This window comes from Arenibacter hampyeongensis, assembly GCF_002909255.1.
Taxonomy (GTDB): Bacteria; Bacteroidota; Bacteroidia; order Flavobacteriales; family Flavobacteriaceae; genus Arenibacter; species Arenibacter hampyeongensis.
The window spans coordinates 230686-288356 of sequence record NZ_PIOB01000002.1; the positions used below are offsets into that span (position 1 = coordinate 230686).

Here is a 57671-nt window from a genome sequence, read left to right on the forward strand (position 1 = left end):
GAATTTGACGGTCTTTCCCAAAAGGATTTGGCCAAAAAATTGAACATAACCTATTCAGCCGCAAAATCCAGAGTGCAACGCGGAAGGGAAAAACTCAAGGAACTTATCCTTCAATGTTGTGCCCTCCAAACTGACGTTTACGGCAATCTTTCGGGGAAAGAACATAAAAAATGCAAATGCCCATAATCTTTCTGCATCTTTTTTATCGGTTTTACGTGTTTAGATAAAACTAGAAAAAATGAAGACAAAAGAGATTAAATCAGCAATCACAAAATCCTATGGAGATATTGCAACCAACAACATTATATCTGGATGTTGTAACAGTGCAGGGTGTTGCACGGGAGAGAATGGCAGCACTTCCTTATCCGAAAACTATGCAAAGGTCAAGGGCTATAACAAGGATGCCGACCTTTTATTAGGCTGTGGTCTTCCAACCGAAATTGCCAATATTAAGGCAGGTGATACCGTCATAGACCTTGGATCAGGGGCGGGCAATGATGTTTTTATAGCCCGTAGTATTGTCGGCGATACTGGAGAAGTGATAGGTGTGGATATGACTCCCGAAATGGTTGTACGTGCCATAAAAAACAATCAAAAATTGGGCTACAAAAATGTTGAATTTATACTAGGTGAAATCGAGAATATGCATGGGGTTTCCAATAGTAAGGCCGATGTGGTAATTAGCAACTGCGTAATGAACCTTGTACCCGATAAAGAAAAGGCTTTTAGGGAAGTTTATAGGGTATTAAAAACGGGAGGACATTTCAGCATCTCGGATATTGTATATGTTGGGGCACTTCCGAATGGAATTTTGGAAGCTGCCGAATTGTACGCGGGATGTGTGGCAGGCGCAAGCGAGAAAAATGCCTATTTGGGAATCATCAAATCAGTCGGTTTCAAAAATATTCAAATCAAAAAAGAGAGATTGATAGAATTGCCGGACGAATTGCTATTGAAATTTTTAGGGGTAGAAGGTTTGAAAGAATTTGGAAAATCTGGTTCAGGAATTTACAGCATTACGGTATATGCTGACAAATTGGACGAAGGCAATTGTTGCCAAATAACAGAAAGTGGATGCTGCAGAGACACAGAGAATTCAGATTCTGTTAAGACGGAATGCTGTGGAACGGAATCTGAAAGCGGTAAAAGCTGTTGCCCTTAAAAGAGGTTAACCAATACCCCTTGTACAAGCCATGGGCTTTCCCTAAAAGTGCAACGCTCATTGGGTAACCCCCGGCCAGAACTTGGTTATATGACCGTTCCAACCTTTAGCAACAGACTCCATTGCCTTAAAAGCCAAATTTATAACTAAGGTAATGGAGTTGTGCTGCTAAATGGTATTAGGGAACCAATATACATCATGCTTTTACTTCACATTCAAGAATCCCCAGTTTGAAAGTCGATGATAGTGGCAAATTTGAATGACGGAGGTGATGGGCACCAAGACCTAAATTTGATTGATTTTGGCATTGCCAACAACCCAAATAAAAAGTTAAAATCTATTATGCGCTTGAGTAATGTCCTTAAATTTATTACAGTTATAAATAGGTATGGACAATATTTATGATATAGCTATGGGCATGCCCCGGTTCAAAAAGATCCAGGCATCCTCCGTATTGTTCACGGAGTACAAGTGTATGGAAGACAGGTCTATTTTTTCGGCTTGGGCACATGCCAATTATTTCGTATGCGTGTTACAGGGTCATATGGAATGGCTGACTACGGAGAACACCTATGTACTACAATCCAATGACGCCATTTTTGTAAAAAAAGGGGCAAATATAATCCACAAATATTTTGAGGAGGATTTTTGCGCATTGATAATTTTTGTGCCCGATGAGTTTATACGCGATTTGATCGTGCAATCCCCTAATACAGTAAAAATCGGCAGCGAAACGACCACGGAAAGTGTTATCCCAATAAAGCCTGATAGAGTATTGAGTTCCTATTTTACGTCTCTTTACGCCTATTTCTTTTCAGAAAGCGAGCCCATGTCGCATATAATAGAAATAAAATTCAAGGAACTTGTCTATAACCTTCTTTCATCCTCTCGAAATAGGGGTATAAGCAGCTATTTTAGGGAGGTTGCCCAACATAAAAATACCACTATCAAATACATCATGGAAGATAACTTCATGTACAATCTTTCCATAAATGAATATGCCAGACTATCTAATCGAAGCCTAAGTGTCTTCAAACGTGATTTTCATACTACCTATGGCACTTCACCCGGTAGATGGCTTACCGAAAGACGCCTGCAATATGCCAAAAGGCTTTTAGAGACCACTGACAAGAAAGTTTTTGAGGTGGCCTTTGAGTCCGGTTTTGAGAACGCTTCACATTTTACACGGGCCTTCAAAGAAAAAAATGGCATCACCCCATTGACATATAAAAAACAGCTCGAAAACCAAATATTGACATTGGACCTTTAGGTACCTTTTTAGGGCTTTTGAGAAAAGTTGAGACCAATCGCATCCACTAATTTTGATATTATTAATCATTAAACAAATTAGTAGGGATGGAAACAATTATTAAAAAAAAGGTCCAATCTAGGGATTGGTCTGGGCTTATAGAAAATCTGGGGCCTAAATTGGTACAAAACGGAAAAGCGAAGGATAACTCCTTCCCATATTTTTTGTTTCCCCATGTTCAATCCAACTAAGGATAGATCTACTTCTAGCAACTGGATTTAATTAATCCTTATAAACCCTTCTGAAAATAGAAAAGTGAAGCTAATTTTTGGCTTGCTTGATGCCAAGGAAACGGTTATAAGTGACCAAAAAAGCGCTTGAAATATGATTTCAAGCGCTTTTTAATTTTATTGGTAAAAAAAGTTAATTTAACCTCCTACCATCTGTATTGTAATTCAAGTTTTCTTTTTCATTGTTCTTTTTCATCTGGAGTTGGTACTTTTTTTTAGCATTTTTACCGTCAAAATTTACGCTGTATTTAGTGCCGTATAAGGTCCAATCGGGATGCTCCTTAAATGCCGCATTTCGTACAGCTGGCGGAAGAATAAGATCGCTGTAATACTCACTGGCTCTTATAATCTTTCCGGATTGGTTGTATGTGGCAAGAATTCTTCCGTTTTCCCCCTTAAAACTTACAACGTAGGTTTTGCGCTTGTCAGAATTAAAATCATAAACCTTGGATTTCTGGATATTGTACCTAGAAGCCTGATTCTGCAAATCCAATACCTTTAAGGAAACGGCCCCGCCGCCCACATTATTTAAATAATTATGATCCACGGGACTTACCTCTACCCCGGTTAAATGAATCGTGTTTTTCCCACAGTCACAGTCTGAAATTTGGGAATAACCTAGGCTTGCGAAACCTATAATAATTGCGCCAAAAACTAATTTTTTCATGATATTGATGTTTAAAGGTTAATATTAATAATTGTAAAAGGCATTACATTTTTGGGGGAGCACCATAAGAAGGTCCAAAAATCAAATGAACAGTTCCTAGATCATTAAAGTTCCATGCTCAAAATTCCGTTAAGCAATTTTTAGAAAGAAGATGAAGTGAATAAATTAGCTTGATCTAAACCTGTTAAATAATGGAAACTACTATTATGTATATAGGTCCAAATTCTTTAACCCTTGGTTCACACAACCCCTCTGACTAATTCTATTACAATTTTAGAGGTATTCCACAAGAAGGGTTTTAACTATTTGTTCATTCTTTTGTGTTAGTTGGGAGTTTGCAATAAAGTGTTGACTTATTATTGCACAAGAAGATAAAAAAAAAGACATAATACATTTATTTACAATTACTTACGATGCTCACTTGGTGCAAACCCAAATTCTTCCTTAAAGGCCCGGCTAAACCAAGAGAGATCGTTAAAACCGACATCATAGGCGACTTCGGAAACATTGCTGTTCGTAGTTTGTATTAATTCCTTTGCTTTTTGCAAACGGACTGAGCGAATAAAAATTGCCGTTGATTTTCCCGTAATGGCCTTTAGTTTTCGGTAGAGCTGTGATTCGCTCATGGATAATTGCCTGGCCAAGTGCCTTGAACCAAATGAATGGTCTCCTATTTTTTCTTGAATAATCTTTATAGCATTCTTTAAAAATTTTGCTTCCGGATTTTCGGCACGTACCTTTAAAAATTGCCCGAAACCTTCGCGTTCAAATTTCTTAACCATTTTCTGGCGCAAAAGGATCAACTTATCAAGATGAGTAAACAGTTCCACTTTGTTGAACGGTTTCGTCAAATAGGCATCCGCCCCATGGGAGAGGCCCGTGATACGGTCCTGCTGGGTAACCTTGGCGGTCAGCATGATTATTGGGATATGATCGGTACGCTCGTCCGACTTTAAGGTGGCACAAACTTCGTAACCATCTTTACCTGGCATCATCACATCGCAAATGATGATATCCGGCACATTTTCATAAGCAGTCTCGATTCCGATGATTCCGTCCGCCGCATATAGAATCTCGTATTTTCCTTTTAGGCAGGTTTTTAAATAGTGGGCAACATCTGCATTATCCTCAATAATAAGTAGAAGCGGCAATTGGGAATCGCTCTCCAAAGCCACTTCAAATGGAATTTGTGTTTTTTCACTGTACAGGGCTATGGCGTTTGAAGGAACTACATCGTCCGTTTTTGGGGCATTTGTGGTAATGGGAATTCGTAGGTTGAATTCACTCCCTTTTCCGACCGTACTTTTTACCTCAATGGCTCCACCCAATTGTTCCGTAAATTCTTTGGTCAAGGCCAAGCCTATACCTGTTCCTTCGGTTCTTCGTGAGAAGGAGGTATCGGCTTGGTAAAACCGATCGAAAATATAGGGAAGTGCCTCTTTTGAAATACCCACGCCATTATCCTTTATCCGAAGAAAAAATTGATGTTTTCCTTTTTCGGTCATGGTATTGAGGTGCACGATTATTTTTCCACCTGCTGTCGTAAATTTTATTGCGTTGGAAAGCAGGTTGGCAGTAATGCTCGTCAGTTTATTGGTGTCAAAATCCATTACCAATTCATCAATTTCTGAATAAACCGTTAAATCGATTTGTGCAGCTTTGGCCAAGGAGTGAAAACTTTCACAGATATATTTTATAAAGGAAACCACATCAGCCTGTATTAATTGCAATTCCATATTGCCACTTTCCAGTTTTGCGAGGTCCAACATTTCATTAACCAGTCGCAATAGGTTTTTTCCGTTTCGTTGGATCATATCCAAAGATTCTTCCAACTCATCAAATTGTTTTTCTTTAATGGTCGATTTCACGCTATCTGCCATGCCTAAGATTACCGTTAGTGGAGTTCTGAATTCATGGGTAATATTGGTATAGAGGCTGCTCTTTAGTTGATTGACTTCCTTGAGCCTTAAACTTTCAAAAACAGCCAATTTTCGGGAAAGTTGAAACCGATAGAACCAATAAGCAAGGGTTCCTAAGAGAAGTACGTATAAAATATAAGCCCACCATGTTCTGTACCATGGAGGTAAAACTTTGAATGTATATAGTAATGGAACGCTCCAAACTCCATCAGGGCTTTGCGCTTTTAGTTTAAAGGTATAACTGCCTTCGTAAACATTGCCAAATGTAGCTGTGGTTTGATTAGTGGCCGGGTTCCAGTCTTTATTATATCCTTCAAGCATATACTGGTATTTTACCAACTGCGGTTTTGCAGGTTCAATGGCAGCAAAATCAAGCGTTATATTATTAAATTGATAGGGCAATACAAGGTTTATGGGCAAAGCATAAAATGAAGTTATGCTGTCAAATTTTACGTCGCGAAATTTTTTTCGCATGCCGTTTAGTTCTACCTCGTTTAACACTTTTCCAAAAAGATTTATTTGTTCCGTGATGTTTGGAGATAAGCTTAAGCTGTCTGTATTTTCTTTGCCATTTTTAATATCATACCATAAAACATTCTCATTATTTATTTTCAGGCCCTGAATAACAACTTTTGGTGGGTTGAGGTTTTTATGTAGGTTGTTATAATCGATCCTTACCAGTTTATCTGATGTGCCTGCCCAAATAATATCATCTTTTGTTATGAACATGCCATTCATATTTATGTAGTCTATTGGGTATCCTGTTTTCACGTTATACTTTTCAAAATCGTGATTAAAGGAAGTGCTTAATTCAGTATTTGAAAGTGGGTTCGAAGCAGGCAAATAGCTATCGGCACCATTGTTTTTTGCTACCTGGACATACCCTTTTAATTCTGAAATACCGCTGTTGGTTCCAATCCATATGGCCCCATTTGTACTCAATAAAATATCGTTGATGCCATTATCTCCCAAACCTTGGGCAGTAGTATAGGTGAAAAAGGTCTTTCCATCAAAACGAATTAACCCAGCTTCAGTGGCTGACCAAATGTTTTCGTTATTATCTTCAAAAACATTCCATACATAATCCGTAACCAGGCCTTGATTGGTTGAATAGTTGGTAAAGTATTTATGATCCTTGTCCAGTCTTGATAGTCCACCTCCCAAAGTACCGAACCAAAGATTACCTTTTTTATCTTCAATAAGATTGCGAACAACATTATTAGGCAACCCCTGGTTGGTTGTATAAGTAGTAAAAGATTTCCAATCTTTATCTAGCATGGATACCCCGCCACCCCTAGTTCCAAACCAAAGATTTCCGGATTTATCTTGAACCATACTTGTACCTATTTCATTTACCAATCCCTGCTTTGTAGTATAGGTAGTAAAAGCTTTCCAATTATTATCCAAACGCGCTATACCTTGATTGGTAACAAACCAGAGATTTCCTTTCCTATCCTCAGTAATATTTCGCACATCGTCATTTGGCAGCCCTTGTGCTGTGGTATATACTGTGAATGATTTTTCGTCTTGATTTAGCCGGAATACACCGGCTCCCAAAGTGCCAAACCAAAGATTTTTTTTACTGTCTTCAAGAATACTGGTCACAGAATTATTTGCCACATCATTTGTAAGCATATAGCTTGAAAAACCTGCATTGTTATCAGTCAGCAATATCCAATCCCTGTCCAACCTGAAAACGCCATTTGTGGATGTGAACCAAATGTTATTGCTTTTGTCTTCAGCGATACTTGTAATACGATTGTTGGGTAGTCCGTTTAATGTAGTGTAGTTAATGAATATTGGGTTACTGTCCGGCAAAGGGTTTTTGTCATATAGGCTTGCACCTGTTGCAGTACCAAACCAGAGATTGCCATTTTTATCTTTAAGAATGCTCGACACATCGTTGCCTGCCAGGCCCTCTGCTGTGGTGTAGTTAGTAAAAGATTTGCCATTGTAAAAACTAATTCCGTTTTGGGTGCCAATGCATAGGTTTTGGTTTTTATCTTCAGTAATACTGCTTACAAAATTATCTGCCAGCCCCTGCGAAGTGGTATAATTAATAAAAGATTTGCCATCGTAATGGTTTAATCCGCCACCTAATGTACCAATCCAAATATCTCCCTTTTTATCTTCGTGCAAGCACGATATGGTATTGGAAGATAATCCATCGGTAACAGAATAATTTGTAAAGTCGGTTTTGTCATTTGATAATTTCGATATTCCGTTTCTGGTGCCGATCCAGATATTACCATTTTTGTCCTGAAGAATACTTGTAATATTATAGCTTGGTAAACCTTGCGCTATTGTATAATTGGTAAACGACTTTCCATTATAACAGCTTAGCCCACCTAATGTGCCAAACCAAAGATTACCCTTATTATCTTCCAAAATACTGTATATATTATTTCCTGCCAATCCATGAGACACGGAAAAATTCATAAACGACTTACCATCGAAGCGACTTACCCCGCTACCTCGCGTACCAAACCAAAGATTTCCCTTACTGTCAACAAAACTACATCCTATCGTATTTAATGCAAGTCCGTCGCTGGTGTTATACAATTGCACAGGAACGAATAAGTTAGACTGTATTACTTTAGGCGAATGAATAACTTTTGTAAAGTCCTTCGTTTTTAAAACAAATGAATCCGCTTTTTTTTCAGGAATAATCACCGTCAGCGGAGTAGGACAAGTATCAAGATTTACAATTATTGGATCTTTTACTGGAATTGTAACCGGTGGTTTAACTAGATTGTTATTTTCATCTGCAATTGAGGGATTGGCATTCTTTTGAGAACAAGCGAAAACGAAGAAAGCGCAAATGACAAAAACAAACCTTGTTTGGCCTAAAATGTTCTTGAATTTTCGCATTTGATTGATTTATTTCTGACCCCTAGTTATAAGTTTTACTTGATGTAGATGATTTGTTATATAATCGGTAATTGGACAATGAATTCCGATCCTTCCCTCTGCTTTGTATTAATATTAAGTTCGCTAGATTGTGCTTTTACAACATGATAACTCAAACTCAACCCTAAGCCCATTCGTTGCCCGTGTGTTTGGTAAAAAAAGGGTTGAAAGAATTTAACCTTGGGCCAATTTTTATTATTTTACAGGGGAATTAATTCGGAATTTGTAAAGACCTTTTTATTTGATATCACTCAATAAATTAGCTACTCGAGATACCTAAAAGTTTGTAAAATTTCGGTGGGGACTAGTTTGGCTGGTTAGGATCGTTCGGGCAAGACTATCGAACTCAAATTGCTCATTGGCTAAGTTGGGCTGGAGATGCTCCCGAAGTTTGACAATAAAATTCCTATCGCCTGGGCTTTGTAGCCGACCTCCGAAAGGATTCTTTGGAATTGCCATAATATATTCATTAAAGTCAATGAAATGAGCATAACCGAAACCTCATCGCAAATACGAATGAAGATATGCGAATTACATATGACCATTAAAAAACAATAAATATCTACAAATGAAAGTTAAGGAAATTATTCAAAAATAACTAGCAAATAATTCCACACAAAGAACTGGCTTTGAGCTAATGTTTGGAAAAGGGAAGGATGGCTATTGTGGCCTGATTTATTTCAGGAAAGTCATTCAGGATGCACCCTAAATCTGAATAATTTTGGAAATACATTGCCAAACATTTCCCGGGCCACGAAGTAAATGAATCCATGGGGCGGCTTCTGTAGTTACCATATTCTACGCCGTTTTGAGGATTGTGATCGGCTTTCCTTGGTTACCAATATCGAAAATAGCCTTAGAAAAAGGAAAGATTTACTGAATCCCAATGAACCCTCGCTGAAAATAGAAAAGTGAAACCTAGCGCCTTCCTTTTTTTGTTTCCTTTCGATTTTGAAAACAGGATTTGGATAATCCCAATGAACCCGCGCTGCAAATAGAAAAGTGAAGCCTAGCGCCTTCCTTTTTTTGTTTCCATTCCATTTTGAAAACAGGATTTACAGAATCCCTATGAATCCTCACTGAAAATAGAAAAGTGAAGCCTAGCGCCTTCGTACTTTTTTTGTTTCCATTCGATTTTGAAAACAGGATTTGGATAATCCCAATGAACCCGCGCTGCAAATAGAAAAGTGAAGCCTAGCGCCTTCCTTTTTTTGTTTCCCATGTTCGCTCAAACTTCGTTTGGCTCCATGGGAAACAAAAAAAGTGATTTGCAAATGCAAATCACTTTTCTGCTTGGTCGGGATGACAGGATTTGAACCTGCGACCACACGGCCCCCAGCCGTGTACGCTACCGGACTGCGCCACATCCCGATACTACAATTTGCTCAATACTTCTATTCTTTTTCAGAATCTCCATTTATAAATGAATCCTCTGTGGGGCAGCCTGTCCTGAGCGTAGACGAAGGGCCACATCCCGAAAATGAGATTGCAAAAATAGGAAAGATCAAACAATTTAACCCTAATCTTATGGCAAAAAAATGAATCTTTTTTCCTTATTCCTTAAATTCCAGCTCCTTAGTATTATTATCTCCATTTTTCCATATCCATTATCAATTAAAATATAAAAACATTCAACCAGACTCAAGAAATAAAAGATTGGTCAATTGAAAAATAAATACTAATTTGAAAGTTTTAATTCAGTAACCATCTTAAAAAAAGATAGAAAACCACCTATGAAGCTTAAACGATTAATCCTTTGCTTTTTAATATCTAGTACAGCCGTTTCCTTTGGCCAAACCACCGAGGACAATCTTATAAGATTACAATACAAGGACACTACCTCAACAAAAGATCTGGCGGTGGGTCTCTGGGCCAATCCCTTGCCCATGGATTACGATCAGGATGGAGATCTGGATTTGGTCATTTCCTGTACCGACGTTCCTTTTAATGGTACATTTTTATTCAAAAACTCTACCAAAGACCAACAAGGTAACCCAATTTTTGATGCTCCCATTAAAATTGGTGACGGCATGCGGAATGTTTCCATCTCATATGTTGAAGGGGAACCCAGGGTTTTGGGGGTTGGTTTGGAATATGACAATTTTAGAAGGTATGGATATACCCGGCCAGAAGGACTGTATCAAGCATCCGAGCTACTTGATCTTTATAAGGAACGTTTTAGCGATTGGAAATACGTTGATTATGACAATGACGGGGATATGGACCTTATCGTAGGAATAGATGATTGGAGTGAATATGGTTGGGACAATGCCTTTAACGACAAAGGGGAATGGACCAATGGAGATCTTCGTGGTTACCTTTATTTATTGACCAACGACAATGGGAAATATAAAAATGATGGTAGAATTATAGCCGGTGATAAACCCATTGATGTTTTTGGCAATACTACCCCCAACATAGCCGATTTTGATGGTGATGGTGATCTTGATATTATTTGCGGAGAATTCATTGATCGCTTTAGCTATTTCGAAAACACAGGAAATCGTGAAAACCCCATTTATGCCGCAGGTAGATTTCTAGAAAATAATAAAGGAATCCTAAAAATGGATTTGGAAATGATGAGGCCCGTCGCCCTGGATTGGAACAACGATGCTAAAATCGACCTTATAGTTGGCGACGAAGACGGTAGGGTGGTATTTATTGAAAACACTGGAACCCTCAGTAATCAAATGCCAGTTTTTAAATCGCCCAAATATATCCAACAGAAAAGTCAAAATCTTAAATTCGGTGCTTTGGTTACCCCATATAGTGTTGATTGGGACGATGATGGGGACGAAGATTTGATCTGTGGCAATTCGGCCGGGTATATTGGTTTTATAGAAAATTTGGATGGAGGGGATTCTCCTGAATGGAAAAAACCCATCTACCTGGAAGCCGATGGGGAGGTAATACGCATTATGGCAGGCTACAATGGATCTATTCAAGGACCAGCTGAAAGCAAATGGGGCTATACCACTTTAACTGTCGCTGATTGGGATGGGGATGGTCTAAAGGATATTCTGTTGAATTCCATATTTGGAAAAGTGGAATGGTATAAAAATATAGGTGTCAAGGGAGCCCCAAAACTGACTAAAATGGGAGGTGTCAAAGTGGCTTGGGAGAAAAACAAGATTCCAAAACCCAAATGGAACTGGTGGAATCCGGAAAAAGACGAATTGGCCACACAATGGAGAACTACGCCTTATGCAATAGACTGGAACAAAGACGGACTAATGGATTTGGTGATGTTGGACCACGAAGGATATTTGGCATTTTTTGAGCGATTTAAAAAGCGGGGAAAACTCTATCTCAAACCTGGACAACGAATTTTTAAGAATGCCGATGGAGAAATGGGCAAAGATCTGCTTCGTTTAAACGAGCGTGAAGCAGGTGGTAGTGGTCGAAGAAAAATCGAGTTTACCGATTGGGACGGCGATGGGGATCTTGATCTTTTGGCCAATAGTGAAAATATTGAATGGTACGAGAATTTAGGGAAATCAAACGGAAATACTGTTTTTAAGAAAAAAGGGAATCTGGTCAAAACCAAGCTTGCCGGGCACACCACTAGCCCAACCGTGGTTGACTGGGATAAGGATGGCAAACCTAATTTATTGATCGGCGCCGAAGACGGACATTTTTATTATTTAAAATAATAACGCTATTTTAAAGCTTATGGGGAAATATGGTCTGTAGGTTTTCTTAATTCTTTAGCTTAATTTGTAGACAATACTAGCTAATCCAACTGTAAACCAAAGCCGAATGAAACGCTTACTTCTATCCTGTTTTTTAATGTTGTTTATATTGATTGCATGTAAAAATAAGATGGCAACTGGGCCAACCTCTCTTTTCAATGGGAAAACATTTTCTGGTTGGGAGGGGGATACCATAAATACCTGGAGGATTAATAACGGAACTATCATTGGAGGCTCCTTGGATAAAACGGTCCCTCACAATGATTTTCTGTGCACAAGGCGTTCCTATGCTAATTTCATTCTTAGATTAAAGATAAAATTAACCGGTCACGAAGGATTTATTAATTCGGGAATCCAATTTAGAAGTAAAAGATTAATAGACCCATCCTATGAAATGACAGGCTACCAAGCAGATTGGGGCGAAAATTATTGGGCAAGTCTATATGATGAATCGCGAAGAAATAAAACCTTGATAGCCCCAGACTCTTTAGAAGTTCTTGAATGGATTAACATAAACGACTGGAACGATTATGAAATTAGGGCCGAAAACAGAAGAATACGTCTATATATCAATGGTCATATGACGGTTGACTATACCGAAGAAGACCCGACCATACCGCAATCCGGCTTAATTGGTCTTCAGATTCATGGAGACGGAAAGGCAGAGGTTTCTTTTAAAGATATTTTTATTGAAGAAATAAAGTAAAACAAATTATAGCTCTTGAATATAGACAAGTACACCAATTATAACCCTGACCCATGAACAATCTTCGTTTAATATCCCGCATCTCCACTGCCCTAATGCTATTGATCGTTTTTGTAGGTTGCCGAACCAAGACCAACAAAGAAGCTTCGGAACAAACTGTTCAGGATTCTACGACCATTGTCCGGGACTATGCGCTGGAAGCTACCATGCTGGGGTATTTTGCCAAAGATGGGACCCGAAATCCGACCTTAAGGGCCAACCAAGGAGATCTTGTACGAATTACAATAACCAATGGCGAAACCATGACCCATGATATTGCCATGGAGAAATTGGGCATAAAGAGTGGTACCCTATTGGAAAAGGGATCCAGTACCAGTATCACCTTCAAGGCTATAGAAAATGACACCTATTTCTGTACGGTTCCCGGACATCGTGCCGCTGGTATGGTGGGAAAATTTGAGGTCGTTGAGGGAAATCTATCGGGACCATCCATAGCAGGAGTTATACCCACAAAAAAAGGAAAACCTCTGAACCTAGGCTTCGAAACTGGTTCTTTAAAGGATTGGACAGCCACTGGAGACGCTTTTAAATCGCCACTATACGACCAAGACCCTTCCCCCGTGCATGATGCCAATGCACTAATCTCCTTTGATGGAGACTACTTTTTAACTAGTGGCGGCAATTCAAACTACAAACTTATGGGCACCATAAGTTCTGTACCCTTCAAGGTCACCCACCCATATGCTTCCTTTAAGGTATCAGGGGGTGCATTGGCAGATACGCGTGTTGAATTAGTGTTGGCAGAAACCAATCAGGTTATCTTTAGTTCAACAGGACAAGGTAGGGCCACCTTACAACCTGTGGTTGTGGAGCTTGAACCCTATTTACAACAGGATATTTTTATCCAAGTCATAGATAAGGAGACCGGTATCTCTCAAATTCCATATATAAAAGATGACAAATGGGCACATATAAATTTTGATGATTTCCGGTTCTACCCTACTCGCCCCTACTTTCCCAATGAATTAAATAAGGATGATATTATTGTACTGCCCCCATTGGATCCAATTATTAATTCTGGTCTTTCTGGTGAAAAAGCAGCAAACGCCATGACCTTGCCCGAAGGCTTTAAAATCACCTTGGCCGCCTCAGAACCTGATGTGGTTCGCCCCATAAGCTTTACCCTGGATGCACGTGGTCGCCTTTGGGTTGTTGAAGCACACACCTACCCTACCCCAGCCCCTGAAGGGGAAGGAAAAGATCGTATTCTCATTTTTGAGGATACCAATGGTGATGGAACCTTGGACAGTAAAAAAGTGTTTACTGAAGGCCTAAATCTTGTTAGCGGAATAGAAGTAGGCATGGGAGGTGTTTGGTTAGGGGCTGCACCGTATTTACTTTTTATACCTATCGATGCGGAAAAGGACAAGCCTGCTGGCCCACCTCAAAAATTGTTGGATGGTTGGGGATTGGATGACACTCATGAAGTTCTAAATAATCTACGCTGGGGCCCGGACGGATGGCTTTATGGTGTTCAGGGAGTTTTTACACATTCCAATGTGGGCAAGCCCGGAGCTTCTGACAACCAAAGAACCAAAATCAACGCAGGAGTATGGCGCTATCACCCAACAAGACATGAGTTTGAAGTATTTGCAGAAGGAAGTAGTAATCCATGGGGTATTGATTTTAATGATTACGGACATCCGTTCATCACGGTTTGCGTAATTCCGCACCTTTACCATGTTATTCAAGGGGCCAGATACCAACGGCAGGCCGGGAATCATTTTAACCCCTACACCTATGATGATATTAAAACCATAGGAGACCATGTACATTGGTTGGGCGACCGTGGACCACATGCCGGTAATTTCCGATCGGCGGCAGCTGGTGGTGGTCATGCCCACGCAGGCGCCATGATTTATTTGGGCGGAAATTCCTGGCCCAAAAAATATAGGAACACCATCTTTATGAACAACATCAATGGATCTAAACTTAACAATGATCAACTTACCCGTTCGGGGTCAGGATATGTTGGATCACATAATAAGGATTTTTTGGCCATGAACGATTCGTGGTCACAATGGCTCAACTTTAAATATGACCCCAGTGGATCGGTATTCGCCATAGATTGGTACGATCAGAACCAATGCCACAGTTCCAACCCCGATGTGCATGACAAAACTTTGGGACGAATCTTTAAGATCAGCCATAAAAATGATCAATGGGTTAAGGTTGATTTGCAAAAAGCTTCAGACCTGGAACTTGTCAACTATCAATTACATCCCAATGAATTTTATGTAAGACAGGCCAGGACAATCTTACAAGAGCGAGGCGGCAATCCTGAAGTCCATACAGCGCTTAAAGATATTCTAACCAACAATCAGGATGTAACCAGGAAGCTTAGAGCGCTATGGACCTTACATGTTACCCAAGGGCTAAACGAAAATGAACTAAATGATTTATTGAGCAGTGACAATGAATATCTTAGAAGTTGGACCATACAGTTACTGACCGAGGATAAGAAGGTATCACCAACCACCTTGGAACAGTTTGTAAGGATGGCCAAAAAAGATCAATCAGCTTTGGTAAGACTCTACCTCGCCTCTGGAATGCTTCGTTTGGCACCTGCAAAGCGATGGGACGTTTTGGAGGCACTGGTTCAGAAGACGGAAGACGTGGCAGATCACAATTTACCTTTAATGTTGTGGTACGCCACCGAACCCCTGATTCCGCTGGACCCGGAACGGGCGCTTCAATTGGCCGGAAAAGCCAAAATTCCAAATATTTTAAGCTATACACTTCAAAGGATAGGGGCATTGAAAACCACGGAATCCAAAAATTTATTGAAAAAGTACCAAGGCCAATTAAACACAGTGCGATCAGACGAGGATGGGGAACATAAAATGCTCATTGAAAAACTATTGAGCGAACAATAGCCAAACAATTGCATATTAAAAACAGTTAATTTTAATACCATAACAAAATCAAAAAATGAGAATGGCAACTAATAATACTATTGGACAGGTCTTATTTGGTCTTTTGATGTATTTCAATACTATACCTGTGTCCATTGGCCAGAACACAACCTCCAATGATTTTAAAAAAACTGTCCTTACGAGGGATTTTATTTCTGAGGGTGTTGCTGTGGCAGACTTAAACAAGGACGGGTTGATGGATATTATCGCGGGCTACTATTGGTTTGAAGCTCCTTCTTGGACGCGCCACGAGATGGCTCCCTCCCGCACCTTTAATCCGTGGAAGGAATACTGTGAATCTTTCCTTAACTTGGGTATGGACGTAAATTTGGACGGCTGGGATGATGTGATTATCATAGATTATCCCGGAAAACCTGGTTTCTGGTTCGAAAACCCCAAAAACAAATCCGGGGTTTGGAAAAAGCATATTATAGCCGACGGAATGGGCATTTCCAATGAATCACCGGGTTTTGTAGATATTGATGGTGATGGCAGGCTGGATATCCTTTGTGGTGATGTGGATAAAAAGCAAATAGTTTGGCTACAGGCTCCATTGAATCCAGGGGGTACCGAATGGAAAAGATTTCCTATCAGCACTGAAAATGTACCTGGAACCGACCGATTTTCGCATGGCATTGGACTGGGAGATGTTAATAATGATGGTATGGATGATGTGGTTATTCCGGAAGGATGGTTTGAAGGAAAGGCTGATAAAACGGTAGGCAAATGGAAATTTCACTCTGCCAACCTAGGTGATCCCTGTTCCCATATGCAGGTGATGGATGTAAATAACGATGGTAAAAATGATGTGGTCAGTTCCTCGGCACATGCCCTAGGTGTTTGGTGGCATGAACAGCAAGACGGACAAAACTTCAACACCCATTTAATTAGCAATACTACCGCCCAAACCCATTCCACCATTATGGCCGACATAAATGGTGATGCTAAAAAGGAACTAATTACAGGCAAACGCTACTTGGCCCATAATGGAAACGATGCAGGTGACAGTGATGCCCCAATTCTTCTTTATATTGAATTTACCCCGCAAAACGCCCCTTATTACACGGAACACATTATTGACCGTGATTCCGGTGCAGGACTTAATATTGTTGTAGAGGACATAAACAAAGACCAGCAACCTGATATCGTAATTGCGAACAAAAACGGAGTCTTTCTATTTGAGAATAAGATGGGGAAGTGACGATTAGCTGGTGATAGGGCATTCCTTTAACACCACAGCCTGTTCCAAATCACAATTCAGGGGTGAACAGAAACCACCCATTACAGGTTTTTTGTTCTGCACTGTTATATACGCTTCTCTTCAACTCTTTATTATCCATCGAATTGTTAGGCCAAAACGGTCTTTCTATGATTTCGTTAAGGTTAAAAAAAAAGCCCGATACAATTATTGTATCGGGCTTCATAAAAAAATAAAACTAACTCAAATCCTTAATTAACGTCCCAAAATATTTTGGTGGTTAAGTTATCCTCTCCACTAACCGTATTATAGTTGTCGGTGTTATAAACACGCTCACTATTTGGGTAAAGCCATCTGTTTGGAGGCAAGGTTTGTTCATTGGCGTTATCTACCTGAAATGTAAATTGAGGTAAATTTAACCTTCTTTGCTCCGCCCAGCTATCTGGTAATTGAAGAACACTAAAATGTATCCACTTTTCGGTTGCAATTAAAGACAATTTCTCCGCAGCCGTAGTAGCGTTATCCCAATTAACATCGGCACTGCTAATATAAGCTTGTACTTCAGTATCATCTGTTGGTGTTAAGGGACCAGAGGTTCCATCAGCACTCAAGTCACGTAGGTTATAGTAGAATTCAGTAGATTTCTCTATCGCATCCTCATAACTAGCTTGTGCCATGGCGTCATTACTAGCCTTCAAATAATACTCAGCTTTAATTAAACTTACTTCCGCCGCTGTAAACAATAATCCAGGGAAATATTCATTTCTACTTAATGTGGAACGGTTATACCTAGACAAAGTTCCAGTAGCAACTAAAGTAGTTTGGTCATTTTCGTTTAACAATGGATCCAATCCCAAATAGCTGGTGCCAGCATTTTCCCCTGGCTCGTACATTGCTCTCAATCTAGGGTCGGCGTTATCCAACATATGATCGATCATTTCCTTTCCGGCCAAGTTACCATCCCAATCTTCCAAACCGCTTCTAAAACCTTTAGAGTGTATTGGGGTATCCAAACTAACGACGTCTATTTGAACGTTTTCGGCATTGGTTTCCACTACAGGGTATTGGGAAGGATTTCCTAAAATCGCAGCGATTTCGGATGTTGCCCTAGACTGAAATTCCGAAACCCCGGAAACCCTGGTCAACATTCTTAGCCTAAGTGAATTACAATACTTCTTCCAAGTAGATAAATCACCTCCATTGACAAAATCCTGAGTTTGAAAACCTACCATGATACCTGGGCTAACACTGATGCTGTTCAATTCATCAGAAAAGCCTTTTAAACCATCCAACATAGTCGTATAAATACTTTCCGCTGTATCATAAGATGGTAATGAAGCCAAATAATCACCACCGTTTTGACTTAAACGACCAGCATCAGAGAATGGAATATCACCATGTAAGTCTACTACCCTTTGGGTATGATCATATAGGTAAATAGTGGCCGTAAGCATATATACCCTTAATTCAGCTTGATCCTCCGAAGAAAGATTATTGTAAATTTTCTCCAACTCCCTGTATTGGGCCAAGAAATCATAGTAATTGCTCCAACGTGGGCCAATACCTGCTTCACCTGGCACATATTGGTTGGAAGAATTTACCCAACCCACTGCTTGAGTGTAACGTGTTAATGTAGTTCTTAGAACAACAAAATAGTTCCAATAGGCCGGAAGTACGTATTCCCTATTCGTAACCAACATTCCAGCAAATTGCTTTTCTACAGTGGCTGTCGATACTTTTGAAGGGTTTGCGTAATTCTCGCTAAAATCTGCCTCAGTACAACCGCTGATGGCCGAAGCCATAACTATACTGAGCATTATCGATAATTTTTTCATGAAATATCTTTTTATATAATTCTTATTTATATTATTATAAACTAGCTCTTACCATTAAACCGAAAGAACGAGTTGAAGGGTTGGTACCAACGTTATTAACGTTTTGGAACCATCTAGAACCTGCTGTTGTCTGTTCACCATCCATATCCTTGATTGTTCTATATATATAAAACAAGTTTCTACCGAAAACCGAGAATTGCAATTTACTAAGTCCTATCTTATCAATTACTTTTCTAGGCATTTTATAGCCTATGGACAATTCCCTCATTTTGAAATAGGTGTTCTCCTTAATGTATAGCTCATAACGTGTGTTAGGGCTATATTGTGGTCCACCCCAGTTATATACTGTCCAGTAATAATCAGCAGAAGAAGCTATTTGATCGTTAGGTTGACCATCATTGGTAACTCCATCCAATAGAATACCATCATGGTACACTACTTCTCCTCCTGGACCAGCAGTTGCACTTGGGGTAGTCTGAATTCTGGTACCAGTACCATTCTCCTCATAATAACTAAGTCCGCCACTTTCTGTGTCCATGAACTTTGTGCTCTCCTCGGTTAAACCACGACTGGTCATCCAGTTAAGTGCAGTTGGCATAACGTGCCCTCCAATTCGGCCATCCACAAGAGCATCCAATGTAATGTTCTTATAGCTAAAAGAGTTCATTACCCCTCCAGTCCATTTAGGCATAGCATTACCAAATTTTTCCATTTTATCGGCATCAATCTTGTACATACCATTGGGATCCACAATTCTTCTACCCTGGGCATCGGTTGCAACCGGATGCGCATAAAGATCACCCATTGGTTGACCTACAAGTGACTTTAACTGAGCAGCATTTCCATCATAATCTGCATGCAACAATTCATCCAAACCAGGTGCCAGCTTCTCAACTATGTTTTCGTTCTTGGCAACGTTTACAATAACATCCCATCTAAAAGAACCTGTGTCTATAGGCGTTCCTGTTAAACCAAATTCATAACCTTTGTTCCTAAGAGTACCAATATTGGTAAGCACTGATCCTGCACCTGAGCTATTTGGAAGCGTTAAAGGAAGGATCTGATCCACAACTTGGGCATTGTAATAAGAAGCATCCAGACCTAACCTACCTTGAAAAAATTTGAGCTCCATACCAAATTCATACTCATGTTTTTCTTCTGGTCTAATCCCGTCATTACCAAAACTCGAAGGGATGTTAGTATAAAGTACTGGGTTACCGCCTTGAGAACCTAAAGTATTCTGGTTATAGGCAATGTTGGCTTGATATGGGTCAGGATAGTTACCCACGATACCCCAAGATCCACGAATTTTGAAATAGTTCATAAAAAGAGGAAGATCAAACGCCTCGGAAAGAATAAAACTGGAGTTTACCGAAGGATAAACAAAGCTATTGTTGTTCGGGTTCATAGTGGAGGTCTTATCCTTACGAATTGTACCCTCTACATAGAAATACCCCTTGTAATCCAAATTCATGGTTCCCAAAAATGCATCCTTTACAATGGAGTTGCGGCTACTGCCTGAATTAGGCGTGTTTACCGATGCAGAAATGTCGAACCAATTTTCTACACTTAATCCACCATTTGTTCCTCTGTTCAAATTGGACTCAGATTGTTTGGTAGCATTGTAACCGGCCATCATAGCCAAGGTTAGGTCGGTAGTAATTGGAGTTTCATATCTCAACAACAATTCACCATATAAGGAGTTGTAATTGCTATTGCTCATGCTAAACCCACCAGAATTACCAAAAGCCAAAGGCCTTTCTGTGGTATTGCTAGCCTCTGATCTTCTATTGGTAAAATCTGTAGAAATCCTACCTCTTAGGTTAAGACCTTTGGCAATGTCCCAATTGTTGGTAATGGTACCAATGATCCTATTGCTTTGTTCCTCCAACGCATTCTCTTTTACCCTCCAAACAAAGTCTCCAATATCTCCTTTAAATCCTGGGTAAATAATGTTCTCTTCAGGAGTTAAACTTTGACCAGTACCAGTCACATAGCGATAGCCTCTACTGGTTTTATATCTATCCAAATACCAATCGGCACTATCAAATGGAGACATCATCCCTGTGAAGTTATTTGTCAATCGGTCTACAGAATAAGGTCTATTGAATACGGACTGATTCACATAATTCACGATTACATCCGTAGAAAAATCCTCTGCCCATTTAAAGGTTGCATTTAAGTTAAATACATTCTTTTCCTCCTCAGCTCCAATACTGATACCCTGGTTATCCTGGCGGGTATAGGAAAATCTTAAATTAGAGTTATCGGTAACATTGGTAATAGACATGTTAACACTTGTATTGTGTGCAGTGTTGAACAATCCGCCATAACGATCATCCTGAGCCTCATATGGTCTTACGATTCCGTCCCAACCAATAGTTGGCTTACCGTCAAATTTAGGTCCAAAGTTAATACTATAACCCAAGACACCTCTGGTTTCAGCAGTACCATTACCATCCACATCATGGTAAATAAATCCTTCAGCATCCTGTCCTCCATTAGAAACGTTTAAGGGTGCACCTGGACCCCTCACGGTTTGATATCTTGGAAGGTAAGCTACATTATCAAAACTATAGGATGAACTTAAATCCACAGTCATACCATTCTTTCTATTCTTACCACTCTTTGTAGTAATCAATACAACACCGTTCACCGCCTCAGAACCATAAAGTGCTGCCGCAGATGCTCCTTTAAGAATGGAAATGTTATCTATATCTTCTGGGTTAATATCCAAAAGTCCATTACCCCTTAAGCGTTGGTCTCCCCAATAGTTGTTATTGGAAACTTCACCGTCCCTAATAGGTACACCATCCAAAATAATTAGCGGCTGACTTCTACCTGTAATAGAGGCTACACCTCTAATTGTAATGTTGGAGGCACTGGTAGATCCACCAGGAGTGGTGTTTATACTTACGCCAGGAGCTTTTCCATACAATGCCGTTGCAAAGTTAGGTGTAGCCGTTTCGGTCAAAGCATCTGCACTAATAGTAGCAGTAGCATAACCTAGAGCTTTCTTTTCCCTAGTAATACCCAATCCGGTTACAACAACCTCGCCTAATTGTTCAGCGTCTTCTTCAAGAACAACTTTAACAGAAGTTTGTGCGCCAACGGCAATTTCCTTTTTAGTAAACCCTAAAGAAGAGAATACTAAAGTGGCATTGTTGGAAACACTAATGGAAAAGTTTCCATCAAAATCTGTTGAGGTACCGTTATTGGTACCCTTCTCTACCACGTTTACACCTGGCAGTGGAGTACCCAAATCATCGGATACCGTTCCGGTAACCGTCTTGCTTTGGGCCATCATTCCCTGAACAAAGAGAAATGAGGCCAGCAATAAATAGTAATGAAATTTTTTAATCATACTAATAATTTTTAGTTAGTTAATTAGAAGTTTTCAGGGAGTTACCCTAATGTTAAATAATTACTAAATTTTCGCTTTCTTAGTTAGCTTAAGAAATTAATTCGACAAATAACTTTACGGAAAAGCCAAATGACTTACTATCAACTACGGTTGAAAAATAAAAACCATATAAAATTGAATAATTTTATATGGTTTTTATTTCTAGAGAATATGCTGTTCTTATTGCTTCACTCCTTAAATTAAAAGGAGGTAAAAGTTTATTGGCAACATTTTTCCATGATCCCTAGCTTGCACTATTTCCCACCATAGAATTATACCTAGAATAGTTTTCTGGTCGCACTGGGGTAAATAGGACTTGACCTAGGAGCATTATAATCACCTCAAAAATTATTCGCCGATTTAAAATAATATTCTTGATTTGTTGGTTTAAGCCTAATTGTTAAAACAAAAAAAGGGCTGATCTAAAAGATCAACCCTAATTTCAACTAACTCAATAAAATTTAATTCTTCGGTCCTTCTCCGTAATTTGGATTACTTGCATCAAACCAAATTCTTTGTGTATTTAGAATACTTGGATCATTGGTACCTGTAGTAAATCCTTGCTCCTCAATAGATTTTTTTGCATTTGCAAAATTTACGTTATCCTCTGTTGGAGTTCCGATCTCAAAACGTCTTGGAACGTTTAATGGAGATCCAGCTGCCAAGAATGGCTCCCAAGCCAAAACAGAACTACCAACCATAGGAATACCTGACCGTCTTACAGTCGTATAAGTATCATGTGGAGTAATAGCAAAATTAACATACTGCTGAATATATACCTTTTCCAGCCCATTAGTGGAAAGATCGTAATCTGGCTGTGCCAACAAATCAGCAATTTCATTTGCCTTCAATTTGGTGGAAGCCGTTGCTGCCATGGCTTCATCTTGATAAACAGGATCACTTTCATAGTAATAAGTGCCCGTGTTTTTAGCAAGCAAATCCATTCTTTGGATAGACAATTCCACACCACGGTCAAAATATGCCTGAGCACTTCCAGGAACATTTGCACCTAACAATATAAATTCGGCCATATAAAGATTCGCTTCAGCTGATGAACCCAAAATTACCTCTAAAGGAGGATGGTCACCATTTTTCTGGATCAAACGTCCTCCCGGTCTTGTTGGGTAGGTAAAGTCGATTCCGGAACGAGTGTTCTTTTCAGCAAAAGAAGAAGTTGAAGTATACGATTTTTCAACATCATCCAAGGTTATTCTATTCCTTGATGCCTGTTGAAAATAATCATCGTAGGCACCATCCTGTTGCTTATCCGGTGAAACTGGAGCTCCGTGATACCTTACCCAAGGTTCCCCTGGACCTGACCAGCTCTCGAAATTGCCACTACCGTCCAGTACCACATACTGTTCCACATAACTTGGAAGTTCTCTTCCTGCGTCAATAAATGCCTGCACTACTTCTGCATTAAAATCATTCTTTTCGAACAAGAATCTAACTCTAGGATCTTTATTATCACGTAAGAAGTCCACAAGGTTTAATCCACCTGTTCCTGGCTGTGTACCATTACCTGTTCCTCTATAGTTTATACCTCTCTTATAGATAAAATCTTCATCCAATGAATTCATTATACCAACAGATGAATTTGCTACTTCCTGAGCAACACTTAATGCTTTGCTTCGGTCCGCATTTACAAGCCTTGCAGCAATTCTCAATTTTAAAAGATTACAAAATTTAGCCCATTTACCATAATCGCCATTATAAATAATGTCCTGACTAGCAATGCTAAATTGTTCTGAAGCGGTCAAATCTGCAATAGCCCCATCCAATTCAGCCAACCAAGTAGTAAACAAAAGTGCTTGTTGGTCATAAACGGGTGTAATTAATGGTGGCGTAGTATAAGGTGCTAAACCCGCTTCAGTGTACACCATAGACCCACTATAATCTGTCTGTGTCAAAGCGGTTGCCACTTGTGCAGCAAAGGTAATACCCTTTATTGCCCTCATAGTAACCTTTTCCTCTTCTGGCAAAGCATCTATTTTGGCCCTAATGTCCTTCGCATTTGGAATTATTCCATATACATTCTGAGACCCACCTTGGGCTGCCATTTCTACAAAGGTTTCAGGGTTACCTACCCCTGTACCGGTAATTTGACTCCATGGATATACATAATCAAAATTGGTGTAAAACCAAATTACGTAATCATTGGTGTACATGTCGTTTATAACCTTGGCAGTCGAGTACCTAAGATCTGGTTCCGAGAGTGTGGATGGATCACTGTTCAACTTAGCAAACTCATCCTTATCGCATCCTACGATAACGACAGCTAAGAGAATTAAAATTATTTTATATGTTTCTTTCATCTTTATAATTATTTATGATTAAAAGTCAATAGCAATTGAAAAAGTATAGCTAGCCAAATAAGGACTAAAAGAACGCTCACGGAAAGAATCCGAACTAGTTGTTCCCCTGAAACTTTCTGGATTGATATCGTTTGGCAAGGAGTTGTACAAATAGGCAACATTTCTAGCATTTATTCCTAAATACACATTTCTAGCTCCCATTTTGCTTGCAGCCATCTTTGGCAAATTATACCCCAAAGATATATTCCTTAATGCAATATATTTAACCTCGGAAAACCAGTCATCGTTTACTACTCCGTTACCCCAGGAGTTACGACGATAGTTATAATAACTAGCATGTGTTGGTTCTACATGTCCAGCATCGAATGCTTCCTGGTATGTCATTCCTCCCACATCCACAGATGTTCCGCTTGGAGCAGTAACCATTTGGCCTTCGGCAAATACGCCATCTGGTATTACTCCATCACTAAATTGTGTGCCCTGTACATCGGCATAACCAGATGCCCATGTTAAACCACCATGTTCTGGATCCCTTCCACGAAGTGACTTTTCGGTATAACCGTAAGATGTACCATATCTACTGGAATAAGAAGCCATATGACCTCCATAACGTGCATCCAACAATATGGACATATTAAAGTTTCCTATGTTAAATTCATTATTCCAAGATCCCTCGAAATCTGCTTGTGCCTTACCTACTTTTTCAGGAACACCGCTTCTTTCATAATAAGCACCTCTTCTTGAATCTACCCAAATCAGCTGATTTTTACCATTGTTCGGGTGGCTTGGATCAGTGGATTCAAATTTCTTTGGAGCACTATCGGAATATAACACACCATATTCGCCACCTTCAAAAGCTACAGATCCCACACGGAAATTACCATAGGTAATGTCCCCACCTAAACTTTTGTATTCACCAAAATCAGGGTGAACCTCACTAATTTTTGTGGTATTGTCCCAATAATTTAAGGTAGTATTCCAACTAAAATTATTGCTTTTAATAGGCGTTCCCGTTACAGATACTTCCAATCCTGTATTTGTCAAAGTACCAATGTTCGTAAGTAGATTATTGTATCCAGATTCACTTGGCAAAGGAACATTACCAATTTGCTCTGAAATAGTTTCATCGTAATAGGCAACATCGATCCCTAAGCGGTTATTAAAGAAGCGTACATCTGCACCAATCTCATAGGAATCTTTTAATTCAGGTCTGATACTTCTATCTACCAAGGTAGTATTCACAGTGTTGGTGTATACAAAATTACCTCCATTATCAATACTTCCCTGTCCATAACCTCTGTTGATTGTATATGGACTTGTATCACTTCCTACCTGTGCCCATGAAGCACGCAACTTACCAAATGTAAACCATTTGGATGTTCCAGTGGCTTCACTAAATACCCATGAACTGGATACCGATGGGTAGAAGTAAGAGTTATTACCTGTACCATCTGTGTATACCAGGGCAGAAGACCAGTCATTACGCCCGGTGACATCTAAAAACAATTGATCTCTATACTCTAGATGCGCCAAAAAGTAAGCGGAATTTAGCTGCTTGGTATCAGAAACACCACCATCACCCCTTTGCGTTCTTAAAGAGTTACCAATATAAAATCTACCAGGAACTATTAAACCTCCATCGGTCCACGCTCTAGTATAGGATTGCTTATGATCCCAAATCTCGCCACCTAATAAAAGATTAGCCGATAAATCTGGAGTTATATCCTTATTAAAATTAAAGATCAGTTTTCCAGTTTTCGCAACATCCTTATCATGTCTTAATTCATAAGAACCTCCTTCATTGGCAAATCCACTTCCCAAATTTTTTGCTTCAAATTCGGTGGTGTAATGGTTCATATTCCCTTCTGCAGTAATTGTCAACCAATCGGTTACATCCGCAGCCAAAGATACAATTGGTCTAACAACAGTTTCTTTGCGGTAATTATTATTGTTTTCATAGGCGAACCATAGCCCTCTATTAGGAACATTGGTAAATTCGTCTCCAAAATTTGCATTTGGCACACCACCATGTGGCGCTTGCCAATACTGCTGTTGTTTGTATTTTGAAGTATTGTAGTTTCTCTCAAAAGTACCATCAAAAAATCCCTGAGAAATATCATTTCTCGGGTTATGGGAATTGGAATCTGTAAAAGAAACTGAAGCACTCGCCCTTAACCATGGGGCCAGGTTATAAGAACCTCTAAAACTTAAGGCATTTCTTTTAAAGGAATTATTGGGTAAAGTACCTGTCCTTTCATTGTATGAATCGGAAAGATAAAAATTACCTTTATCATTTCCCCCGCTCACCGCGACAGATGTATTGGTATTTACACCAGTACTGTAGGCATCCAACATATTATTCTTTTGTGCCTCATAAGGAACCATGTTTCCATCATAATCCTCTATTGGCCTACCGTCAAATTTTGGTCCATAACTAAGACCACCACCAGCATGATTGATCATGGATGGTTGACCATCGGAATTATAGGAAAACTGTTGGGTATCCCAATTGTAGTAATTATTACTACTATCCTGATTACCATAATTTACATAACCCGCCAAAGTTCCAGGTCCATATTCATTCTGTAGAGCCGGCCCCTTGTAAACTATATCAAATCCTACTGATTGTCTTACAGAAACACCAATACCTCTAGTCCCTGAACCATCTTTAGTGGTGATTAAAACAACACCATTGATACCTCTAGAACCATACAATGCCGTTGCAGCAGCACCTTTAAGAATGGATACTGTCTTATAGTCATCTGGGTTTAAGTTCTTCAAAATGTTACCGTAATCATTGGATGACGAATTCCAATCCGCACTGGCTCCAGATGTCCCATTTTCCAAAATAACACCGTCTATTACAAAGATCGGTTGGTTATTGCTTGAGTTTAGAGTGGATACACCACGAATCTGAATTTTAGAGTTCCCAAAAAGCCCTCCATCAGATGCTCCAATACTAACTCCAGGAGCCTTACCTTGCAAGGATTGAACAGGATTCACAACATTGATCCTAGCCAATTCCTCACCTTGCACCTCGGTCATTGCATAACCAATAGCCTTAGACTCTCTCTTAATACCTAAAGCAGTAACCACAACTTCACCTAATTGTTCGGAATCTTCTTCCAAAGAAATGTTAATTGTAGATTGACCCGATACCGCCATTTCCTTAGTTGTAAACCCTAAAGAAGAGAAAACCAAGGTCGCAGAATTGGATACATTAATAGAATAGTTACCATCGAAATCCGTGGAGGCACCATTTGTTGTACCTTTTTCAACCACATTCACTCCAGGCAACGGAGTACCGACATCATCTTTAACCGTACCGGAAACGGTTTTGTTCTGTGCTACCAATCCCTGTACTACGAGAAATGCGGTAAGCATAAAATAGTAATGAATTTTTTTAATCATTCTAATAAATTTTAGTTAGTTAAGTGTAATAAAATATCACAAGGGACTCCCCTAATGTTAAATAATTAACAAATCTTCCGTTTCTTAATCGCGAACCGAAATTAATTCGACTGATAACTACTGCCACGGGTTGGATGACATGGTTACTAAATCATTTTCGTGAATAGTTAAAATTTTAATTTTTACTCAAAAAAATATCCTGACGGGTATAAATTCCATCAGGATATAATTTAATTTTGATAATTTTAAGTAAAAACTTTCCTATTTGTCAATAAAACCAACTTGGAACGATTCCTATGGCATTCTAAGGTTTTGGATTATTTCTTAAGATAAATTCCTATCAATATTACCCTTAGGCAACGAGAAAACTGGTCTCAATATATAAGTATAAAACCTCCTTACGGTACCGTTTTTTCTTATTTTATTTTTATCACAAATGCCTCTTTACTTAATAGATTAGCCTCTGCAACTTTGGGAAGTTGAATTGCCATTCCATTACTTTTTTTGATCCATTTTAATCTTTGTCCTGTCCCCAAAAGCTGCGCCTTGGCACCTCTGGATGGAGCATAGTCCGGAAACACAATTTCCGATGGCAGCACTGTTTGCCCTTTTTCCACTAAATAGGTAAGATACACTGTACCATCTGGCTTGGCCGTAACACATACATTATCGAACTTAAAAGGTGCCATGGACCGGGTTCCATAAATAGCCTCCTTGTTAACAGCCATCCAATCCCCAATTTCATTTAACAATTTATAAGCTCCGGCATCCCACTCGCCTTCTGGGCTCGGTGCAATATTCAATAACAAATTTCCTCCCTTGGCCACTATATCAACTAAGGTATGTATGGCCTCACGACCGGACATATATTTGGCATCAAAAGAATAGGACCATCCACCACCGGCAATGATACAGGATTCCCAAGGATAGGGAAGTGGCTTTTCGGGCACCCTATTTTCTGGAGTCAGGTAATTTTGGTTTTTCCCGTGAACGGCACGGTCCACCACAATTAAACCTGGTTGTTTTTCCCTGGCCTTGACCACCAATTCATCCATCTTAATATCCTGATTAACGATACGATGCTTTAAATAGCCATTGTCATTGTCTACCAACTGCTGCTCATACCAATTGGTTATTTCAGATTTTGGGGTTTTGGCCACCCAACCACCATCAAGCCACAATATATCCACCTTGCCATAATCCGTAAGTAACTCCAATATTTGATTGTGGGTAAAATCTATATATTCCTGCCATTTTTCCGGATTGGCCTCAGGCTCATAATTAACATTTCTATCCCGTGGTGGATAATAGGGATCCCAATAGGTTGGGGTATTCCAATCGGGCTTGGAAAAATACGCCCCAGCCCACAATCCCTGGCCCCTGAAGGAATTGAATATTTCCTTGGTGATATTCGCTTTGGGATTGGTTGAAAATGGTGTTTTAGGGTCTGTTATTTTATAATCCGTGTATTTGGAATCGAACATGGAAAATCCATCATGATGCTTGGTTGTGAATACAACATATTTCATGCCCGCATTTTTTGCTGCCTTGGCCCATTTGTCAGGGTCAAATTTCACAGGATTGAAGGTCTTCTGCAAACCTTCATATTCCTTTTTATAAGTATTATAATCACTGGGATTGGAGCCCTTGGTCCGCTCACACCAACCATACTCCTCGGGACAGAGGGACCAGGATTCAACAATTCCCCATTGACTGTAGGTACCCCAATGCATCAAAAGCCCAAATTTCATGTCTTGCCATTGATCCAACTTTTCAAGTACCATGGGATCGGTTTCAGGAACATACCGTTCATCTTCATAGATTGCCTGGGCCTTCATTCCTTGAAAAACCAGGATGGTGGCGAATGCCATCACTATAAATTTGTTTCTTATTATTTTCATGCTGTTCTGGATTAATTAATTATGATTTCATCAGCAAATAGCCAGGAAGGAAGACCTGCCGCGTGATGCCAATAGGGTGTTTCTGTGTTTATAGCCCTTACTTTTATATAACGGGACCTTTTTTCATCAAAATCCAACTTAAAAAATTGGATATCGTTCACTTTGCTGTCTTTGGTCAAGGGTGTTGGATTATTAACGGTTCCTAAATTGAAGAAATGCTCATTATCCAGAGATCCCGAATAGGCCACTTTAGTTGGAAAAAATACAATGTGATTGGTAACCTGCAAAAAGGCCAAGGAAATAGTACTTATTTTCATTGGTTCTCCCAAATCCACAACAACTTCCATATCATTGCCCTCATATCCCAACCAATTGGCATAAAAACTGCTTCCGCCAAGTGCCCCATCCGTTAGGACCATTGGATCTTCCTTGGCATATTTCTTTGGTTGGGTATTAGTGACCACAGCCTTGCCCATGGCCTTGTTCGGCATCCTAGCTACTTCCAGGGCTGACATATAATTAGCCAGATATTCAGTTACGGTAAAACCCATTTCGTTCATCAATACCACATTGTTCTTAGCACAGGTAGCCGTAAAGTTGTCCAATAAGGTGGTTACTAAAGGATTTATACTCTTTTTACCATCGCTAGTGGGAATCAAAAGTCTATATACATCCGTTAACCGCTTTCTACAAGCTTCCAATACTGCGTAATCTACCCCTAAGCGCGCCATTTTAACACGTGCCGCTATTTCCGGTTTTTTTGCTACCGCCTTTTCGGCCTCATTAAAAAGTTGAAAATAATCGTTCAACAACTCAGGATTCAAATAGGAGGTGAATGCCTCGGATGGATCCCCGTATAGGAACAAGAAAAAATCATTATCCTCCTTTATCTTGGCATGAATTTTAGTTATATATTTCTTTACAAATGGTCCCGCCTCTTCATAATACCCGTTGGTAAAATCGGTCAAGAGGTCATCTATATCTTGATCAGGATTCCAAAGGAGTTGGGCAGTAATATAAGATCTAAGTTCAAAAAGTTCACTGGGATTGTTACTGTGCTGTTCAAAAACCCACTTGGCATTGTTATCCCTAAACAATTCAATATTCGGCTGCAGGGTATAGATATTGGGAAATGGAGCCAAAAAATTGGTGAACTGTGTAGTATAATCCCAAATCCTTATGTTGTTGGTCAACTTGCCCCATCCCTCTAAATCGTTTGCAAAATCGGTGCATTTCTCTGCAATAGGCGCACTTCTATCGCATTCTATTGAACAAAGTGTAATCAATACATTATCCAACGGTTTCGTCTTAGATGGTTTCCGGGTATATTGATAGGCCAAAGTCGAAATAGTCTTGTCCGGAAAAGATGCTGCCACCTCGTTCACAAACCTTATCATGGTACCTGATGCACTTCCCTCTTCTTGATCTATTTTGCTACAATTGTCGCACTGGCAATGTTGCTGGTTATCATCCTGACTCACCGATAAAACCTTGGCCTTGGGATATTGTTGAAACAAGGATGCAACGGAATCCTTTACTATTGCCAAGACAGCAGAATTGGTTAAACACAATTGGGTAGGCAACCGTTGATCGCCCCTCAAAGCATAATATTCCGGATTGGATTCATAAAATTTTTCTTCAGGCAAAAATTTATGGAAGGTATGTACCCTTGCATTGGGCACATAATTGGGAAAGGATTCATGAGTCACTTTATGCTTATCGGCAAAATCGGCATTATCATAAAACAATTTAGAATGCACCGTTCTTGTGGTTATTGGCGGGGTATACTCAAAATCTATCCCTGGAAGGTCAATTGTTGGGGAAGTTGGAATTTTCTCAACGCCAGGAGCGTACCATCTACAGCCCAAGTAGCGCTCCAAGAATTCATAAACTGCATATTTTGTTGCCTTAGCAGAACCTCCCGAAATTAGAAGGTTATTACTTTTGGTCCTAATGGATATACCATGTAAGTCATGATCCCTTTCGTAATCGCTCCCCAAGTATATCTTTTTCTTTTCAGCATGTTGGGAAGCTTCATCAACTACATCCAATTTAACTCCACTTATCTCAAATAGATAACTTTGCAGTATCTCCGCGGATTTATTTAGACTTTCAGTAGCCTGTCCAGTAAGTACTATTTCATAATCCGACTTGCCTTCATGAACCAGTTTTATCCCATCCAGATTACAGGATGACAGGATCAATAATACGGGCAAGAGTCCTAGAATTCTGAATTTTGTATTTAATATTTTCATCATCAATTTAATTTAGACCTAGTTGTTCAATTTAAACTCCAATAATTTACTGTTCACTAATTCTTCATGAGTAATAAAGTAACCTTTATGAGTTTTGCCTTGAATACTTATGTTTTCGATAAACTGGTTTTCTTCGGAAAAATTGGAAGTAATTGTCAGTTTTTCCTGCTTGTAATAATCGGTATCCAAATGAATGGTTATTTTATTGAATCTGGGTGTTGTGATCGCATATATAGGATTTGCTGGACTAACGGGGTATATTCCCATCATTGAAAATACGGCCCAAGCGGACATGGTACCCGTATCATCGTTTCCTGGGAGTCCATCTGGAGCATTCTTGTAATATTTATTGAGCAAATCCGAAACCATTTTTTGGCTTCGTTTTTCTTCGCCTCTCACATAATTGAACAAATATGGATAAGCAATATCCGGTTCATTGGCCATATCATATTGTCCCTTGTCAAAAACATCCTGAAGACGACTGGTAAAGGCCTTTGTTCCCCCCATAAGTCTTATTAGTCCTTTGGTATCGTGAGTAACCATAAAGGAATACTGCCAGGCATTCCCTTCAATAAAACCCAAATTCTTCTCAAAATTAGCTCCTGATTCTGGATTGTAAGGCGTTAACCAACTACCATCATCATTTTTTGGTCTTAACAAATTAAATTCCTTATCGAAAAGGTTTCGGTAAGATACCGATCTTTTGGAAAAGCGATTAAAATCCTCTTTTTTGCCCAAGGCTTTGGCCAACTGGGCAATGGCATAATCCGAAATATTGTATTCCTGAGTGGTGGATACCGAACCGCTATTCGTTGTTTTTGTGGTGAGATATCCTTTTTCCAAATAATCCTTAAGTCCTGGCCGCAAGGGATTGGCTTCAATCTGATCGGCACTTTTAAGCATAGCGGAATACGCTTTTTCTACATCAAAATCCTGAATACCCTTCAAATAGGTATCGGCAATTACGATTCCCGCTGGATCGCCTACCATAGTCGTGGTTTCTGTAGCATTTAGTTCCCATTTTGGCAACCAGCCACTCTCATCATAGATCTGGAGCATACTTTTCACCATATCGGATTGTTGCCGGGGATATACCAAGCTCATAAGTTGGTGCAAATTCCGATACGTATCCCAAAGAGAAAAAACGGTATACCGGGTATCTTTGGTTTTTAAGGTTTCCCTAGTTTTCATTTTTGGATAGTCCCCATTAATATCGTTTAAGGTACTGGGATGTATAAGGGTATGGTACAGGGCAGTATAAAACTTGACCTTGTCCTCTTCCTCACCACCTTCTACCTCAATCCTGGATAGATATGTATTCCAGATTGCTCTGGCCTCTGTCAAGATTTGGTCGAAACTGCGTGTAGTTGTTTCCTTGTTTAAATTTTCACGTGCGTTTTCAATGCTCACATAAGAGACTCCTACTTTCATTTCTACAACCGTTGGCTCTTTAAATTTGTAGCGCATATAGCCCCCAATACTATCGCCTACAACTTCTTTTGTATAACCAGGCATTATCCGAGTTTTTCCATTGTAGCCCATCCATTCCCCCTCTGCTCCTTTATAAGTCGTAGGTTTTTTCCAGACTCCAAACTCGTCGGCAGGCGTGGAAAATTGTGCTACAAAATATACCGGATAGGCTTCCTCGGGTTTGTAATAACAAAATGAACCTACACTGCGCACACCTTCAATTTCCGTTGGAGAAACAACCCTAATAGTAGCGCCTTGTTCATTTGTCAATCCTAAACCAAGATTGATCAGTATATTTGCATCCCCTTTAGGAAAGAAATATTTGCTGACCCCTACCCTTGTAGTTGCCGTAGCCTCCACCTTTATATTGTAGTCATCCAAAGTATTGGAGTAGTACCCAACTTTTGACACCTCATTGGAATAAGTAGTTCCATATTTGAGGTGCTCAACTTCCAAATCACCTGTGGTTGGCATGGCCAAAATAACCCCCAACTCCGGGCAGCCTACACCGCTTAAATTAACGTGACTATATCCTGTCAAAAAAGTGTTTTCCTGTATATATGGGGTAGATAACCATCGGCTGTCTTTTTCCAGGGGTAAATTTTCAGCCCCAGCCACATTAAAAGGGGAAACACTGACCATGCCTCTGATAGCAATCGGGCCTGGATTGGTAGTTCCAAAATTTGAAGTCCCAATAAAGGGGTTCACATAATCTACAGGTTTTTTTTGGGCGGCAACCACAAACGAATAAATACTGAATACTATTAAAATTTTGTTTTGTAAATTCATTGTTGCTCTTTACTATTTATGTTTGCATTGAGTGCGCTTCAATCTTATATTTACACAGCCCAAGCCCCTCTCATGAGGGTAGTTCTCTGTACCCTCAGCATTATGTTTATCATCTAGAAAAAACATATTTATTACAATTGTTTTCAAAGAAATATTGAATAAGGAAATAAATCTCTGCTTCCCAAATTCCACGCCCTATGGAATACGATTCACATTTTAATCACCGATAAACATTCCCCACTTGAAAGGTCCTGTCTCACGTATTGGCGGGAGGTTAGGAGTTTTTAAATTTTTTCTTCATATTCCTGGATATATGCTTCAATTGCCCTCAACACATTGTCCATATCCTACAATATTTGGTCATCGGTAAAACGTATAATTTCAATACCCAAGTTATTCATCCTCTCCTCTTTTACAATATCCTTGTCATAAACCTCAACTATACCGTGTGAATAACCGTCAACTTCTATTCCCAACATAAGTTCCTGGCAAAAGAAATCCAAAATATAGTGTCTATAGGTTTCTGACGTTGAAAATCATAACCATACATCTGTTCTGATTTCAACTTTAACCATAGTATTATTTCTGCTTTCGTACTATTATTACGCAAATCACTAGCTAATTCTTTCAACTTAGGATTATAAGGAATGATTTTTCCTTTTTTCATTGTTTTTCCTTTTACACACCCCCAGCCCCTCTCAAGAGGGGAGTTCTCTCCAACTACAGGATTTAACTTATAATTTCAAAAATGCCAATCTTTCAAATAATCCAAAAAAAAAACTCGCATCCAGCATAAATCAACACCTTCTTAAACTTCACTCCTTTTTATTAAGCAATTCATTTTAAACTTAACGATATTAATTCCCCTCTTGAGAGGGGTTAGGGGTGTGTTTTCCGAACACCTAAATTACTCCACTACTACCTCATCAACAAACATCCATGAACCACCACCCGAAGGTGAATTGCCTAAATTTGTTGCTATAACCTTAATATATCTTGCGGTTTGTCCCTCAATTTTTACCTCAAAATCCTTTAATTCCGAACCATTATTAGCCGCATATTCTCTTTTAACAATAGCCACACTTTTAAAGGTCCTCCCGTCTGTTGACAGCAAAACCTCCACTTGGACAGGAAAGTAGATTCCAGAACCTTGATTTTCCAGGGCTCCAACAGAGACCTTTTCCAATTCCGTAGGAGACTCCATATCAATTACCAATTCCATATCACCACCTAGCCAGCCCTGCCATTGGCCATCATGAAAATTTTTGGAACCACGAACTACGTTTACCATCCCCAATTCTTTGGTTCCCTGATAACTGTCGTGGTATTTTTTAATATATGTTACAGGTTTTCCAACAGCTTTATGATAGGTAATTGTTTTCTCAAATAAGGCACCTACTGGTTTGTTTTCTTTAAAAACTTGTGCCTTAATGGTGGTCGTCTTTTTGATGTCTATTGGATCAGTGTACTTTTCAGAGGCCGAAGTAATATCGCTACCATCCAGGGTAAAGCGAATATCCGAGTCTGGAAATTCCGATTTAAGCTCCATCGAAATAGCTGCACTTTCTGGATCCACCGAAGTTTCAGTTGATACTTGATAGGCACTTTTGGCGTAATTAATCCCCATTATTCCATATCTTTCGAATAAGCTGCCTACCCTATTTGAAAAATCGTCCCAATTTCTATTTGCCTTACTGCTCCAAACCGATTCGGCCAAGGCGGCCAAACGTGGATAGGTCATATACTCCGCTTGGGCATTGGTAGGGATATACTCCGTCCATAAATTAGCCTGTCCACCTAAAACATGACTAGCTTGCTCAACCGTCATTTCGTCCACTACAGGATCAAATTGATACACCTTGCTTAGCGGTAAATTACCGCCCCAAGCCAAGGGTTCAACATCTTGGTCTCCTTGGTAATAATCAAAATAACAATGTGAATTTGGACTCATAACTACATCGTGACCGGCCTCAGAAGCTTCCATTCCACCTTTTACACCTCGCCAACTCATGACGGTTGCCCCAGAAGCCAAACCACCCTCCAATATTTCATCCCAACCCAATAAAATTCTTCCCTTGGAACTTAAAAATCGTTCCATACGCTGAATAAAGTAGCTTTGAAGTTCCTCAACATTGGCCAAACCTTCATTTGTAACTCTTTTTTGGCAATCAGTGCATATCTTCCAGTTGGTCTTTGTAGCCTCATCGCCACCTACATGAATATATTGGGATGGAAACAATTCCATAACCTCCAATAAAACGTTCTCCAAAAACTCGAAAGTCGAATCCTTGCCAGCACAATATATTTCAGTTATGGGCCATACCCCTCCAGAAGGTACCATGATCGGTTTTTGAAAACATGATAATTCAGGGTATGCCGCTATAGCACTCATTACATGCGCCGGCATTTCTATTTCCGGAACCACAGTAACTCCCCTACTGCCAGCATAAGCTACAATTTCCTTAATATCCTCTTGGGTATAAAACCCACCATAAGTAGTCTCTGTTCCCAAATCCGGAGTAGGTCTTGCATTCCAAGGCATGTCTTCTTGATCAACCCTAAAACCACCTACTTCCGTTAATTTTGGGTATTTTTTTATTTCTATTCTCCAACCTTGATCATCTACCAAATGCAAGTGTAGGGTGTTCATTTTCAAAAGTGCCAATTGATCTATAGTGGCCAGAACATAATCCTTATCGAAAAAATGTCTGGCAACATCCAGCATATAACCACGCCATTTAAATCGAGGGCTATCTTTAATCTCCACATTGGGAACATCCCAATCTACCTTATTGACCACCTCCTTGCTTTCTATTGCTACCGGAAGCAACTGCCTTATAGTTTCCAATCCATATAAAAAACCACTATAGCCATTAGCAGTTACATTGACATAATTTTCCGTCACCGTTAAGGTATATTCCTCGTCTTTGAGGCTAGAATCCAATAACAATTGAACATAATTTTTGTTGGGAACTGCGGACACCACCTCCATGTTCCATCCGGCAGCTACGGTAAATTTATCCTGCAATACCTTTAGAACCTCCACCTGATTCTTTGGTGACACCAATTTGGTATCCTTGTTAAAGCGAAAAGCACCTTGGCTAAATTTCATTTCCAAAGGCTTGGGAACGATATTTATATCATTTTCCGTAAAAATGGTTCTACTTTCCTCTCCACACCCTACTAGGACAACTAGCAGAATCGCACTAAAGCTTTGAATTATTGTCTTTTTCATTTTACTCCCTTTATACATTTCCATTGACCACCCCAAAATTTTGTTTGATCACATCATTTTATTCATCAACACTTCTAAATTCGCCATCCTCACTTATCTTCAATATCTTTCCGGTAAATGGACTTTTAACCCAAATATTATAACCAAATTTATGTTTGTCCAAATTGGGTTTTATAGACTTGCCCAAAATATTCTTAGGAGCTGCCACTTGCTTTTCGGCATCCTTTTTCCCTTGCAAAACTCCTCTGTACAGGGAATACAAATGCCATTTTATATGATCGTCCTGCGGAATTGAAAAACTATCCTTTCCGCCTGCTACTTCTGATGAAAAGTAAACATAGCCCCAATGCTCCGGCTCATGCATGTTAATAACTCCCTGGGGAGACCACACCCAATTATACTCCGGAAGGAACTTGCCCTTATCATCCTTTTTTCTGGAATACCTCCCATCCGTTAAATCGAAATTCCAGTTGACCCTAGAAAAATTAATCCTCCAAAAATCGTTCTGCGGCACATCATTACCATTGCTTGCTTCCGTAATCACCTTCCACGGAATAGCTATTTCAACTGTCCATCCTTTGTCCATATCGGAGGAATCATTTAATGTACCATCGATACTTACCGCTGATTTTACACCTTGAATATCCCAACTGTCGATCACTTTTCCATGATTCCTATACGGCTTGGTAAGAAACAGGTCCCAAAGTGTATTATGGGCATTCATTTCGTATTCGTAATAGTTATGTGTATCGCCATCGGGGTCTATGAAAATTTCAAAATCATTGTTATAAAAAATAACGGTATCCCTTTGTTTTAAGGTGGCCCACACATGTGGCTCATCCATTTCCGCCATCACATATAGGTAATCGTTATCCCATAACATTTTCATCCTGGTCTTATGTTTAGGCGTCATTTTACCCTCGATATCAATATAATTTTGGGACCAGGCGGCCTTTTGCCATGAAGCGTCATCTCCTTTTCCATCTATAACCAAGGTTTCATTCGCCTTAAAAGCGATATAGTTCCTAGGTACTAACTCTTGAGCCTTTAATATGGTAGTGCCTATGGATAAAAGCAAAAGCACCAATGACCAGATTCTGGTTTGGTTGGAATAAGTGGTTTTCATATTTTAGTTTTTATAGTTTCTAATCAACATTAAATTTACCCTCGGAAAATCTGGAACTATAAACTATTCTCCTTGGTAAATTTTACAATTTCGGATATACGTCCAAATGCCAAACCGGTAACCGTATCGGCCGCCCCATAATAAATGGCAACCTTGTCTTCCTCAACAGAATGTAGCGCAGCGCATGGAAATACTACATTTGGTACATCGCCCACACATTCATAATTGGTCTGTGGGGACAATAAATAAGGTTTCGTCCTATATAATACTTGATCCGGCCTTTCTTTATCCAAAATAGCCGCTCCCATGGAATATCTAAACCCGTTACAGGTATTTATGACCCCATGGTAAAATGTTAACCACCCCTCATCTGTAAGTATAGGAATGGGTCCTGCTCCAATTTTGGTACACTGCCACGCACTATCCACAAATGGTGTGACCTTCATAACACATCTATGTTCTCCCCAGAACTTCATATCCGGACTAAAGCTAATGTAGATATCACCAAAAGGTGTATGCCCGTTGTCACTTGGCCTGCTTAGCATAGCATATTTCCCATCAATTTTTTCAGGAAACAACACCCCATTTCTATTAAAAGGTAAAAAAGCATTTTCACATTGAAAAAATTCCTTGAAATCAAAGGTATATCCTATTCCAATAGTTGGACCATTATACCCATTACACCAGGTAATCCAGTATCTATCCTCTATAAAGACAACCCTAGGGTCATATTTATAGTCGGATTCGATCATATCGGTATTACCGGCCTGGAATTGAATGGGGTCATGATTAATATCCCAATCTATACCATTATTGCTAAAACCGGCAAAAATATTCATTTGAACCGCCTTATTATCACAGCGAAATACCCCGGCAAACCCGTCTTGAAATGGTACTACGGCACTATTAAAAATACTGTTGGAAGAAGGTATTGCATCCCTCTTTACCACAGGGTTCTCTGAATATCTCCAAACTACATCTGCACTATTGGAAGGCCTTTCTTGCCATGGAATGTTACTCACTTTATATTGATTTAAATATTATAACTAATCTTATTTCACTCTAATGTAATCTATCTATTACTTAGTTCTAGGAACTAGTCAATTTTTCTAATTTGGTATTTTTCGTACTTTATCCAACCAGGTAAACTTTAAAATTGCCGAAGTGACAACAAATACCACCAATGCAATGACAGCCTTAGGGTAATCCCTGATCATAAAGTAAATGGGCAGTACGATCATACTTGACTGCCAAATTATGCCAACGGCGCAGTTCATCATATCCCACCAAAATTCCTTGTTTTTTTCAAAGGTGGGATCTTCCGCCTTCAACTCTTTATAAATCGGATTCCACCAACCCCAAGGTTTCACATTTTTATAGAACGATTTTAATACCTCCATATCGGTCGCGGGGCTAAAATAGGTTCCCAAAAACGAACCCAACATAGAGACCCCAAAAATAATAGGAAACAGGTAAATGGCATGAACATGGGACAGTTCGTACAACAGGCTACCCTCCGTAAAATTACCCTTGTTATTATCCAGTACAAATTGTAATGAAGCTATAATCAAACCGGACAACATACCCCAAAAATAGCCCCAGCCGTTAAATCGCCACCAAATCCATTTTAAAAAATTAGCGGCAACATATCCCCCAAAAAGCGCACTTGTTATCCACAGGGTCAGCGAATTGATGGAATCTGCAAAAAATCCCATAAAAACACCTAAAATTACTACCAAAAATGAAGCTATGTGACTCACTTTTATATAATGCTTATGTGATGCTTCCGGCTTAAAATATTTTTTATAAATATCGTTGACCAAATAAGCTGGACCGGCATTTACAAAAGCTGAGAAAGTGGACATAAAAGCAGCGAGCAAACCGGCCAATAGCAAGCCTTTTATCCCTACCGGCACATGAAAGTTGATTACTTTGGGAAGCAAAACCTCCAACTCGGCTCCTGTAAGTCCTGGATTGGCAATCATTTCCGGAGTTAGTACCACCAAGGCTATAACAACAATCCCGGTTATTAACAAATACCTAGGGATAAACAGTACCAAATTTGTAAAACCACTCATATAGGCGGCATCCTTCACTGTTCGGGTAGACAAGATTCTTTGAAGGTCGTAACTGGGTGTCGGTCCCGCTATACTGGCAAAGAAACCTTTAAAAAGTGTCATTCCTATTAGAGCTCCGAACATTTTATATCCCTCGGAATCGATCAAATTATTAAACGCCTCAAATTCGGCATCCCAATGGGTGCCCAATTCCCAACCAAAAAATACATTTTTCCATTCCGTACTAATAACAGCATTGATTTCTACATCGGTAAAAGCAAAAAAGGCATAACCCGCCACTAGAACTCCTGCAATTACCATGATAATATACTGTAAAACTTCAGTGGCCACCACCGAGAACATCCCCCCTTTTACCGTATAAATGGTGGTCAAAAATATGATGATCATTGCATATGACTGCTCAGAGGTAAGTAAAACCATTTCTCCCAAATGCATGGCCAAATCCCAAGGAAGGATAATGGTCAAAAATTTGCCTACACCTTCAAAGAAATAAGCAATAAATCCCACGGCAGCTACAATGGCAAATACAGCAACTATACTATGGGAAGCCCTCCCGGCCCTATCATCCCCAAAGCGGGTTAGAATCCATTCCGAACCGGTCATAATATTTGACCTCCGAATCCAGACGGCCAAAAACATCATCACGAAAATCTGGTTCCAAATAGGCCATAACCACATGAACATGAAGCTTTTTACCCCGTACAAAAACAGGATTCCCACCATCCAGGCGGTACCGGATACATCAAACATGCCCGAGCCATTACTGAGTCCCAGATAGTACCATTTTATATTGTTCCCCCCTAAAAAATATGATTTGAGCCCTTTGGATGCCTTTTTTGAAACCCAAATACCTACGAAAAGCGTCAACACTATATAGGCAACAATTATTGCAATATCAATTACATTCATTAAAATTTATTTTAGCGTTGTAGAAAATAGTCCGCCGATTAGGGTTTCTTGTCCATAAGGGTCAAAAATAGGCCATAGCCTTATGTTTTTTTTGCCATTAAAGTCAACTGCTCTTATTTTTTTTATAAATTCCCCGAATTTTCATGGCCGTGCAGCCACTTTTCAAAAATTATATAAAAATATTGGCGGTAACTACTTATCAGAATTAAATATTTAATTTTTTTCGAGGAAGGAGAATAAATTTAGACCAACAACCTACCCGTAAAGCCAAACGCCTAATATTAGAATTAAAGTTAGTAATCAATACCTATGCAAATTAATAAGTTGAATCATAAATTACTTGGTAGAAATGGCTCTGGCGATTTCAATATCAACTACAAGCACCATATCATTTTTTGGGTAGTCTATATCCTATTTAATATTTTCCGTTGGGGAAATTTACATCAGGATTTTGCCTATTCCATAAAAACCAATCTATTGGGATTCCCCATACACATGGCCCTGGCATACTTCAATATTTATTTCTTAATGCCAAAATTTGTTTACACCAAACGATATTTTTCTTACACCGTTTTATTGCTTGCTACATTATTTGTTGGACTTATTGTAAAATTCAACCTTACCTATTATTTGGTCAGCAATAATGTAATGCCTGAGGCTGGGGACGTTGAAAGCCTCACTTTAAATTATGCCATAGTAACTATGTTGGGAGAACTTTATGTAATGTCTTTTGTAACAGCTATAAAAATTACGGTGGATTGGCTAAATGAAAACAGTAAATTGCATGAACTGGAAAAAAGGCAATTGACAACGGAATTGAAATTCCTTAGATCCCAAGTAAGTCCACATTTCTTCTTTAACACACTAAATAATATATATTCCCTAACTTTAGAAAAATCGGACCGTGCTCCGGAAATTGTACTTAGATTATCCGAATTAATGCGTTACTTGCTATATGCAACGGACAAACCCTATCAAGAATTGACAAAAGAAATTGAATGCATTCAAAATTATATCGATTTGGAACGTATTCGATTCGACAATTCCTTAAAAATTGATGTGAATATTTCAGGGGATATTGAAGAAAAAAAAATTGCCCCTATGCTTTTAATGCCTTTTATTGAAAATTGCTTTAAACATGGTGCCGGTAAAAATATTGGCAAAATGTACATTAAAATACACTTGGAGGTAATTGATGATATGTTGAATTTTGAGGTGAGCAATAACCTACCACCAAATACACCGCGAAATAAATTAAATAAAACGGATTATGGAATTGGACTTTCCAATGTAAAAAAACGCTTGGAATTGGGATATGAACCGGAAGATTATAATCTTTCTATATTTGAAAAAGATAAAATGTTTAATGTTATTCTTAAATTAAAGGTGTAATGAGTTTTAAGGTAATAATAATTGACGATGAACCACTGGCAATAAATATATTAAAAAACTACGTAGAGCAGATTAAAGAATTGGTACTGGTACAAACCTTTACCAACGCCATTGATGCTTCCACTTTTTTACAGAGAAATGAGGTAGACATTATATTTTTGGATATCAATATGCCCATCATGAATGGTCTGGACCTCCTCGGCAGTATTAATTCAAAGGCCATGGTGGTAATGACGACGGCCCATGAGGATTATGCACTGAAAAGTTTTGAATTGGAAGCCATAGATTATTTGGTAAAACCAATACCTTTTCACAGATTTTTAAAAACAGTCCACAGAATAATAAATTTAAAGGAAGGATTTTCTAAAAAAGAAACACAGAACACCAATGAAAATCAAAGTATTTTTGTAAAGGTTGATAAGAAAAAATTACAAAAAATTTACTTGGATGACATAATCGTTATAGAAAGCTTAAAGGACTACATCCGAATAAAGACTAAAGCCAACAAATATGTTATTCATAGAACATTGAGCAGTTTTACTGAAGAACTACCATCGGATAAATTCATTAGAATTCATAGGTCTTATACCATAGCAATTGATAAAATAGAAGCTATTGAAGGTAACAGTTTGGAAGTGCAAGGTATTAGATACACCATTGGTCGCAGTTATCTAAACGAGGTTAAGAGTAAAATTCTTGATGAGAATCTTGAATAAAATGTGATAATTACGCTTAATTCCATTTATCTGACAGCATTTAGCTTCCATAATTAGTCATTTGTCGAAATTTAAGGTTAAATAAATGTAAAGACACTAATTTAGAAGGTGTTAATTTATTGTAAGCCAAATGTCTATCAAACCACTAAATTATTGCTATCCACATTACCAAACAGGGTCTTGTGTACTTTTGGTATTAATTCTCTCCATAATCACCTTAGGTTGTAATACCGGAGTACAAACCTCGGAAACATTAACCAGCAATGAATTTAAAGGGAAGGTTCCCGACAAAATCGACTTTACTTTTGACGTAAAACCAATATTATCTGACCGATGCTTCAAATGCCATGGACCGGATAAAAATGCTATTGAGGGCGGACTTTCTCTGAACACCGCCGAAGATGCTTATACCGCATTGGGGAAAAATAAAGACCACTACGCCATTGTACCTGGTGATGTAAAAAAAAGTGAATTGGTTAATCGCATATACACCAAGGACGAATCTTTAATGATGCCACCACCCGAATCCAACCTGGAGCTTAGTGAATATGAAAAGGAGATTCTAAAAAAATGGATAGACCAAGGCGCTGAATTTAAAACCCATTGGGCATTTATTGCTCCTGAAACACCCAAAGTGCCTAAAACGAATAACACAACTTGGGTTCAAAATGAAATTGACCAATTTGTATTATCCAAACTGGAACAAAATGGATTGGAACCCAATGAAAAGGCCTCAAAAGAAAAGTTATTGCGTCGTGTATCTTATGACCTTACAGGATTACCTCCTAGCGTGGAACAGATTGAAGCTTTCGTAAAAAATGATTCACCTTCAGCCTACGAAATAATAATAGACTCCCTTTTAAATACCGTAGACTACGCAGAGCATATGTCCTCAGAATGGATGGATATTGCCCGCTATGCGGACACCCACGGATACCAAGATGATTTTGAACGTATCATGTGGCCTTGGCGGGATTGGGTTATTCACGCCTTTAAGAAAAACTTGCCCTATGATCAATTTATCACCTATCAATTGGCTGGAGATTTAATGCCCAATGCAAATGCAGAACATATTCTGGCGACCGGGTTCAATAGAAACCACAAGATCACCTTTGAAGGAGGGGTTATTCCGGAGGAATATCGAATTGAGTATGTAGAGGACCGGGCAGTAACCTTTGGTACGGCTTTTCTTGGTCTTACTTTTGAATGTGCCCGTTGCCATGACCATAAATATGATCCCATAAGTCAGAAAAACCACTTTGAATTGTTTAGTTTCTTCAACAATATAGATGAACTGGGATTGACACCTGGGGGTGCCGGGAAAATTCCAAAACCCTATATGACCATAACGGAAAAGGAAAAAAATGGCGTATTGAGTTTTGTACAACTTCAAAAAACAAGCATGAAGGAAGTTCCTGTCATGGTAATGAACGAGATGCAGGAAATAAGGCCTTCGTATATACTCAACAGGGGCGTCTATGATCAACCCACAACACAGGTGTATCCCAACACGCCGGAGTCCATACTCCCTTTCCCGGAAGACTATCCCAAAAATAGATTGGGACTGGCCAAATGGTTGTTCCATGAGGACAATCCCTTGACCGCCAGGGTTACTGTAAACAGGTTCTGGCAACGTATGTTCGGCAGTGGCTTGGTGGCTTCTTCCTTCGATTTCGGTAATCAGGGATCACTTCCAACACATCCTGAATTGTTGGATTTTCTAGCCATAAAATTTAGGGATGAAGGCTGGGATACAAGAAAGATTTTAAAGTATATAGCACTTTCTGCAACCTATCAACAAAGCACCAAAGTTTCCAAGGAATTACAAGAATTAGATCCTGAAAACCGCCTTTTGGCACGTGCCCCAAGATTAAGGCTCACGGCAGAATTAATAAGGGACCAGGCACTTAAAATAAGTGGATTGCTCAACAAGGAAGTAGGAGGACCAAGTGTTAAACCCTATCAGCCAGATGGCATTTGGGAAGCTACCACAGGTGGTGGTGGTGGTAGTACGGCCACATACATTACCAGTACCGGGAAAGATCTTTATAGAAAAAGTTTGTACACCTTTTGGAAGAGAACGGTTCCTCCTCCCAGCATGATGACTTTTGATGCCGCATCCAGAGACCTTTGTTCCGTAAAGCGTCAGGAGACCAATACTCCTTTACAGGCCTTGGTACTACTTAACGACCCCCAAATTATTGAGGCTTCGAGAATAATTGCAAGAAATGCCATTGATCGCAATAAAGAAACCCATGATCAGATTAGGTACATTTTTAAGCAAGCAACCTCCAGAGACCCAGATCAGGAGGAATTGACCATGTTGAGCGATTATTACACCAGTATGCTCCAAAAAGTTGAGGGAGAAGGAATAGAGGCCCAGGAATACTTGTCCATTGGAGCCACTGAAAGGGATAAAAACATTTCAGAATCCCAATTGGCAGCTTTGGCTTTAACCGCACACACCATTTTAAACTTGGACGAAACTATAACAAGAGGCTAAATATGAGTGAGAAAAAAATAATAGAGGAAAGGTCGCTTATATTAAATCGACGGTCATTTTTAGGCAAAACTGCTCTTGGCGTAGGTGGTGTTGCTTTGGCATCCTTATTGGGCGCCAACCTTTTTAGAAAAGATAAAAATGGTATTTTAACCAAGGATGATAGTCTAAATGGGGTAAAGGGAATTTTAAATTCACTTCATCATCCCGCTAAAATTAAAAGGGTTATATATCTGTTTCAAAGTGGAGGTCCATCGCAACTTGAACTTTTTGACTACAAGCCTTTATTGAACCAAAGACGTGGTGAGGATCTTCCGGAATCCATTAGGAACGGCCAACGGCTTACAGGCATGACCGCAGGACAGGACAAATTCCCTTTGGTCGGTTCCCAATTCAAGTTTAATCAACACGGCAAGAACGGCACATATATAAGTGAACTACTTCCTTACACGGCCAAAATGGTGGATGAACTGTGCATCATAAAATCCATGTATACAGAAGCCATCAACCATGACCCAGCCGTTACATTTTTCCAAACAGGTTCCCAGCAACCTGGAAGACCCAGCATAGGATCTTGGTTAAGTTATGGTTTGGGCAGCGAAAACGAAAACCTTCCTGCATTTACCGTGCTATTGTCACGCGGAACCGGCAGACCCAATGGACAACCATTATACACCAGATTATGGGGCAATGGATTTTTACATTCCCTACACCAAGGAGTGCAATTTAGGGCCGCCAAAGATCCTGTATTGTATTTAAATGACCCCAAGGGCATTACCAAGGAGGTTAAACGGGAAATGCTGGATAATTTGGCTGCCTTGAACGATAAGCATTACCAAGAATCCGGTGATCCAGAAATTAAAAGCAGGATTGCACAGTATGAAATGGCATATAGGATGCAAACCTCTGTCCCCAATGTAATGGACACAACCAAGGAACCCGACTATATCTATGAAATGTACGGTCCCGAAGCCAAAATTCCGGGCACTTATGCAGCAAATTGCCTTTTGGCAAGAAGATTGGCAGAACAGGACGTACGTTTTATCCAATTATATCATATGGGGTGGGATCAACACGATAATCTTCCAGGAGCCATTGCAAAACAAGCCAAAGACGTAGACCAAGCCTCTGCAGCCCTAGTGGCAGATCTTAAACAAAGAGGCTTATTGGAAGACACCCTAGTGATTTGGGGAGGAGAATTTGGAAGGACCAATTATTCCCAAGGCCTTTTAACCGAAACCAGTTACGGAAGGGACCATCATCCAAGGTCTTTCACTATTTGGATGGCAGGCGGTGGCATTAAGCCGGGCATGGTTTATGGGGAAACGGATGATTTTGGATATAATATTGTTAAAGATCCTGTCCATGTCCATGATTTCCAGGCTACAATGCTTCATTTACTGGGCATAGACCATGAAAAGTTAATCTATAAGTATCAGGGAAGAAGGTTTAGATTAACAGATGTTGAGGGACATATTATAAAGGATATTTTGACTTAAATAAAAATTTAACCATACAACAGTTGGGTTAAGGATTTTCATGTTATTGGCTTATATGGTTTAGAAGCAGATTGGCTATATCCGGAAATTAAAAATTATATAGAAAAAACACCAGATTAAGGACACCATATCATGGATGTTTTTAGATGAAATATTGATAGAATAAAATGATGCTACAGATTATAGACATTGGGCGCCTACACCCCCTATTGGTACATTTGCCCATTGGCATACTTGTATTGGCCTTTTTGATGGAACTTTACCATAGAAAGAAAGCTTCTGGCACCGAATACAAGTTAATCACATTTACCCTTGCCATAGCAGCCCTAACAACAGTTTTATCTGTTGGCAGTGGTTGGTTATTGGGAGAAGATGGGGGTTATGATGAGACCTTATTGTTTAGACATCGCTGGATGGCGGTAGGCTTGGCTATAGGTGCTACATTACTGTTTCTCATTAAAAAATATCCTAGATCCTGGTCCAAAACCGTTTATTTGCCTCTTTTTATCGCAGTAATGGGACTCTTGAGTTTAACCGGTCATTTTGGGGGCAGTATGACCCATGGCGAAGACTATCTTTTCAATACTGATCAAACCAAAAAACCAGTAATTACCGATGTTGACAAGGCGCTTGTTTTCAACGATATTGTAAAGCCCATTCTGGATGATAAGTGTGTAAGTTGCCACAACCCCAATAAAATTAAGGGAGGTTTAATAATGACCAACAAAAATCAACTCCTTAATGGCGGAGACTCCGGAAGTATTTTTTTGGCCGAAGAGGGAGAACTTCCAGCTTTGATACATCATATTAAACTACCAATGGAAGACGAGGTACATATGCCGCCAAAGGGTAAGGTACAACTCACTAACCATGAAATAGAATTATTGGAATGGTGGATCGGTCATGAAAATTGCTTTGATTGCGTTGCTGGAACATTGGACAAAACAGAAAAAATCAGTGCTATTTTAAGCTCATTGGAAGAGGATACATCCACAAGGGCCCTTATTGCAAAAGAAGTGGAAATGGTACCTGAAGAATGGCTGGCCTCCATAAACCTAAATGGCCCAGTGGTTACAAAATTATCAGCAAAAAATCCGCTATTGATAGTAAATTTGTCCGGAATCAAAGATTTAGGAAAAAGTAATCTCAAGGCCCTAAAAAAGCATGCCGAAAATATTGTTGAACTCAATTTGGCCAACTCCAATTTTAGTGACACGATTTCTTCGTATTTAACTTCCTTTAAAAATCTTACAAAACTACAATTACAAAATACTGTAATTACGGATAAGTCCATGGAAACTTTGAGTGATCTAAAACACTTGGAGTCCCTGAATATATACGGTACCGAAATTTCCGATAAGGGTCTGGAAAAATTAACCTCTCTTTCCGGTTTAAAAACTTTATATCCATGGAATTCCAAAATCAGCAAGGAAGCTTTAGATGTTTATAGCAGTAATTATCCCCAAGTCACGGTCGTAAGTTTGGATGAAGACCTCTTTACTCCGTCCAGCCTGGATCCGCCGTCCATAATTGCCGATACAGACTTTTTTACGGATTCCATAGAAATTACATTGGATTATTTTTTTAAGGGAGTGGACATCTATTACACCTTGGATGGTACTGAACCCGACACCACCTCCACTAAATACAACAAACCCATTTTACTCAACAACTCTACCGAAATTAAGGCGGTAAGCCATAAACCGGGTTGGGAATTAAGTAATGTAAAAACAGTAAGTTTTAAAAAATCGAACATTCTTCCCAGTTCCATAACCCTGAACAATAAACCAAACGACAAATACAAGGGAAATGGAGGAAATACCTTGATCGATCTAAAAAGGGGAACTATTAATTTTGTTGATGGGAATTGGATCGGTTATGAAGGCAGCAGTTTTGCCGCCATCTTAAAACTCAAAAAAGAAGAATTGATTTCTACGGTGTCCGTAGGAGCATTTTCTTCACCTGAGAAATGGATTTTCTTTCCTACGGGATTCAAGGTATGGGTATCACAGGATGGAAGCAATTTTAAACTTGTTCATACCGAAAAAATAAAAGCTGAACGCCCTAATTCAGATACCAAATTTAAATTTTTCGACCTTAATATACCACCAACGAAATCCAATTTCGTAAAAGTAGAAGTAATGAGTCAACTTACGAATCCTTCCTGGCATCCCAACCCAGGAGGCAAAAGTTGGTTATTTGTAGATGAGATAGTACTTAACTAAGGTTAATCCATATTGCACATAAAAAGTCTTGTGTAACAATTATTACATATAGATTTTCAGATAGCATTATCTTTGCAGATTAAATATGTAATATGGAATATATACTTCAACCATGGCCATGGTATGTTTCCGGGCCATTGATTGCCTTTACGATGCTAATGTTGGTGTATTTTGGAAAAACATTCGGAATGTCATCCAACTTACAGACTCTATGCTCTATTGGCGGTGCCGGTAAATATTCAGACTATTTCAGGTTCGACTGGAAGGCTCAGCGCTGGAATTTGACCGTTGTGCTAGGTGCAATTATTGGTGGGTTTATAGCTACACAATTTTTATCTGATGGTTCAACAATTGCCTTGAGTAGCGAGACCATTTCAGAGTTGAACAATTTAGGTTTTAATGGTGTTGGCGAGTCGCTCTTACCTCCCGAAATTTATAGTTGGGAAAATGTGATGAGCGTAAAAGGGATATCAATCTTAGTCATTGCCGGATTTTTGGTAGGCTTTGGTACAAGGTATGCCGGAGGATGTACTTCGGGCCATGCCATTACAGGCTTAAGCAATCTACAATTGCCCTCACTAATAGCGGTAATAGGATTTTTTATAGGGGGACTAATCATGACCTTCTTTATTTTACCCCTTATTTTTGGTGCATAAAACGGAATTCAAGATTTAGACCTTTATTGTGATGGGCCAATTCTAAATTTAGATGTGATCAAAAGAGCATCAGTTAATAATTAAGTTTCAGGCTGTAGAAATTATTCTCGGCAAAAAGTACATAACATAAATAAAATGAAATTCTTAAAATTCTTGTTGGTAGGTATCTTCTTTGGTATTGTTCTGGTAAAATCGGAAGCAGTATCATGGTATCGCATCTATGAAATGTTCAAGTTCCAATCCTTTCATATGTATGGAATTATTGGCTCTGCAGTTTTTTTAGGCGTGCTATTTATTTGGATCTTCAAAAAATACAAGGTAAAAAGTATTGAAGGCAAAGACATAGATTTGGCGCCAAAAGACAAAGGTGTGACAAGATATATTCTTGGGGGTACCATCTTTGGATTTGGATGGGCCTTGGCAGGTGCTTGCCCAGGACCTATGTATATTTTAGTAGGTACTGGTGTTTTTAGTATGTTTATTGTAATTGCAGCCGCCTTATTGGGAACTTTTATCTACGGCCTACTGCAGAACAAACTACCACATTAAGTCAAAATATTCCATATAAACCGTATCCTGGTTGAATTTCACCTTTAGGGAATTTCCCAAGTAATGGCAAGATTAATCGTGCAAAGCAGGTATGGCCATATCTATCCCTTACCTTAACAAGGCAGTTGACATATTTAAATAATAAAGAATAGGCTTTTGGCAGCTATTGCCGGTTTAAACGATTTCAGCACTTAATCCTGCATTCAGAAGCTTACTACATCTAGGTTCCAAATCGTTATACTCCCCTGTCTTAACAGTACATTTTCCATTGTAATGGACAATTAACGAGCATTGCTCCGCCTGCTCCGGAGTATGGTCGCAGGCCATTATTAATGTTTCAATGACATGATCAAAAGTATTAACCTCATCATTGAACAAAACAATCTCATTTTGTTTTAGAGTCTCCTCTTCCAAAAGCAATTCTTCCGAGACTTTTTCTTTGGTACTCATAGAATTCAATTTTAATACCTTCTAAAATACATATTTTACTGCAACCCAATTATTCTTTTCCAGATTTTTTTCAAATTTTAACCCTACTTCCGAACATCGTTCCGTAATCTGGGGTATATCCTGCACATAAAAGCCACTCAAGAACATAATTCCCCCCTTGTTAAGGCAATTTACGTAGGCAGGAATATCTTCCAATAATATGTTTCTATTTATATTGGCTATAATAATATCATATTTTTGGTCTACCAATAAATCCGCAGTACCTTCAAAAACATTGATATGGCCACAATTGTTTCGCTCAACATTTTCTTGGGCATTAAGGTAGCACCAGTTATCTATATCTATGGCATCTATATCTTTGGCCCCTTTCATTGCTGCCAAAATAGCCAGAACTCCGGTTCCACTCCCCATGTCCAGAACATATTTACCATTAAAGTCATGATTCAAAATATGCTCTAACATCATATGGGTAGTTTCGTGGTGCCCTGTGCCAAAACTCATTTTTGGTTCTATAATAATATCATATTCCACTTTGGGCTTATCATGAAATGGTGCTCTTACAATGCACTGTTCGCCAACTTGAATTGGGTTGAAATTACTTTCCCAAGTAGCGTTCCAATTCTCCTGCTCTATTTCCGAAAAATCATAATCAATACTAAACAATGGATTTTCCAGAATCTGCAAGTCATCCAAAATATTGGGATTCCAATCTTCCTTTTTAATATAGGCTTGAACCCCAACCTCAGTTTCTACAAAACTTTCAAATTGGACCTCACCCAATTCGGCTATCAGGATATCAGAGGCAGGTTGAACGGGATCTACCTTAAAATTATATTCGATATAAATAGAATTCGACATTTTATTAAAATTAGCTAATTGACCACCCTATTGGAGAAAAGGAACCCGTTGATGATACAACGGGCCCTTGCAAATATTCTATAGTATCCAAACCACTGAAAAGGATGATTTTCAACAGGTATTGAATTATGTATTTTTCTTTAAGCTATTGCTTCAATTATCGCAATAAAATCATCCGCTACCAAAGCAGCTCCACCAATTAAACCTCCGTCTACATCTGGTTTGGAAAAAATCTCAACGGCATTGTTAGGTTTTACGCTACCTCCGTAAAGTATGGAAACATTATTGGCTATGCCGGCGTCGTAAGCGTTTGTAATAGTATTACGAATAAACGCATGCATTTCCTGTGCCTGTTCGGGCGATGCTGTTTCTCCCGTTCCAATTGCCCAAACTGGCTCATATGCCAAGATAATTTTGCTCCAGCTTGAGGCGTCCAAAGAAAATAAGGCATTTTTTAACTGACTTTCAACCACTTTAAAGTGATTGTCAGACTTACGGTCTACCAATTCCTCTCCAAAGCAAAACATTACCCTCATGTTATTAGCCAGGGCGGCCACTACCTTCTTTGATAAAATCTCATCGGTCTCGCCAAAATATGCCCTTCTTTCGGAATGTCCAATAATCACGGTATCTATACCGATGCCCAAAAGCATATTGGCAGATATTTCCCCCGTATACGCCCCATTCTCAGCAAAATGCATGTTCTGTGCAATAACCTCTATCGTAGACGATTTTAATTTATCTACCGCTGCGGCCAAATTTACAAAAGTTGGGGCCACCATTACTTCTGCCTTAGTATCTGGAAGTTTAGCTGAAAGTTCTGCCAATAACACTTCGGTTTCCGCTAAATTCTTGTTCATTTTCCAATTCCCTGCAACTATTTTACTTCTCATTTTGATTCTAATTTATATTGTTCTCTTTTTGTAAATAATGGTATTTTGACTTTCAGTTTTAGACTAATGTGTACACTAACTATTTGAACTCTAAATCATCCAGGTCGTTGTAATGTACTTTTTGGATAATAGTTCCCTGCTCCAAAACAAGGGCACCAGGATTGGACCGTACAATTGTTTTTAATGTGGTTTCATCCGTGAAATAAAAATCGAAATCCAATTGATATTCCTTTTTCATCTTTTGGGTATAATCCGGACCGGAAGCGGACATTCCAATCACCTTATACCCGTTCTTTATGGCCTTATCCGTAACCCTTTTTATATCATTAAAAACACTATAGCGGCTCTTTGCCAGATCATAAGCGATTACCATTACCAATTTGGGTTCCTGTAACAGGGCGGCCGAAAAATCTTCTCCTTCCCGCTCAATAGTAAAATCATGGATCGGGGGTTCATATCCTTTTTGAATTTCTTTGGTTTCCACACCAATAAATTCTCCGTCCACCGAGGGATAATCCCCGTTGGTCACCACCACTTTTTCTTCTCCATCCACATTAAATTTCCAAGTGTAATCAAAAATGGCAACAGGTGCATTCTCCGGAACATTCATGCCTTCTTCTATGTTGGCCCCAATTTTATAGGGTCTAAAATCCAATGCCGGCAGATGGTGAAGCACATAATAGGCAAAGATAGCACTAACCAACAAACTGAGCCCTACAAGAATTCTTTGACTCCTATCCCCTAATGGCGATTTAATATGTTTAACCCCTAAAAAAAGTATAATAATAAGTACCAATAGAATAACATCCTTGGTAAAGGATTCCCAAGGCGTTAATTTTATGGCATCGCCAAAACAGCCACAATCGGTAACTTTATTAAAATAAGCTGAGTAAAAGGTGAGAAAGGTGAAGAATACAATCATCAAAAGTAGACTCCATAGTGTAATTTTAATTCGAAAGCCTATTAACAGCATTACACCCAGCAATACCTCCAGAATTACAACAAAAATTGAAATCCCTAGGGCATAGGGCATTAGAAATTCCAAATCCAGTACTCCCGGACTAAAATATTCCTCCAATTTAAAAGAAAACCCAACAGGGTCGTTCAATTTAATAAATCCACTGATAATAAATAAAACGCCGACAATAATTCGGCACAATGCCACTATATATTTCATATTCTAATTCAATTCTCTTTTTATGAATCCAAATCCAATACCGATTTGAAATTTTATCGTTTTCCCAATTAACTTAATATCACAATAATACATTGTTCAATATCCAATATTTATAGATGGCGTTTTAGGATTTGGTTTCTTTTCCCAAATGTATCATTGCAAATACGGCATAGTTGATCATATCCTGATAGTTGGCGTCTATCCCTTCACTTACCAATGTTTTACCTTTATTATCCTCTATCTGCTTAACGCGCAACAACTTTTGCAAGATCAAATCCGTAAGGGAACTTACCCTCATCTCCCTCCACGCTTCCCCATAGTCGTGGTTCTTATTTTCCATTAAGGTTTTGGTGACGGAAATATGCTTATCAAACAGTGCAACAGCTTCGGAAGGGGACAGATCTGGTTGATCAACAATTCCTTTTTCAATTTGAATTAAGGCCATTACGGAGTAATTAATAATTCCGATAAATTCAGAAATCTCACCCTCATCTACCTTGCGCACTTCGTTTTCCTGCAAACTTCTAATACGCTGTGCCTTGATATATATCTGATCGGTAAGTGATGGAAGCCTTAAAATTCGCCATGCACTGCCGTAATCTTGCATTTTTTTCAGGAAAAGGTCCCTACATATATTAATAACGGCATTGTATTGCTCGGAAGTATTATGCATTTAATCTTTCTAATTTGTGTAAATTTCGCTTAAAATTTTAAACTAATCAAAAATCGAGGTTTAAACTTAACTACCAAAAGTTTTACCGCCTTTTATCTTATAAAAAACATGACCCTTAACTGCAAAGGAAATTTATTGGATTTAAGTATACCAAGAGTAATGGGTATACTCAATATAACTCCAGATTCATTCTATGATGGTGGCAAATACAAAAACGAATCCGATATAATTTCCCAAGTTAAAAACATGTTGACCAATGGGGCAACCTTCATAGATGTGGGGGCGTATAGTTCCCGGCCCGGTGCAGCCCACGTGGATGAAAAAGAGGAGCTGGCACGTATTATTCCAATTATAAAACTATTGGTCAATACTTTCCCGGATATCCTATTATCCATTGACACCTTTAGAAGCAGCGTTGCCGATGAATGCCTAAATCTAGGAGCTGCCATGATCAATGATATATCGGCTGGTAATTTAGACCCTGAAATGTTGGCAATAGTAGGCAAACACCGCGTGCCATACATTATGATGCATATGCGGGGTACTCCCAACAGTATGCAGGGCAAGACAAATTATGAAAACTTATTGGGAGAAATACTTTATTATTTTTCGGAAAAAGTGGCCTTGGCAAGGAGCATGGGAATTAACGATATAATTATTGATCCCGGCTTTGGTTTTGCAAAGACTTTAGAGCAAAACTATGAGATTTTAAAAAAATTCAATTTACTGCACCACCTGGAACTACCGGTATTAACGGGAATAAGCAGAAAATCCATGATCTATGGACTACTTGATAGCTCTCCGGCCGAGGCATTAAATGGCAGTACGGCACTACATATGTATGCGCTGACCAAGGGCTCACAAATATTGAGGGTACATGATGTTAAAGAGGCCATGGAGTGCATTCAATTATTTAAAGCCATCAAGGGTTTCGATAAATCACAAGAACCCATTTAAATTAATGTCTATAGGAAAATTGTTCAAAAAAGGACCAAAACATTTTTTGGAATTTAATATACGGTTATGGCTTATTTCCTATTTTTACAAAAACCACAGGATTGGATTTTTTAAACTTCTTAGATTTTAGTGTTACGGATATAATAGACATCTTTTTGGTGGCTGTACTTATGTATTACGTATACCAATTGGTTCGGGGAACCGTAGCCATAAATATTTTTATTGGTATTGTTATTGTTTGGGCTTTTTGGAAATTGACCGAAGTCCTGGAAATGAAAATGATCAGTAGTATGGTGGGTGGCTTTATGCAAGTGGGCCTAATTGCCCTTATCATTGTTTTCCAACAGGAAATTAGAAAATTTCTTTTAATGGTGGGTTCTACCAATTTCGCTTCCAAACGCAACTTTTTAAAACACTTTAAGTTTCTAAAGGAAGACGGACTAACCATTGGGACAAATGTAGATGCTATTTTGGCGGCCTGCGAAAGAATGGGAAACACCAAAACGGGCGCCCTTATTGTTATTGCCCGAAATAATTCGTTGGACTTTGTTAAGTCCAGTGGCGATAAGATGTATATAGAAATTACCCAGCCTATTCTGGAAAGTATTTTTTATAAGAATAGTCCATTACACGATGGCGCGGTAGTCATTGAAGATAATTTTATTGTGGCTACACGGGTAATTCTTCCCGTCTCCAACGAACGCTCCATTCCATTACGCTTTGGTCTGAGACATAGGGCAGCCGTTGGCATTACTGAAAAAACCGATTCCCTGGCTCTTATTGTTAGCGAGGAAACCGGTCTTATATCCTATATTAAAAATGGAGAATTTGTTCTGTTTAAGGATTTGGCAGAATTGGCCAGTTTAATAAAATCGGATCTGCTTTAGTCCAAAACAATAAGTTAACCCTTAGGCCACCTCTTCTGCCAAAAATTGCGCTTCATAAAGATTTTGGTAGTACCCTTTTTGTCTCAATAGCTCTTTATGGGTTCCGGTCTCCACGATCAATCCGTCCTGCATCACCAAAATTTTATCGGCCTTTTTAATCGTTGCCAAACGGTGGGCGATAATAATTGAAGTCCGGCCCTCGGTGATTTTTTCCGTAGCCCTTTGTATCAACTGTTCTGAATAGGTATCTACAGATGAAGTAGCCTCGTCCAAAACCAGAATACTGGGATTACTGACATAGGCCCTTAAAAAGGCTATCAACTGTCGCTGACCACTGGAAAGCATGGTACCCCTTTCCTTTATATTATAGGTATAACCCCCAGGAAGACTGGAAATAAACTCGTGGACCCCTATCTGCTTGGCAGCCTGTTCCATAAGCTCTATGGTAATATCATTATTCTTTAGGGAAATATTATTTGCAATTGTATCGGCAAAGAGAAATACATCCTGCAATACCACTGCTATTTTAGATCTTAAAGAGTTTAGTTTGTAGTCCTTAATATTGATCCCATCGATCAATATGGCACCGGAATTAATTTCATAGAAACGATTCAGCAAGTTAATTATGGTAGATTTACCCGCACCTGTTGCCCCTACTATGGCAATAGTCTCTCCCGCCTTAACCTTAAACGAAATTCCGTGCAGTACTTCTTCATTTTCCAAATAACCGAAGCGTACATTGTT

Annotated in this window: 35 protein-coding genes, 1 tRNA gene and 1 pseudogene (2 of these 37 only partly in view); 16 read left to right on the forward strand and 21 right to left on the reverse strand. The window is 39.1% G+C overall.

Features of this window, described 5'->3' with window-relative positions; translation table 11 throughout:
- From sigZ to CWD91_RS05950, 3 genes are all read left to right on the forward strand, one after another.
- Positions 1–186, forward strand: the 3' end of a protein-coding gene (gene sigZ / locus CWD91_RS05940) for an RNA polymerase sigma factor SigZ (protein ID WP_103440066.1). It extends 354 nt beyond the left edge of the window; 186 of the gene's 540 nt are visible here — the last part of the coding sequence; its start codon lies beyond the left edge, outside the window; its stop codon occupies positions 184–186.
- A gap of 52 nt (positions 187–238) precedes the next feature.
- Positions 239–1162: an arsenite methyltransferase gene (arsM, locus tag CWD91_RS05945; protein ID WP_103440067.1), complete on the forward strand. Its 924-nt coding sequence runs from the start codon at positions 239–241 to the stop codon at positions 1160–1162.
- Between the two features lie 388 nt (positions 1163–1550).
- Positions 1551–2432: a helix-turn-helix domain-containing protein gene (locus tag CWD91_RS05950; protein ID WP_103440068.1), complete on the forward strand. Its 882-nt coding sequence runs from the start codon at positions 1551–1553 to the stop codon at positions 2430–2432.
- Between the two features lie 402 nt (positions 2433–2834).
- Here the strand turns inward: CWD91_RS05950 and CWD91_RS05955 are convergent, their stop codons facing one another.
- The 3 genes from CWD91_RS05955 to CWD91_RS05965 all read right to left on the reverse strand — a co-directional run bounded on the left by CWD91_RS05955 (position 2835) and on the right by CWD91_RS05965 (position 9568).
- Positions 2835–3368, reverse strand: a complete 534-nt coding sequence (locus tag CWD91_RS05955) for a hypothetical protein (protein ID WP_103440069.1) — start codon at positions 3366–3368, stop codon at positions 2835–2837.
- A 404-nt stretch (positions 3369–3772) separates the two neighbouring features.
- Positions 3773–8158, reverse strand: a complete 4386-nt coding sequence (locus CWD91_RS05960; protein ID WP_103440070.1) for a hybrid sensor histidine kinase/response regulator transcription factor — start codon at positions 8156–8158, stop codon at positions 3773–3775.
- 1333 nt (positions 8159–9491) lie between these two features.
- A tRNA-Pro gene (locus tag CWD91_RS05965) sits at positions 9492–9568 on the reverse strand.
- 362 nt (positions 9569–9930) lie between these two features.
- Between CWD91_RS05965 and CWD91_RS05975 the strand changes: the two genes are divergently transcribed.
- The 4 genes from CWD91_RS05975 to CWD91_RS05990 all read left to right on the forward strand — a co-directional run bounded on the left by CWD91_RS05975 (position 9931) and on the right by CWD91_RS05990 (position 16771).
- Positions 9931–11850 (forward strand): FG-GAP repeat domain-containing protein, encoded by a 1920-nt coding sequence (locus CWD91_RS05975; RefSeq protein ID WP_103440072.1) that lies wholly within the window; start codon positions 9931–9933, stop codon positions 11848–11850.
- A 106-nt stretch (positions 11851–11956) separates the two neighbouring features.
- Complete coding sequence (locus CWD91_RS05980; protein WP_103440073.1) at positions 11957–12595, forward strand: 3-keto-disaccharide hydrolase; 639 nt, start codon at positions 11957–11959, stop codon at positions 12593–12595.
- A 53-nt stretch (positions 12596–12648) separates the two neighbouring features.
- Positions 12649–15531: a PVC-type heme-binding CxxCH protein gene (locus CWD91_RS05985; protein WP_103440074.1), complete on the forward strand. Its 2883-nt coding sequence runs from the start codon at positions 12649–12651 to the stop codon at positions 15529–15531.
- A gap of 61 nt (positions 15532–15592) precedes the next feature.
- Positions 15593–16771 carry an FG-GAP repeat domain-containing protein gene (locus CWD91_RS05990; RefSeq protein WP_205164605.1) on the forward strand — a complete coding sequence of 393 codons (1179 nt, stop codon included), beginning with the start codon at positions 15593–15595 and terminating at the stop codon, positions 16769–16771.
- Between the two features lie 248 nt (positions 16772–17019).
- Here CWD91_RS05990 and CWD91_RS05995 read toward each other — a convergent pair whose 3' ends face one another.
- The 12 genes and pseudogenes from CWD91_RS05995 to CWD91_RS06050 all read right to left on the reverse strand — a co-directional run bounded on the left by CWD91_RS05995 (position 17020) and on the right by CWD91_RS06050 (position 41495).
- On the reverse strand, positions 17020–18603 hold the full coding sequence (locus CWD91_RS05995) for a SusD/RagB family nutrient-binding outer membrane lipoprotein (RefSeq protein ID WP_103440076.1): 1584 nt from the start codon (positions 18601–18603) through the stop codon (positions 17020–17022).
- 34 nt (positions 18604–18637) lie between these two features.
- Positions 18638–21967 (reverse strand): SusC/RagA family TonB-linked outer membrane protein, encoded by a 3330-nt coding sequence (locus CWD91_RS06000; protein WP_103440077.1) that lies wholly within the window; start codon positions 21965–21967, stop codon positions 18638–18640.
- A 500-nt stretch (positions 21968–22467) separates the two neighbouring features.
- Positions 22468–24321, reverse strand: coding sequence for a SusD/RagB family nutrient-binding outer membrane lipoprotein (locus CWD91_RS06005; protein WP_103440078.1), 1854 nt, complete (start codon positions 24319–24321; stop codon positions 22468–22470).
- Positions 24322–24339: 18 nt separating this feature from the next.
- On the reverse strand, positions 24340–27732 hold the full coding sequence (locus tag CWD91_RS06010) for a SusC/RagA family TonB-linked outer membrane protein (protein WP_103440079.1): 3393 nt from the start codon (positions 27730–27732) through the stop codon (positions 24340–24342).
- 416 nt (positions 27733–28148) lie between these two features.
- A complete protein-coding gene (locus CWD91_RS06015) occupies positions 28149–29633 on the reverse strand; it encodes an alpha-L-fucosidase (protein ID WP_239985669.1) in 1485 nt (494 codons plus the stop codon).
- An 11-nt stretch (positions 29634–29644) separates the two neighbouring features.
- On the reverse strand, positions 29645–31891 hold the full coding sequence (locus CWD91_RS06020) for a DUF4838 domain-containing protein (RefSeq protein ID WP_103440080.1): 2247 nt from the start codon (positions 31889–31891) through the stop codon (positions 29645–29647).
- Between the two features lie 15 nt (positions 31892–31906).
- On the reverse strand, positions 31907–34147 hold the full coding sequence (locus CWD91_RS06025) for a GH92 family glycosyl hydrolase (RefSeq protein ID WP_103440081.1): 2241 nt from the start codon (positions 34145–34147) through the stop codon (positions 31907–31909).
- A gap of 347 nt (positions 34148–34494) precedes the next feature.
- Positions 34495–34814 (reverse strand): annotated as a pseudogene (locus CWD91_RS23170) (endonuclease domain-containing protein).
- A 240-nt stretch (positions 34815–35054) separates the two neighbouring features.
- Entirely contained in the window at positions 35055–37382 is a 2328-nt protein-coding gene (locus tag CWD91_RS06035; RefSeq protein WP_103440504.1) for a glycoside hydrolase family 20 protein, read from the reverse strand.
- Between the two features lie 58 nt (positions 37383–37440).
- On the reverse strand, positions 37441–38508 hold the full coding sequence (locus tag CWD91_RS06040) for a carbohydrate-binding family 9-like protein (RefSeq protein ID WP_103440082.1): 1068 nt from the start codon (positions 38506–38508) through the stop codon (positions 37441–37443).
- Between the two features lie 56 nt (positions 38509–38564).
- A complete protein-coding gene (locus CWD91_RS06045) occupies positions 38565–39530 on the reverse strand; it encodes a glycoside hydrolase family 130 protein (protein ID WP_103440083.1) in 966 nt (321 codons plus the stop codon).
- A gap of 87 nt (positions 39531–39617) precedes the next feature.
- A complete protein-coding gene (locus CWD91_RS06050) occupies positions 39618–41495 on the reverse strand; it encodes a sodium:solute symporter family protein (protein WP_103440084.1) in 1878 nt (625 codons plus the stop codon).
- 309 nt (positions 41496–41804) lie between these two features.
- Here CWD91_RS06050 and CWD91_RS06055 point away from each other — a divergent pair, with 309 nt between their 5' ends.
- The 7 genes from CWD91_RS06055 (at position 41805) to CWD91_RS06085 (ending at position 51032) form a co-directional block, all read left to right on the forward strand.
- Positions 41805–42887: a sensor histidine kinase gene (locus CWD91_RS06055; protein ID WP_103440085.1), complete on the forward strand. Its 1083-nt coding sequence runs from the start codon at positions 41805–41807 to the stop codon at positions 42885–42887.
- Entirely contained in the window at positions 42887–43603 is a 717-nt protein-coding gene (locus CWD91_RS06060) for a LytR/AlgR family response regulator transcription factor (RefSeq protein WP_103440086.1), read from the forward strand. Before CWD91_RS06055 ends, CWD91_RS06060 begins: the two co-directional genes overlap by 1 nt.
- Positions 43604–43733: 130 nt before the next feature.
- Positions 43734–46106 carry a PSD1 and planctomycete cytochrome C domain-containing protein gene (locus CWD91_RS06065; protein WP_103440087.1) on the forward strand — a complete coding sequence of 791 codons (2373 nt, stop codon included), beginning with the start codon at positions 43734–43736 and terminating at the stop codon, positions 46104–46106.
- A gap of 2 nt (positions 46107–46108) precedes the next feature.
- The gene (locus CWD91_RS06070) at positions 46109–47602 is read left to right on the forward strand and encodes a DUF1501 domain-containing protein (RefSeq protein WP_103440088.1); all 1494 of its coding nucleotides are present in this window, start codon (positions 46109–46111) and stop codon (positions 47600–47602) included.
- 167 nt (positions 47603–47769) lie between these two features.
- A complete protein-coding gene (locus CWD91_RS06075; protein ID WP_103440089.1) occupies positions 47770–49827 on the forward strand; it encodes an FN3 associated domain-containing protein in 2058 nt (685 codons plus the stop codon).
- Between the two features lie 92 nt (positions 49828–49919).
- The gene (locus CWD91_RS06080; protein WP_103440090.1) at positions 49920–50483 is read left to right on the forward strand and encodes a YeeE/YedE family protein; all 564 of its coding nucleotides are present in this window, start codon (positions 49920–49922) and stop codon (positions 50481–50483) included.
- 135 nt (positions 50484–50618) lie between these two features.
- Entirely contained in the window at positions 50619–51032 is a 414-nt protein-coding gene (locus tag CWD91_RS06085) for a DUF6691 family protein (protein ID WP_103440091.1), read from the forward strand.
- 174 nt (positions 51033–51206) lie between these two features.
- Here CWD91_RS06085 and CWD91_RS06090 read toward each other — a convergent pair whose 3' ends face one another.
- The 5 genes from CWD91_RS06090 to CWD91_RS06110 all read right to left on the reverse strand — a co-directional run bounded on the left by CWD91_RS06090 (position 51207) and on the right by CWD91_RS06110 (position 55083).
- Complete coding sequence (locus CWD91_RS06090; protein ID WP_103440092.1) at positions 51207–51482, reverse strand: ATP-dependent Clp protease adaptor ClpS; 276 nt, start codon at positions 51480–51482, stop codon at positions 51207–51209.
- 21 nt (positions 51483–51503) lie between these two features.
- A complete protein-coding gene (gene prmA / locus CWD91_RS06095) occupies positions 51504–52340 on the reverse strand; it encodes a 50S ribosomal protein L11 methyltransferase (protein WP_103440093.1) in 837 nt (278 codons plus the stop codon).
- A 140-nt stretch (positions 52341–52480) separates the two neighbouring features.
- On the reverse strand, positions 52481–53233 hold the full coding sequence (gene tpiA / locus CWD91_RS06100) for a triose-phosphate isomerase (protein ID WP_103440094.1): 753 nt from the start codon (positions 53231–53233) through the stop codon (positions 52481–52483).
- Between the two features lie 79 nt (positions 53234–53312).
- Positions 53313–54410 carry a BT_3928 family protein gene (locus CWD91_RS06105; RefSeq protein WP_103440095.1) on the reverse strand — a complete coding sequence of 366 codons (1098 nt, stop codon included), beginning with the start codon at positions 54408–54410 and terminating at the stop codon, positions 53313–53315.
- Between the two features lie 124 nt (positions 54411–54534).
- Positions 54535–55083 carry a DUF1599 domain-containing protein gene (locus tag CWD91_RS06110; protein WP_103440096.1) on the reverse strand — a complete coding sequence of 183 codons (549 nt, stop codon included), beginning with the start codon at positions 55081–55083 and terminating at the stop codon, positions 54535–54537.
- 108 nt (positions 55084–55191) lie between these two features.
- Between CWD91_RS06110 and folP the strand changes: the two genes are divergently transcribed.
- Entirely contained in the window at positions 55192–56040 is an 849-nt protein-coding gene (gene folP / locus CWD91_RS06115; RefSeq protein WP_103440097.1) for a dihydropteroate synthase, read from the forward strand.
- 101 nt (positions 56041–56141) lie between these two features.
- A complete protein-coding gene (locus CWD91_RS06120) occupies positions 56142–56927 on the forward strand; it encodes a diadenylate cyclase (RefSeq protein ID WP_103440098.1) in 786 nt (261 codons plus the stop codon).
- A 21-nt stretch (positions 56928–56948) separates the two neighbouring features.
- Here CWD91_RS06120 and CWD91_RS06125 read toward each other — a convergent pair whose 3' ends face one another.
- Positions 56949–57671 carry the 3' portion of an ABC transporter ATP-binding protein gene (locus CWD91_RS06125; RefSeq protein WP_103440099.1) on the reverse strand. 1044 nt of this gene lie beyond the right edge of the window, so 723 of the gene's 1767 nt are visible here — the last part of the coding sequence; its start codon lies off the right edge, out of view; its stop codon occupies positions 56949–56951.

Coding starts and splice junctions, on each gene's coding strand:
- CWD91_RS06050 (WP_103440084.1), bottom strand. CDS start 41,495: ATGAATGTAATTGATATTGCAATAATTGTTGCCTATATAGTGTTGACG.
- CWD91_RS05960 (WP_103440070.1), bottom strand. CDS start 8,158: ATGCGAAAATTCAAGAACATTTTAGGCCAAACAAGGTTTGTTTTTGTC.
- CWD91_RS06065 (WP_103440087.1), top strand. CDS start 43,734: ATGTCTATCAAACCACTAAATTATTGCTATCCACATTACCAAACAGGG.
- CWD91_RS06020 (WP_103440080.1), bottom strand. CDS start 31,891: ATGATGAAAATATTAAATACAAAATTCAGAATTCTAGGACTCTTGCCC.
- folP (WP_103440097.1), top strand. CDS start 55,192: ATGACCCTTAACTGCAAAGGAAATTTATTGGATTTAAGTATACCAAGA.
- CWD91_RS05950 (WP_103440068.1), top strand. CDS start 1,551: ATGGACAATATTTATGATATAGCTATGGGCATGCCCCGGTTCAAAAAG.
- CWD91_RS06075 (WP_103440089.1), top strand. CDS start 47,770: ATGATGCTACAGATTATAGACATTGGGCGCCTACACCCCCTATTGGTA.
- CWD91_RS06110 (WP_103440096.1), bottom strand. CDS start 55,083: ATGCATAATACTTCCGAGCAATACAATGCCGTTATTAATATATGTAGG.
- CWD91_RS05975 (WP_103440072.1), top strand. CDS start 9,931: ATGAAGCTTAAACGATTAATCCTTTGCTTTTTAATATCTAGTACAGCC.
- arsM (WP_103440067.1), top strand. CDS start 239: ATGAAGACAAAAGAGATTAAATCAGCAATCACAAAATCCTATGGAGAT.
- CWD91_RS06070 (WP_103440088.1), top strand. CDS start 46,109: ATGAGTGAGAAAAAAATAATAGAGGAAAGGTCGCTTATATTAAATCGA.
- tpiA (WP_103440094.1), bottom strand. CDS start 53,233: ATGAGAAGTAAAATAGTTGCAGGGAATTGGAAAATGAACAAGAATTTA.
- CWD91_RS06025 (WP_103440081.1), bottom strand. CDS start 34,147: ATGAATTTACAAAACAAAATTTTAATAGTATTCAGTATTTATTCGTTT.
- CWD91_RS05990 (WP_205164605.1), top strand. CDS start 15,593: ATGGCAACTAATAATACTATTGGACAGGTCTTATTTGGTCTTTTGATG.
- CWD91_RS06005 (WP_103440078.1), bottom strand. CDS start 24,321: ATGAAAGAAACATATAAAATAATTTTAATTCTCTTAGCTGTCGTTATC.
- CWD91_RS06035 (WP_103440504.1), bottom strand. CDS start 37,382: ATGAAAAAGACAATAATTCAAAGCTTTAGTGCGATTCTGCTAGTTGTC.
- CWD91_RS06055 (WP_103440085.1), top strand. CDS start 41,805: ATGCAAATTAATAAGTTGAATCATAAATTACTTGGTAGAAATGGCTCT.
- CWD91_RS06105 (WP_103440095.1), bottom strand. CDS start 54,410: ATGAAATATATAGTGGCATTGTGCCGAATTATTGTCGGCGTTTTATTT.
- CWD91_RS06085 (WP_103440091.1), top strand. CDS start 50,619: ATGAAATTCTTAAAATTCTTGTTGGTAGGTATCTTCTTTGGTATTGTT.
- CWD91_RS06010 (WP_103440079.1), bottom strand. CDS start 27,732: ATGATTAAAAAAATTCATTACTATTTTATGCTTACCGCATTTCTCGTA.
- CWD91_RS05995 (WP_103440076.1), bottom strand. CDS start 18,603: ATGAAAAAATTATCGATAATGCTCAGTATAGTTATGGCTTCGGCCATC.
- CWD91_RS06060 (WP_103440086.1), top strand. CDS start 42,887: ATGAGTTTTAAGGTAATAATAATTGACGATGAACCACTGGCAATAAAT.
- CWD91_RS05980 (WP_103440073.1), top strand. CDS start 11,957: ATGAAACGCTTACTTCTATCCTGTTTTTTAATGTTGTTTATATTGATT.
- CWD91_RS05985 (WP_103440074.1), top strand. CDS start 12,649: ATGAACAATCTTCGTTTAATATCCCGCATCTCCACTGCCCTAATGCTA.
- prmA (WP_103440093.1), bottom strand. CDS start 52,340: ATGTCGAATTCTATTTATATCGAATATAATTTTAAGGTAGATCCCGTT.
- CWD91_RS06015 (WP_239985669.1), bottom strand. CDS start 29,633: ATGAAAATAATAAGAAACAAATTTATAGTGATGGCATTCGCCACCATC.
- CWD91_RS06040 (WP_103440082.1), bottom strand. CDS start 38,508: ATGAAAACCACTTATTCCAACCAAACCAGAATCTGGTCATTGGTGCTT.
- CWD91_RS06080 (WP_103440090.1), top strand. CDS start 49,920: ATGGAATATATACTTCAACCATGGCCATGGTATGTTTCCGGGCCATTG.
- CWD91_RS06000 (WP_103440077.1), bottom strand. CDS start 21,967: ATGATTAAAAAATTTCATTACTATTTATTGCTGGCCTCATTTCTCTTT.
- CWD91_RS05955 (WP_103440069.1), bottom strand. CDS start 3,368: ATGAAAAAATTAGTTTTTGGCGCAATTATTATAGGTTTCGCAAGCCTA.
- CWD91_RS06090 (WP_103440092.1), bottom strand. CDS start 51,482: ATGAGTACCAAAGAAAAAGTCTCGGAAGAATTGCTTTTGGAAGAGGAG.